Source organism: Streptomyces achromogenes subsp. achromogenes, from assembly GCF_000720835.1.
GTDB classification, from domain to species: Bacteria; Actinomycetota; Actinomycetes; order Streptomycetales; family Streptomycetaceae; genus Streptomyces; species Streptomyces achromogenes.
This window is the reverse complement of record NZ_JODT01000002.1, coordinates 172,809-229,130: the sequence shown is the minus strand read 5'-3', so window position 1 is coordinate 229,130 and position 56,322 is coordinate 172,809. Positions and strand designations below refer to the sequence as shown.

Sequence of the window (56,322 nt, the reverse complement as noted above, 5' to 3'; positions counted from 1 at the left end):
GTCGTACCAGGCGACCACCTTGACATGGCGGCCGTCCACGCGGGTGAGGGCCGAGTCGAAGACGGACGAGGCCGGATTGCCCGTGATGTCGGACGACACGAGCGGGTCCTCCGAGTACTCGAGGATGCCGGCGAGCGGCCCCTCGGCGGCCGTACGGTACGCCGCCAGCACCTCCTGCCGTGACACCTCCCGGCTGACGGTGGTGTTCAGTTCCACGATCGAGCCCACCGGAACCGGCACACGGATCGAGTCACCCGACAGCTTGCCGTCCAGATTCGGCAGCACCAGACCGATCGCCTTGGCGGCACCCGTGGTGGTCGGCACGATGTTCACGGCGGCGGCACGCGCACGGCGGGCGTCGCGGTGCGGACCGTCCTGGAGGTTCTGCTCCTGGGTGTAGGCGTGCACCGTCGTCATGAAACCGTGCTCGATGCCCGCGAGTTCGTCCAGCACCGACGCCAGCGGCGCGAGCGCGTTCGTCGTGCAGGAGGCGTTCGAGACGATCGTGTGCAGGGCCGCGTCGTACGCCTCGGTGTTGACCCCGTACGCGAGCGTGACATCGGCACCGTCCGAGGGAGCGCTGACCAGCACCTTCCTCGCACCCGCGTCCAGGTGCGCACGGGCCGCCTTGGCCGATGTGAAACGGCCGGTCGACTCCAGGACGATGTCCACCCCGAGTTCGGCCCACGGCAACCGCGCCGGCTCCCGCTCGGCCAGCACCTTGATGCGCCGGCCGTCGACGACGAGCGTGTCCCCGTCGGCGCTCACCGGCCGGCCGAGCCGCCCGGCCGTCGTGTCGTAGGCGAGCAGCCGGGCCAGGACGGCGGGCTCTGTCAAGTCGTTGACGGCGACGACCTCCAGAGCGCTGTCGCGTTCCAGCAGCGCGCGCAGCACGTTGCGTCCGATGCGGCCGAATCCGTTGATGGCTATGCGGGTCATGAGTGCGCTCCTTTCCGTTCGCCACCATCGTGGATCGCCGCGTCCGCCCATGACGACGGCGAGGGCGCCATGGTTCGCAAGGATCGCGCCAGGCGGTGGGCCGGCCGTGAGCGACCGTTGGGTGTCGCCGAGCGACCCCGCCCGGTGCGTTGCGACTTGGCTTGTTCCGGGTGCGGAGGGGCACGCTCGGTGCTTTTCCTCAGATCTCGCTCAATTACCGTCCATACCGGCCGGAAGTGTGGTGTCGTACACCCCGGCACCGAACGGCCGGGTACGGCATGGTGCTTGCTCCACACCGCCCTGCTCCGGGCGCGAACGTAAAGGGAGGGCGGAGATGGCGAAGGCGGTGCACGCCTGGCTGGGCGACACGCGGATCACTTGTCAGGTCTGCCGGGGAGAACTCTTCCGCGAGCGAGGCGTGAAGCTCAACAGCACCGGCATGGAATTCATGAAACTGGCCTGGGCGGACGAGACGGCGACGGGGCTGATCTGCTGGCACTGCGGGTATGTGCACCTTTTCGTCAACCGGGACATCGAGTTGCGCCGCGTCAAGATGTGACCGCGCGGCCGTGCGTTCACGCGCCGGCACCGTCCGCGTCGTCCCGACCGTCTTCCGGCTGCCCGGTGAGCCGGGTCGCGAGGCGGTAGACGATCAGGGCGTCCCGGTAGTCCTCCCCGGCGACGACTTCACCGGGGAGGTTCGTGCGCTCGCTGCGGGTCGTGGATGTCCGCCTCCCGGTGCCGGGGAAGCGGACCGCCGTTCGCGGCTCCTCCATGAAGCGGAGGCGGTCGGCGCGGACGGTCGCCCGGAACGCGATGTCCCAGGGCGGGTGGGCGGCTTCCGGCGCCGGGGCGTCGGCCGTTCAGGGCGGCTCGTCCCGTTCCCTGGGGGCACGGCGACGCACGGGACGCGGCGGCGACTTCCCCTCCTCGCCGCGTACCCGGCGCGCGCGGGTGCCGCCGCGACCGGGGACGGCCGGATCCCGGAACTCGTCGCCGGGCCCACGCGCCCGGGCCCTTCGGGGCGCCGCGCTCCGGCGTACGACACCACGCGCGGCGTCCGGCGCGTCCGCAGCGGCGCCCGGCGCATCGGTGACCGAGTCCGGTGCGTCCGCAACGGCGCCGGGTGCGTCCGCGACCGGATCCACAGTGTCCTCGATGGCATCGGATGCCTCCGCGACCGCGTCGGGTACGGTCTCGACCGCCCCGGTCACCCCGCCCGCGGCACCCGCCACGGTGCTCCCGGCCGCACGGCCCACACCCCCGACGGCGCCCGCGGCACCCCGCCCGACCCCTTCCACCGCCGAGCCGGCACCTCGCCCCACTCCCTCCACCGCTGAACCGGCACCTCGCCCGACGCCTTCCACCGCGGAGCCGGCACCTCGCCCCACTCCCTCCACCGCCTGGCCGGCCCCGCGGGCCACGTCCTCGACCCCTCGGCCGGCGCCTCGGCCCACGTCGCGCACGGCTGACCCGGCTCCGCTGCCGAGGTCGGCGACCGCCCTGCTCGCGCCCGTACCCAGCTCGCCGACGGCCTGCCGCGCCCCGCTCCCGACGTCCCGCACGGCCGATCCCACCCCGCGGGTCAGTTCCTCGAGGATCTGCGGATTGCGGTCGAGCGTGGTGAGCACCCGGTTGATGATCGCCGCCACGTTGTCGAGCCGCACCTCCAGCCGAGCCTGTGCCTCCACCCCCGAGATGCCCAGATGGACCCGGCCCAGTGCGACGTCGGCCCCCACGTTCAGCCTCAGCAGATCCAGCACCTCGGCCTGGAGCGAGACGTGCGCCCGCAGATCCTCCACGTCCAGATCGATCTGGTCCACCTTGAGCAGCGGGACATCGAGATAGACATCGGGCTCCGCGACGCCCGTCCTGCTCCGGCCGACGGGCTCGCCGTCCGGGCCGTCCGGGCCGTCCGGACCGTCCGGGGCGGCCAGGTCGTCGTAGACGTCGTCCCCGTAGACCTCGTCGTCCGCGTCGGCCGTCTCCCCGTAGACCTCGTCCTCAGGGCCGGCCGGGTCCTCGTAGTACAGCCCGGGCTGCTCCTCGATCGGCCCCTCACCGTCCTCGGCGCTGTCACGCATCACCGAGCCGCCTCCGCTGGTTCGCCGGACATTTCCTCCCATTCTGCGGTGATGTGGAGCAGGGCGCTCGGCGCGGATCCGCCATTGGTTTCTCCTTGGAAGCTGGTCGACTTTTCGTCTTTGACCTATGGGCACCCCGGGCGTGCACTGGAAGTGCAGCCGACCAGCGGTATCCGGGGAACCCGGGGCCGGTGCCCCGCACGTTCCCCGACACGGAAGGGCGATCATGGCCACGCAGCACAAGAAGACGGATCCGTTCGCCGTCGAGGGCGACTTCTTCCGGATCAAGGACCTGCTCGAACCCGGGGAACGGCAGACGCTGGAGCGCATCCGCTCCTTCCTCGCCGACAAGGTGGAACCGACCGCCGGCGAGCTGTGGGCCCGTGCCGAGTCCCCGCTGCACCTGGTGGACGCGATCCGCGACCTGGGCATCACCGGTATCCCCGGCGACGCCCCCGGGATCACCGCGCGCAGTCCGCTGCTGAGCGGCCTCATCAGCATGGAGATGGCCCGTGTCGACCCTTCGTTCGCCACCTTCTACGGCGTGCACAGCGGGCTGGGCATGGGCTCCATCCGTGAGTGCGGCTCGGAGGAGCAGCGGCAGCGCTGGCTGCCGCAGATGGTCGAGTGGCGCAAGACCGGCGCGTTCGGTCTGACCGAGCCGCTGGTGGGTTCCGGCACCGCACGCGGACTGCTGACCACGGCCCGCCGTGACGGCGGCGAGTGGGTGCTCAACGGCGAGAAGCGGTGGATCGGCAACGGCACGTTCGCCGACCTGGTCGTGATCTGGGCGCGCGACGAGGCGGACGGGCAGGTCAAGGGCTTCGTGGTGGAGAAGGGCACCCCCGGCTTCACCGCCCGCAAGCTGGAGGGCAAGATCGCCCTGCGCGGAGTGCAGAACGCCCACATCGTCCTGGACGACGTCCGGATCCCGGAGGAGAACCGCCTCCAGCGGGCCGACTCCTTCCGCGACACCGCACGCGTCCTCAAGGTCACCCGTGGCGGTGTGGCCTGGCAGGCCATCGGCTGTTCCATCGGCGCCTACGAGGCGGCCCGCGCCTACGCCGTGGAGCGCGAGCAGTTCGGCAAGCCGATCGCGAGCTTCCAGCTCGTCCAGGACCTGCTGTCCCGCATGCTCGGCAACATCACCGCCTCCCAGGCGATGGCGGTGCGGATGGCCCAGCTGCACGCCGAGGGCGCGCTGAGCGAGGCCCAGGCGGCCATGGCCAAGATGTTCTGCACCACCCGGATGCGCGAGACCGTCGCCTGGGCCCGTGAGGTGTTCGGCGGCAACGGCATCCTGCTGGAGTACCAGGCGGCCCGCTTCTTCGCCGACGCCGAGGCGCTCTACTCGTACGAGGGCACCCGCGACATGAACTCCCTCATCGTCGGCCGCGCGGCCACCGGCATCAGCGCCTTCGTCTGAGCCCCGACCCCCGAGTCCCGAGCCCTGAGCCCCGGCCCCCGAGTCCCGAGCCCTGAGCCCCGGCCCCCGAGTCCCGAGCCCTGAGCCCCGGCCCCCGAGCCCTGAGCCCTGAGCCCCGGCCCCGAGCCTTCCCCCGACCCGCTCCCCCCTCACCGCACACCACCCCCGTCCCGCACCGGGACGAACCCTTCCGCAAGGGGATGAGACGTTCATGAGTCACTCCACCCAGGCATCCGGCACCCGCCCCCTCGACGGCCTGCGCGTCATCGACCTGGCCGGCGTCATCATGGGGCCCTACGCCTGCCAGATCCTCGGCGACCTCGGCGCCGACGTCATCAAGATCGAGTCGCCCACCGGTGACGTGATGCGTCACGTGCACCGGCGGGACGCCGACACCATCGGGGCGCTGGCGCTCAACCTCAACCGCAACAAGCGCAGCGTCCGCCTGGACCTGAAGACGACCGAGGGCAAGCAGGCGGCGCTCGCGCTCATCGGCACGGCCGACGCGCTCATCACCAACATGCGCCCACGGGCCCTGCGCAAGCTGGGCCTCACCTACGAGGACCTGGCCGAGAGCAACCCGCGCCTGGTGTACTGCAACGCCCAGGGCTTCCGCTCCGACTCGCCGGCCGCCGACTACGCCGCCTACGACGAGGTCATCCAGGCCGCCTCCGGCATGGTCGACCTGATGCGGCGGGTCACCGGCCGGCCCTACTACGTCCCCACGGCCATGGCCGACAAGGTGTGCGGCATGACCATCGCCTACGCCGTGCTCGCCGCCCTGCTGGGCCGGGAACGCACCGGCAAGGGCCAGCGCGTCGAGGTGCCGATGGCGGACACGATGTTCGCCTTCACCCTGGTCGAGCACATCGGCGGCCAGGCGTACGAGCCCCCGGCCGGCCCCGTCGGCTTCCCGCGCTCCCTGGAACCGGGGCACGCGGCGTTCCCGACCAAGGACGGGTACGCCTGCGTCCTGCCGTACAACTACCGTGACGCGGAGGCCTTCTTCACGTTCGTCGGGCACCCCGAGGCGCTGGAGGGCTTCACCCCCGAGAACTTCCAGTCGAAGATAGGCGAGCTGTACGAGCTGCTCGCCCGGTACACCGACGGGCACACCACGGCGGAGTGGGAGGCGTTCTGCTCCCGGCACTCCATTCCGTTCGCCCCGGTCATGAACCTCGACCACGCCGGCGAGCACCCCTACTGGGCCGACGGGCACATGCTCGACGTGCAGCGGCACCCGCACGTCGGCCCCTACCGGGTGATCGGCGATCCCGTCCGCTACTCCGACTCGCCCTCCGGGGTACGGAGGCCCTGCCCGGAACTCGGGGAGGACACCGCGTCCGTCCTGGCCGAGATCGGCTACACCCCCGAGCAGGTGGCCGCGGTGACCGGCGGGTCCGACAAGGGGCAGTGAGGCGTACTCACGCTCCCGTACTCACGCTTCCGCACCCGGACCGTCGGCGGACCGTGCCGCGCACGTCTCCCGCAGGACGTCCAGGAACACCCGGCAGGCCGGGGACAGGGGCTCCCTGCGGCGTGCCACCCCGAAGGGGGCGCGCACGGGCGGGTCGAGGCGGCGTACGACCCCGCCCTGCTCCGCGATGCGCTCGGCGTACCAGCGGTCCACCAGAGCCGCGCCCGCACCGGTCAGCACCAGCGGGATCACGGAACCCAGACGCGGCGTGACGACACCGGCCCAGGAGCGCGCCGCCCGCGCCGGCCCCCGGCCGTCCTCCCCGTGCCCCGCGTCCTGCTGGTGCCTGGTGCTCCGCTCATCCCCGGTGTCCTCCTCGCGTCCGGTGCCTTCCTCGTGCCCGGCGTCGGCGAGGGCCCGGCGGATCGCGTGCCGGGCCGAGCCACCGTGCAGGACCGCCACCAGTGGCATGGCGCTCACCTCGGCCGCCGACACCGGACCCGGCGCGACGACGGTGCCCGGCGCCATGGCCAGCCAGATGTCGTGGTGGCCCAGCTCCTCCGTCACCAGGCCGGGGGCCGGCGGCAAGGGCAGGGAGACCACGGCCAGTTCGTGGCGTCCGTCGGCGAGCGCGTACACCAGCTCGTCGTCGTCGGGCGCGTCCTCCACGAGCACGCCGACCCCCGGGTGGGCCCGGCGGAACGCGCCCACCGCCCGCGCCAGCGGGTCGGCCGTCACCGAGGCGTGCGCCACCAGCTCCAGGCGCCCGGCGCGCAGCGACGCCACGTCCGAGACCGCGCGGCCGGCCGCCCGGCGCGCCGCCAGCAGCCGGCGGGCCGGTTCCACCAGGGCCCGGCCCGCCGGGGTGGGGACGACACCGCGCGGCGTCCGCTCGAACAGCTCGGCGCCCGCCTGCCGTTCGATCGCCCGTATGGTCTGCGACAGGGACGGCTGCGCCACGTGCAGCCGCCGCGCCGCCGCGGTGATGCCGCCGCTGTCGACGACGGCCAGGAAGTACTCGGCCTGCCGCAACCCGGTGAACGGCGCGCCCCGCCCCGGTTCACCCGTCATGGGACCCACCACCCACGTGCCCTCCGTCGTCCGGTGCCACCGCCAGGCCGGTCAGCGCCCGGGCGGCCGGGGACAGCCGGCCGGGCACATACACCAGCCCGTACCGCTGGCGCAGGGGCGGATCGAGCCGGCGGACCCGCGCGCCCTGCCCGGCGGCCCATCGCGCCACCTTCCCGGCGAGGAAGGACATGCCCGCCCCGGCCAGCACCAGGGGCACCACCATCTCCCGGTGCGCCACCTCGACCGTGACCCGCAGCCGCACCCCGTGGGCCGCCAAGTGGTCACCCACCAGGGCGCGCTGGCGGCTGTGACCGGTGACCCCCACCGTCTCCCGGCCGGCCAGCCACCGGACCGGTAGTGGGTCGGGCGGGGACGGTTCGCCGGGAGGGAAGACGGCCATGATCTCGTGCTCGGCCAGCGCGCGCACCACGATGCCGTCCGCGTCGAGAGGCAGATAGGCCAGGCCCACCTCGGCCCGGCCGTCCGCCAGCATCCCGGGGACCTCCGCGTCGCGGTCGGTGACCTGGACGCGCACCCGCACCCCGGGGTGCAGCCCGCGGAACCGCCCGAGGAGCGGAGCGCAGGGATCGACGGCCAGCACCGGTGTGGTGACCAGGTCCAGCTCCCCGGCCGGTCTGCCGTCCGGCCCGCCGATCACCTCACCCGTCCGGCGCAGCTCACGCAGCAGCAGCCGCGCGTGGGGAACGAACGCGTGCCCCGCCGGCGTGAGAACGGCCCCCCGCCGCACCCGGCGCACCAGCGCCGCGCCCAGCTCCTTCTCCAGGGTGCCCAGGGCCTGCGACAGCGACGGCTGGCTCACCCCGGCGGCCACCGCCGCGTGACCGAGGCTGCCGTGCTCGGCGACCGCGAGGAAGTACTCCAGCTGCTGACGGTTCACGCTCCGCACCGTACCCGGACCGGCACGCGAACCCCGCCGCAGGCGGCTAGTCCCGCCGGACGAAGGTGCGCCGGTATTCGGTCGGGGTGGTGCCGAGGATGCGCTGGAAGTGCGTGCGCAGGTTCGCGCCGGTGCCGAGGCCGGCGTCGGCGGCGATCTGCTCGACGCTCCGTTCGGTACGCTCCAGCAGTTCGCGGGCCAGATCGACGCGGGCCCGCATGACCCACTGCATCGGTGTGTACCCCGTGTCCTCGACGAAGCGCCGGGAGAAGGTGCGCGGTGAGACCGCCGCGTGCCGGGCGAGCACGTCGAGGGTGAGGGGTTCGCCGAGCCGGTGCAGCGCCCACTCGCGGGTGGCGGCGAACCGCTCGCCCAGCGGCTCGGGCAGGCTGCGCGGCACGTACTGCGCCTGACCGCCGCTGCGGTAGGGGGCCGCGACCAGGCGCCGGGCGGCGTGGTTCGACGCGGCGACCCCGAGGTCTCCCCGCAGGATGTGCAGGCACAGGTCGATGCCCGAGGCGGCGCCGGCCGACGTCAGCACGCTGCCCTCGTCGACGAAGAGGACGTTCTCGTCGACCCGGACCAGCGGATGCTTCGCCCTGAGCGCCCGGGTGTAGTGCCAGTGGGTCGTGGCACGCCTGCCGTCGAGCAGACCCGTGGCGGCGAGCGCGAAGGCGCCCGTCGAGATGGCGGCGAGCCGCGCACCCCGGGCGTGGGCGGCGAGCAGCGCCTCGACCACGGCGGCCGGCGGGTCTTCGCGGTCCGGGAACCGGTAACCGGGGAGGAAGACGGTCTCGGCCCACTCCAGCGCGTCGAGGCCGTGGGCGACGTGGTACGACAGGCCGTCACCGCCGGTCACCAGACCGGGCGCGGCACCGCACACCCGCACCTCGTAGGGCATGCTCGCCCGGGTCGTGAACACCTGGGCGGGAATGCCGACGTCGAGCGGCTTGGCACCCTCCAGTACCAGGACGGCGACACGGCGCATACGGGAGGACGACACGGGAACAGGGTACGAGCCGTCGCCTCAGCGGGAGCGGGCGGTCCGCCCGGGAGGGACATCCATGTGGCCCGCGGGGAGTTCGCCGGTCCCGGGGCGAGCGTGGAACGACGGCCTCAGGCGGCCGGTCAGCGCCAGGAACGCCACGAACGCGCCGGTGGCGATCCAGCCCGGCCAGCCGGTCATGCCCATGTGCAGCGGATCGACGGCCGCCGTGGGTTCGGCGAACTCCTTGACCATGCCGACACTCATGGAACTCACGAACGCGTGGCCGATGACGGCGGGCACCACCGACCCCGACCGCAGGCGCAGCCAGGTGAAGACGGGCAGGACGAGGACGCAGCTCACCAGCATGGCGGGCACCGACACATACCAGGGCCGGCCCGGGTACTGGCCGCCCATCAGCAGCGTGGGCAGGTGCCACAGGGCGAAGGCCGCGCCGGTGACCGCGTACGCCCACACCAGGCTCCGGCGGCCGCCGTCCCCCGCGAGTCGCGGGAAGAGGTAGCCCTGCCAGCCCAGCTCCTCGCCGAAGAACAGCGGGAGCGACACCAGCATGCCCAGTACGGCCCCGGCCGCCCAGCCGCCGAGCCCGCTCCCGTGCACGCCCCCGAACGGGTAGCGGCCGGCCAGGGTGCCGAGGGCGAGGGCCGCCGTGGTGAGCCCGCAGGGGACGGCGAAGGCCATCAGGCAGGACCGGGCGGTACGCCCCCACGGACCCGGCCACCGCAGGGCGAGCGTGTCCCGGACCCGGCCGCCGCGCTCGACCAGACGGACGACGAGGATCGCGGCGAGGGCGGGGGCGAGCATCGCGGCGGCGATGCACACCTCCTGCAGCGCACCGGTCTCCTCGCGGGCGTCGCCGCGGTGGTAACCGCCGAGCAGCAGCGGTGACATGGCCGCCCACATGCCGAGGTAGGCGACGCCGAGGTAGACGAAGAGGCCGCGCCGCCCGTGCGGGAGGGGCAGGGATCTTGTGGAGAGCGTCATGCCGGGGACGCTACGGGGCCGCGCGGCGGCGAAGAATGCGGCTGGGGCGCGTATCGGCGGTGGCCCTGACACCACCCCTGGCCGGGGGCTTTCCTACCCCCGGGAAGGCCGTTCCCGGGACCGGCGCCGGCCCGAGGGGAGCGGCACCGGTGCGGCGCCGGGGACGACGGTGCTGGACACGGTGCCGATGCCCTCCACGGTGAGGGTGACGGTGTCGCCGGGCTTGAGGGGCGGCGGGACGCGCTCGCCGGAGCGGCCCCACAGCTCGGCGAGGCAGCCGCCGTTGCCGCAGGTCCCCGAACCCAGGACGTCTCCCGGCACGATGCGGGTGCCGCGCGAGGCGTAGGCGGTCATCTCCTCGAAGGTCCAGCTCATGTTGGACAGCAGGTCCGTGCCGATCACCTGCCCGTTGACCTCGGCGGTCAGGGCCAGACGCAGGAAGCCCTCGTCGTCCCGGTACCGCTCCAGCTCGTCCGCGGTGACCAGGTACGGGCCCAGCGTGGTCGCGGTGTCCTTGCCCTTGCACGGGCCGAGACCGACCCGCATCTCGTCGGACTGCAGATCGCGGGCGGACCAGTCGTTGAGGACGGTGTAGCCGATGATGTGGTCGCGGGCCCGCTCGGGCGTGAGATCACGGCCCTCCCGGCCGATGACGGCGGCCACCTCCAGCTCGAAGTCCAGCGCGCCGGACCCGGGCGGCACGGGGATGTCGTCGTGGGCGCCGTAGACCGCGTGCGGGTTGGTGAAGTAGAAGGCCGGTGCCGCGTACCACTGATCGGGCACCCCGGCGGCCCCGTCCACGGACCGCCGTACGCCCTCGACGTGCTCCTCGAAGGTCACGAAGTCCCGTACGGAGGCGGGCCGCAGCGGTGGCCGCAGGCGCACCCGGGAGACAGGGGGGCCGGGCGGGCCCTGCAGGGCGGTGGTGCCGAGGGCGAGCAGCTCCGGGAGGTCCCGCCCGGCGGCGAGGACCTCGGTGAGCGAGCCGGCCCCGGGCACCGGGTACAGCACACCGGCGTCGTCGACGACCGCGAGCCGGTCCCGGTCCTGGTGGGTGTAGGCGGCGAAGCGCATGTGCGGCTCCTGGCGGGGGCTGGCCCGGGGGCGTCACGCCCCCGGGGAGGCGGGGTGGGATCAGACCGGCGGGGCGACGAAGCAGCCCCGGTCGGGGTCGTTGAAGGACTCCTTGGCGACCAGCTCGTTCATCGGGTTGGCCGTGCCCCACTGGTCGGTGACCTCGGGCCGCGAGAAGTCGTAGACGTGCGGGTGCCAGGTGTCCTCGTCCAGTATCTCCAGCTCGGTCGTGTACTCGACGGTGTTGCCGTGCGGGTCGAGGAAGTACGTGAAGGTGTTGTCGCCCGCCATGTGCCGGCCCGGGCCCCAGATCTTCCGGAAGCCGGCGCGCATCACCCGGCCCGAGCCGCGCAGGTACTCGTCGATGCCGCGCATCTCGAAGGACACATGGTGCAGCGAGGTGTGCGGGCCCCGCGCGATCGCCATGGAGTGGTGCCGGCTGGAGATCCGCATGAAGTGCATGACCTCGCCCATGTGCGGCGAGCTGAGCGTGTCGGAGAGGCGGAAGCCCAGATGGCGCTCGTACCACTCCCGAGTGCGGTTCAGATCGGGGGAGTTGAGGACGACGTGGCTCAGCTTGACCGGGATCGACTCCTTCTCCTCGATCTTGCGGTGCCGCCGTACCGCCACGTCGGCGGAGACCTCGATGGTGCGGCCGTCGACGTCGAAGAAGCGGAAGCCGTAGCCACCGCCCGGGGTGTCGACCTTGCCCGGCCGGGTGATCAACCGGACGCCACCCGCCAGGAGTCGTTCCGCGAGGGTGTCGACGTCCGCGGGGGAGGCGGCCCCGTAGGAGACCAGGTCCAGCCGCTTCTCGTCGGCTTCGCGGAGCCGGACGACGTACTGCTCCGGGGAGCCCTCGGCGGCGAGGAAGGCGATCCCGGAGTCCTCGGCGACCTTGGTCAGGCCCCAGACGCCGGCGTAGAAGTCGAGCTGCTTGTCGTAGTCGGGCACGGCGAGGTCGACGTGCCGCAGATGGGTGAGCAGGCGCATGGTGTCAGTCCTTCCGGAGGAGGGCGGCCGCGTTGCCGCCCCGGACGGCGTGGAAGTCGGCCTCGGGAAGCCGCGCGGCACGCAGGGCACCGACGGGGTCCTCGGTGCCCATGTCGAAGGGGAAGTCCGAGCCGAGCAGCACCCGGTCGGCCCCGGCGACCCGGACCAACTCCCGCAGCACGTACGGGTCGTGGACGAGGGAGTCGAAGTACAGCCGCCGGAGATAGCTGCTCGGCGGATGCGCGCAGCCGGCGCGCGCGTCGGCGCGGGCGGACCAGGCGTGGTCGGAGCGGCCGATGTGGGTGGGCAGATAGCCGCCGCCGTGGGCGGCGATCACCTTCAGGCCCGGATGGCGGTCCAGCACCCCCGAGAAGATCAGGTGCGAGAGCGCGACGGCGTTCTCGGCGGGCTGGCCGACCGTGTTGGACAGGTACCACCGGTCCAGCCGCTCGTCCAGCGTGCACCCGAAGGGGTGCAGGAAGAGCAGCGCGCCGGTGTCCTCGGCGCGCGACCAGAACGGCTCGTACGCCGGATCGGACAGCTCCCGGCCCGGGGCGTGGCTGGAGATCTCCACCCCGGCCAGTCCCTGCGCCAGGGCGTGGTCCAGCGCCCGCACCGCCTGCCGGGGATGCTGGAGCGGGACGAGCCCGAGTCCGCGCAGCCGGTCCGGGGCGGCCGAACAGTGGGCCGCCGTCGCCTCGTTGACGAGGCGGTACAGCTTCTCCGCCGTGTCCTCGTCCGTCCAGTAGTGGTAGTGCGAGGGGGAGGGGCTGACCAGCTGGACGTCCACGCCCTGGGCGTCCATCGCGGCCAGCCGCGCACCGGTGTCCGTCAGTTTCGGCAGGCGGTCGCGCACCATCGGACCGTTGACGGCGAGGGCGGCGGGCCCGTTGCGGCGGGCGTCCAGTGCCCGCGCCTCGGCCAGCCCCGGCAGGCCGTCCACCAGCGCCTCGGCCTCGGGCAGCAGGAGGTGCGCGTGCACATCGACCGTCGGGGAGGGGTGGTTCACGGCTCCTCCCGGAGCAGGCTCATGGTGCGGCCCATCAGCCCGGGGACGTCCGCGTCGCGGACCCCGTCGAGCTGCCACCGGCCCAGCAGCACGGACGCCTCCACCACCGCGCGCACCCGCGGGACGCGGCGCTCGTAGTACGCCCGGAGCAGCGCGTCGTCCCACTCGTCGGCACCGGTCAGCAGCTCGGCCAGCACCAGGGCGTCCTCCAGGGACATCGCGGCCCCCTGCGCCAGGGTCGGCGGGCAGCAGTGCGCGGCGTCACCGGCGAGGACCACCCGGCCGCGGTGCCAGGAGCCCTCTACCAACAGCCGGTCGAACCACGTGTAGTTGACCTTGGCCGGGTCGGTGATGTGCGGGACGATCTCCGTCCAGTGGCCCCCGTAGGCGGAGGCGAGCCGGCGCATCTCGTCGGCGTACGTCTCCGGCGGTATGGAGGCGCGGTCGCGGCTGTCCTCGGCGACGTACGCGTACAAGGTGGTGTCGCCGGTGGGGCAGTAGCCGGCGATATAGGCCGGGCCGCCGTAGGCGAGGTCGGTGCGGACCACGCCGGCCGGGCGCGGGGCGGCGACGCGCCAGACGGCCATGCCGGTGGGTTCCGGCTTGTCGGTGATGCCGATGGCGGCGCGGGTGGCGGAGCCGAGGCCGTCGGAGGCGATCACCAGGTCGTAGCGGCCTTCGGTGCCGTCGCCGAAGCGGACCCGCACACCGTCGCCGTCCTGCTCCAGCGCCTCGGCCCGGGTACCCAGGCGCACGTCGGCGCCCGAGGCGCGGACCGCGTCGATGAGGATCCGCTGGAGCCGGGGGCGCTCGATGCCGACGGTGGCGGGCAGATCGTCACCGCCGGTGCGCAGGTCCCGGGCGACATGCAGGACGGTGCCGTCCGGGGCGGTGAGACCGGCGGAGTCGAAGGCGAAACCGGCCTGCGCGACCCGCTCCCACACGCCCAGCGCGCGCAGCACCCGCAGGGCGTTGCCCTGGAGTGTGATACCGCTACCGGCGGTGGCGTTCCAGTCGTCCTTGGCCTCCACCAGCTCGACGCGCAGGCCGGCCCGGCGCAGCAGGACCGTGACGGCGTTGCCGGCCGCCCCGCCGCCGATCACCAGGACCGTGCGGGCTGTACTCATATGCGTAACTCCTTCGTCGCGCTGGTTACTTGACGGCGACCGGATTGACCGGGGAGCCGACGGCGCCGGTGACGGGCAGGGGAGCGGCGGTGAGCCAGAAGTCGTACACGCCGTCGGCGGCGCAGTCCTCGGCCAGCTCCTCCAGGTCCCACATCTCGCCGATGAGCAGGCCGATATGGGGGATGGCGACCTGGTGCAGGGGCTGGAAGGCGTGCGCGAACTCGTTGGGCCGCACCTCGAACCCCCAGGTGTCGGTGGCGATCGCGGCGATCTCCGTGCGGTGCAGCCAGCCTGCCGTGGTGAACGACAGCCCCGGCGCGGGCCCGCCCGCGTAGTCGCCCCAGCCGTCGCGCCGCACCCGGGCCAGCTGACCGGTGCGTACGGTCACGATGTCCCCGCGGCCGACGCGCACCCCGTGGGCCTCGGCGGTGGCCGCCAGATGCTCCTCGGTGATCGCGAACCCGTCGGGCAGCTCACCGCCGCCCCCGATCACCCGGCCCACGTCCAGGAGCACACCCCGCCCGGCGACGCGCGCGGCCATGTGCTCGACACCGGTCACCAGGTCGCCGTCGGAGGTGACGACCCGCTCCGCCGCCCGGCCGTTCCACGCCCTGCCGTGGTCGAAGATGTGCCCGAGCCCGTCCCACTGCGTGGAGCACTGCAACGGCATCGCGATCACGTCGTCCGCGCCGCCGAACCCGTGCGGGAAACCCTGCGTGCCGAGCGCGGCGTCGGTGCCGGTGTCCAGCATGGTGTGCACCGGGTTGGTACGCCGCCGCCAGCCCTTCTGCGGGCCGTCCATGCCGAAGGACTGCGCCAGCGAGAAGCTGACGCCCCGCCGCACCAGGGCCGCGCCCTCCCGCCGTTTGGCCGCGTCGAGGAAGTTCAGCGTGCCGAGCACGTCGTCCGCGCCCCAACGCCCCCAGTTGGAGCACTCCTTGGCGGCCGCGGCGATCGCTCCCTCGGGGTCGTCTCGGTCCGGTGTCACGACGCCTCCGCCACACAGCGGGTGCGCTGCGTACCGAGTCCGGTGATCGACCCCTCCATCACGTCACCGTCGCGCAGCAGCCGCCCCCAGTGCATGCCGTTGCCGGCCGGGCTGCCGGTGAGCACCAGGTCACCGGGCAGGAGCCGGGCGGTCTGCGAGGCGTACGACACCATGCGCGCCACGTCGAAGATCATGTCCCGGGTGGACTCGTCCTGCATGGTCTCGCCGTTGAGGGTGAGCGTCACCCGCAGGTCGCCGGGGTGCGGGACCGACTCGGTGGGCACGATCCACGGGCCGAGCGGGGTGAAGCCGGGCGCGTTCTTGCTGCGCAGCCAGTCGGTGCCGATCTGCGGCATGTCCCGGCGGAAGACGGTTGCCCGGTCGGTCAGGTCGTTGGCGATCGTGTACCCCGCCACGCACCCGGACGCCTCGGCCACCGAGACCCGGTGGGCGGGCCGGCCGATCACGGCCGCCAACTCCAGCTCCCAGTCCGGCTGCTCGGCCCAGGCGGGCAGCACCACGTCGTCGTACGGGCCGGTGAGCGCGCTCGGCAGTCCGATGAACACGTACGGCAGGTCCTGCGCCGCACGGCGGTCCATGATCTCGGCGGCCTCGGCGCGCCGCTCCTCCTCGGACCGGTCGTCTCCGGGGGCCCGGTGTGCCACGTGCAGGTCGATCACGTGCTGCCGGTAGTTCGCCCCCGACTGGAACACCTGGCGCGGCTCGACCGGGGCGTGCACCCGGAACCCGTCCAGCGGCCCGCGCACCGGCTCGCCGCAGTCGGCCAGCGCCCGCAGTCTCGGCAGCGCCGACTCCCACGAGTCCAGCAGATCACGTGTGGTCAACCGATCGTCGCCGAAGGCGGCTTGGAGATCGATCACCTGGGCGTCGGCGGTCACGAGGGCGGGGAAGGCGGGCCCGTCCGGGGCCGAGAGCGTCGCGAGGGCGAACGGTCCGGCGAAGAGCGCGGACCCGGGTTCAGGTTTCACGGACATGTCCTCCTGATTGCGGTGTGACTAATCTGGACCCGTCACCCGCGATCAGGGAAATAGATTCCGTGGATGAAAGGCATCCACCGTGCCGATACCGGCCGCCCGCCGGCCGCAAGAGGACGCCCCATGAACCTGGCCAGCCTGGACCTCAACCTCGTCGTCGCCCTGCGCGCCCTCCTGGAGGAGCGCAACGTCACCCGCGCCGGGCAGCGGATCGGTCTCAGCCAGCCCGCGATGAGCGCCGCCCTCGCCCGGCTGCGCCGCCACTTCGACGACGAGCTGCTGGCCCGGGTGGGCGGCCACTACGAGCTGACCGCCCTCGGCCAGGTTCTGCTCGACCGCACCGCCACCGCCTACGACGTGCTCGAACGCCTCTTCGCCAGTCAGGCCGACTTCGACCCGGCCACGGAGGAACGCGAGTTCAAGCTGGTGGCCTCCGATTACGCCGTGGCCGTCTTCGGCACCGCGCTGGCCCGCGTGGTGCACGAGGAGGCACCCGGCATCCGGCTGTGCTTCACCCACACCCCGCCGACCGTGGTGGACGGCACCGCCACGCTGCTGAGCGCCACCGACGGCATGCTCATGCCGCACGGCGTCATCAGCGGCTTCCCGGCCACCGACCTCTACGACGACCGCTGGGTGTTCCTCGTCGCCGACGACCACCCGGGCATCGGCGACCGGCTCACCCGGCGTGACCTGGCCCGGCTGCCCTGGGTGACGTACCAGCGCACCTACGACACACCGGCGGTGCGGCAGCTCGGCATGCTCGGCATCGAGCCGCGGCCCGAGGTCTCCGTCGACAGCTTCCAGCTGCTGCCGCTGCTGGTGGCCGGCACCCGGCGTATCGCCCTGGTGCAGGCCCGCCTCGCCCGGCTGCTGTCCCCGATCGCCGCCGTCCGGGTGGTGGAGCCGCCGTACGAGCCGGTGCCGTTGCGCGAGGCCCTGTGGTGGCACCCGGTGCACACCCACGACGCCGCCCACATCTGGCTGCGCGACACCGCGGCGCGGGTCGGGGCGGCGCTCGACCGGGAGGCTTGGTGAGGGGGACCGTCCGGCCGGAGGGTCCGTGAGGCGTCCTCAGGACTCCCGCGACCGGGGCCGCCAGCCGCCGCTGACCTCCTTGACGGGCTTGTGAGGGAAGCGGCGCTCCGCGTACCGCTGAGCGTCGGAGTCCGGCAGGACGTACAGGGTCTCGATCTTGTCCTGGAGCGGGCGCAGCACCGTGTCCATGAACCGCTTGCGGTCGTCGAGGTAGGGGCCGAGGACGTCCTCCCCGGCGGGGCAGACCGCCACGCAGTAGCCGGACTTGTAGTTCGGCTTGAACGCCAGGCTCTGCCACATCGAGGCGTTCTCGGGATCGGTGACGCGGGAGCGGAAGTCGGCGGCGTCCGCGCTGTCCGCCACCGTCTGCACCCAGTCGGTGAACCCGCTCATGAACTCCCGGTAGTTGTGCGTCGCGCAGGCCAGGAAGTCGAAGTCGCCGTCCTTCGTGAGGGCGCCTATGGGGCAGGCGGCGACGCACAACTTGCAGTCGATGCAGGGGTTGTAGTCCAGCGGCTGCCCGTACGCGCTCACCTCCGCGTCCACCAGCACGGTGGCCAGCAGGACAAAGGTGCCGAACTTCGGGTGGATGACGTTGCGGTGCAGCCCCATCACACCGAGGCCCGCCGCCACGGCGACCGTCTTGTGCGCCACCACCCAGAGGCGGCCCGGGAACCGCTCCATCTCCTGCGGGAAGCCGGCCGACGGGTTCAGCGCGCGGTAGCCGGCGTCCTGCAGGGCCCGGGTGACCGCCCGGGCGGCGTGGTTGATCTGCTCGTCGGCCTGGTGGAACTCCTGGTTCGCCACGCTGCGGGCGGGCGAGCGGTAGTTGTCGCGGTTCATCCGGACCACGAGCGAGACGAGAGTGCGGGTGCCGGGCAGGGCGGTCAGCGCGTGCTCGCGTTCCCCGGCGAGGTCCGGGTGGCCGAGGCTCACCGCCGCGGCGTCGTCGGCACCGGCGGCGAGACACAGCTCCCGCAGCCACTCCGCGTCGATCACCGGCGGGGGCCCGTCCGCCGCTGCGGCGTCCCGGCGCGCGAGGACGGCCCGGACGGACGGATGGCCGGCGAGCTTCGCGGGCAGTTTCGGCCGCCCGGCTCCCTCCGTGGCATGTGACTCGCGCATCCCGGCACCCTCCCTGTGAGTTGGAATTTCAAACTCACTATGCCGGGAGAAGGGACGGATGAGCAAGATCCCGGTCACCGACGGGGGCGGGCCGGGAGCAGCAGCACCGTGTTCGAGACCGCTCCCGCCCCGGTGTTCACCGGTGCGCCTACGTCCGTCCCGGGGCTCGCGTGACGGACGTAGGCGCCCGCGGCGGTCCCGTCCAGCAGGAACGGGGAGAGGACGAACGGCACCCGGGCCGTCGTCCGCGCGCCGTCGAGGCTCCGGAAGTGCATCCACGTGGTGTCCGGCACGACCCGGCGCTGGAGCACCAGCGTCTCCTCGCGGGACCGCCGCGCCAGCAGCTCGCCCCAGTCCCCGTCGGCGACCTGGGCACCGGCGACGAAGCCCGTACCGCCGTGGCCGCGCGAGGGTTTGACGACGAGAGCGGCCCGCTCCCGCGCGGCGCGCGCCAGGACGTGCCGGCGCCGCTCGGCGGACTGCCCGGGACCCAGCCACGCCGTCCACGGCACATGCCCCAGGACCAGCGCCCGGTCAGCGGGCGCGTACAGGTCCAGATCCTCGTGCATCCAGGCCAGCACCTGCTTGGCGCTGAGCAGACACGCCGCTTCCGGCACGAACAACCGCACACTTAGGGCCCGTACCGCCTCGCGCAGCACACCGAGGGCCGCCCGGTCCGCCACCACGGAACCGACGAACTGGTTGAAGACCACATCGACGCGGTCCCCGCCCACCCACAGCCCGTCGGCGCCACCGCGCACCTCGGACAGATCCGCGACCGTCACCTCCAGCCCCACCGCCTCCGCGGCCTCCACGGCGGGCCGCAGATAGCGGCGCAGCGCACCGGCGCCGCCCAGCTTCGCCGCGATGCCCGAGGTCGCCCGCCAGGTCGGCACCAGCACCCGGCGGCGCCCGCCGTCCGGCACCGCCGCGGCGAGGGCCACCGCCCTGGCGCGCAGGGTCGACGGCGGCTCGGCCGGGACGCCGTCCGGCCGGTCGTGGCCGTCCGGCCAGCCGTGGGCGAACGCCGCACCGCGCCGCTCCAGGCCCGGGACACCGTAGATGTTGGGACCGGCGTTCAGCTCCACGAACCAGGGCCTGCCCCCGGCCACCAGCGCGTCCGGGCGGGCCATCCGCAGCAGCGCGGGGTCGGACAGCGGCTGCGCGGGGTCCAGGAGCAGCGGCTCGCGGTGGTCGTCCAGCGCCCGGCACAGCTCGCCGGCGGTCCCGGCCCGGCGCCGGCAGGCAAGGAGCGCGCACCGCAGCACGCCCGCCGCCAGTTCGCCGAACCGCTGGTAGTCCACCGCCGGGAAGACCAGCGGACGCAGCGCCTCCCAGCGGCTCGGCAGCGCGTCGAGAACCCACCAGTCGGCCTCGGCGGCGCGGCGCGGCAGCTCCGAGCGGGCCCCGGCGGGCAACCGGGGCCACAGGTCGCACAGGGTCACATCCGGGCCGCGCTCCACAACTGCCTCCCGCTCTCCATCCTGCGGCAGCGCCCGGTCCCGTGCCCGCGCGGGCTACGCCGTCGGCCGCACCAGCCCGCCCGGCTCGTCGGCCGGCGCCGCGGCCGGCGTGCGGACCATCAGGTAGGTGCACACCGCCACCACGGCCGTGCCCACGGCCCCCGTGTACAGCGCCGCGTGCAGGCCGTCGAGGAACGCGGTGTGGAACCAGCGGCGTACCGCGCCGGCGCCCGGGCCGGCGAGTGCCGCCGCCGGCCCGTGGGCCAGGGCACGGTCGGCCAGCGCGTGCGCCTGGTCCGCCGGGAGGACGGCCTCCGCCTGGCGCAGGAACGAGGCCCGCATCCGGGAGTTGAGCACCGCCCCGAGCGCCGCCACGCCGGTCACACCGCCGAGTTCGCGCAGCGTCTCGGCGATCGCGGTGGCCATGCCGGCCCGTCGGCCGCGGACCCGCTGCACGACGATGACGTTGACCGGTACGAAGGTCAGGCTCACGCACACACCGATGACCGGCAGCACCCAGCAGTACTCGAGGTAGCGCGCGTGCTCCCCGTACGAGGCGAGTCCCGCCAGCACCAGCGGGCACAGCGTGACGCCGATCAGCAGCGGCCGGAAAGCGCTCCAGCGCACGGACAGCCGGCCCGCGACGGGGCCCGTGACCACGATGAACGCGGACGCCAGCAGGAAGACGAGACCGGCCCCGGCCGGCGACCAGCCGAGGATGTACTGCAGATACAGCGACAGGAAGAAGATCGCTCCGAACAGGGCCAGACTCGTGGAGAAACCGGCCAGCGCGGCCACCGCGCAGAGCCGGTCGCGGAAGAAGGACAGGTCGATCATCGGCTCTTCGGCGCGCGCCTCCACGGCCAGCAGGGCGGGCAGCGCCACCCCGGCCGCGGTGAACCCGGCGAGGACGGCCGGGTCGGTCCAGCCTTCCGACGGCCCCTGGATCAGCGCGAAGATCAGTCCGCCGACCCCGACGGCCGCCAGCGCCTGTCCGGGCAGGTCCCAGGGACGGCTGCGGCACGGCGGCGCGTACGGCAGGAAGAACGCGCCGAACAGCAGCAGGCACACGCCGATCGGCACATTGATGAACAGCACGCTGTGCCAGCCGAACCGTTCCACGAGCGGACCGCCGATCACCGGGCCCAGGGCGAGCCCCAGGCCGGACGCGGCGCCGCGCAGCCCCAGCGCCCTGGCCCTGGTGGCGTCCTCGGGGAAGACCTGCCGCAGCAGCGCCGCGCTGGACGGCAGCAGCGCCGCGCCTCCCACGCCCTGGACGATCCGTCCGGTGACGAGCGTCGCCCAGCTGTCCGCCGTCGCCCCGAGCGCCGATCCCAGGGTGAACGCGGCCAGCCCGGCGAGGAACAGCCGGCGCCGTCCGAGCCGCTCCCCGACGATGCTGCCGGGCAGCAGGAAGGCCGCCAGGACCAGCGTGTACGAGGCCACGACCCACTCCAGGCCGCCGACGCCCACGGTCAGGTCCCTGCCGATGTCCGGCAGCGCGTTGTTCATCGCGAGGTTGTCGAGCATGACCATGAAGACGGCCACGGACTCGACGACGAGCACGGCACCGGGGCGGCGGCGCCGGGGTCTGGGCATGGCGGGGGCGGCGGGCGAGGGCGGACCGGTACGCGGCAGGGACATGGCGTCGTCCAGACGGGGAGAGGGGCGGGGGACACGGGACGGCGGGGGCGGGCCGGGCGGAGTCGGGCCGACGGGCTCGCGCCGGGCGGATCCGATCAGCGGACCCGCTCGGCGAGGAGTCGTCGTACCCGGTCGAGGGCCTGAGCGGGATGGCGGTGACAGCCGTGCCTTTCCCGCCGGTCGCGGCAGACGAGTTCCGGATACCGTCCGAAGAATTCCGCGCCCGAACCGGGCTGATGGGCTGCTGCCCCGGGGAAATGGACTGCGATCACCCGGCAAAAGGTACGCGGTCCACGCCCGGACACAGACCGATGACGGCGAAGATCACTGACAGAGGTGAGGCGCGTTCCCTCGGCAGGCATCATGCGGATGATCGGACAACCTGCCGAAAGGACAAGTGCGTTGATCGCGAGTGATCGGACTATGTGCCGTATAGAACAAACAGGATCACCATCATGACGATGGCCTGTTCTCCCGGGGCAATTCCGCCCGGGGGCGGTTCCCGCTTTCTTGCGTAGGATCGTTAAGGGCGGCCCATACCCCGCGACCTCGGCGCGGGCCGTACGCCGCCGACCGGTGAGCCGGAGCCGGTGCCTGACCGGGCCGGCATGCGACAACTCTTTGTACGTGCGTCCGTACTGGAGCACTCACATGACCAAGCGCGACACGGGCCGGTCCTCGGCCGGCCCCCGACCGGCCGCACGGCGGACCCTCACACCCGGGGTGACCGCCGGTGACTGGGGGCTCCTCCTCCTCAGACTGACCTTCGGGCTCATCATGGCGGGCCACGGCGCCCAGAAACTGTTCGGCCTGTTCGGCGGGCCGGGGCTGACCGCCACCGGCAAGGGATTCGCCGGCCTCGGCTATCACCCGGGGAAGCTGTTCGCGGTGATCGCCGGCCTCTCCGAGTTCCTCGGCGGCCTCGGCCTGGCCGTCGGACTCTTCACCCCGCTCGCGGCCGCCGCGCTGATCGGAGTGATGATCAACGCGATGGCGACGGTGACCGCGGCGCACGGCCTGTGGGAAACGGACGGCGGCGTCGAGTACAACGTGGGCATCGCCGTCGTCGCGCTGGCCGTGGCCGCGACCGGCCCGGGCCGACTGGCCCTCGACCGCTTCTTCCCCTGGCGCACCGGCGGCTGGCCCGAAGCCGGCGTCGCCCTCGGACTGGGCGGCATCGGCGCCGCGATCACCCTGAGCCTGTGAGGGCCGGCGGCCGGACGGCTGCTCCCGGACACGTCCCAGGCCGATCAGAGCTGGGCGCGCACCCACCGTGGGTCGGGATTGACGTACGGCATGCCCGCCACCACCACGGTCGGCACGGTCTCGGCGCCGCCGTTGACCGCGCGCACCGCCGCCGCGCCGGCCGGGTCACGCCAGATGTCGACCCAGTGCAGCCGACGGGCGTCCCGGCCCAGCCGGAAGCGCAGGCGCAGGCAGTACTTGCACCCCGCCCGCCAGTAGACGATCGGCCGGCCGTCGACCGCGCCGAGCTCCCGCGCCCGCACCGCACCGACCGGCCGCGGGAACACCAGCGGGGAGTGCACCACCGCGAGCAGCGCGAACACCAGCCACACCGCGACGGCCGGTCCGACGGACCCGTCCACGGCCCGCACGGCCGCGACGAGCGAGCCGCAGCCGGTGAACAGGACGGGCAGGTACCAGGCGCGCATCATGATCAGGCAGCCTATCGGCGGGGGCGGGTTCAGCGGGCCGGGCAAAGAGCAGGTCAGCCGGTGTGGCCGAGGCGGGTGGCGTCGTCGTAGGACTCGCGGGCCTCGACGAGTTCCTCCCAGTGCCGCTCGGCCCAGGCGCAGGCGACCGCAATCACTCCGAGCAGGCTACGGCCCAGGGGGGTCAGCTCGTATTCCACATGCGGAGTGCCCTGTGCGTAGACGGTGCGCTTGATCAGACCGTCCCGCTCCAGGGATCGCAGCGACCGGGTGAGGACCTTGGGCGTGACGCGCCTGAGCGGCACGCGCAACTCCGAGAAGCGGCGCGGTCCGTGCTCCAGGCAGCGGATGACGAGCCCCGCCCACTTGTCGCCGAACCGGATCGGGCTGAGCGACGAAGGGCACAGTTTGTCGAACATGTCGGCGGGCAGCGGTTCCCTCATGCCGTCACGATAGCCGCGAACACCGGTATCCCCTTGGTAACCAAGGCCGTTGCTAGCGTCGGCGCACCGACCGGGCGCACGGGACCCGGCCCTGGTGAGAGGCGGTTCCTCATGAACATCGTGGTCTTCGGCGCGGGCGGCCGGGCCGGGCGGCAGGTCGTCGCCGAGGCACGGCGGCGCGGCCACCGGGTCACCGCCGTGGTGCGCGACCCCGAGCGCCACAGCGACCTCGCCGACGTACGGCTGGTGGCGGGCGACGTCACCGACGCGAGCGGCGTCGCCCACGTGGCGGCCGGGCACGATGCCGCCCTCAGCGCCGCCGTGGACCTGTCCGTCCCGCCGTACGACTTCTTCACCGCCTCGGCCCGCGCCCTGGCCGCGGGCCTGGCCCGGGCCGAGGTGCGCCGGCTGGTCGTGGTCGGCATCGCCTCCGTCCTGCCCGGGACGTCGGGCGTGCCCCTGATGGACGAGCCCGGCTTTCCGGGCGAGTACCGCCCGTTCTCCCTGGGCCACGCGGCGGGCCTCGACGAACTGCGCGCTTGCGACCTCGACTGGGCCTACGTGGCACCCGCGGGCGACTTCGACCACGACGGCGCGCGCACCGGCCGGTACCGGATCGCCGACCATGGTGACCCGGCGTGCCGGATCACCTACGCGGACTTCGCGCTCGCCCTGCTGGACGAGATCGAGACGCCCCGCCACCACCAGACGGTGGTCGCGGTACGGGAACAGTCGGCGGCGATGCCGTCGTAACCCCTGGCCGCCGCCCGGGGGCACGCCGTCCGGCACGGCCTTCTGCCGCCCGTCAGGTCGTGTGCGGGCAGGCGCTCAAGGCGGTTCGAGGCGCCGTCCCCGGAACCGAGGCCGGGCACCCGCCGGCCGTGTCTTCGGCGCGCGGAGAACCGGTCGGCGGCGGATCCCGCGCGCCGCTTCCGACCCGGGGTGCCGCTTCCCGAGCCTCCTCCGCAGGTGAAGAGTGGCCCCGTGGCCACCACCGACACGAGCGCGCACTCCCGCCGATCCGCCCGGCCCCGGCGTGACGCGGAGCGGCCCGCACCGGGCCGAAGGGCCTTGGTCCGGTGCGGGCCGATCCCGGCGACGCCTCCGCGGGGGCCGGTCAGACCGCCTTCGAAGGCTGCGGGGTGTGCTCGGGAGCGAGCGGGGTCGCGGTGGTGTTCCGGCGGGGCGGGGCCAGCGCGGCGAAGATGGCCACCGCGCCGATCGCGCACACCGCGGCCGTTCCGTACAGGGCGAGGTGCAGGGCGTGGGTGAAGCCGTCGGCCAGCACGGCCGGGCGGCCCCCGGACAGGTCGCCCGCGGCGACCTTCGCGGCCAGTTCCCGTGATCCGACACGGGTGTCGATGAGACTGACCAGGACCGCGCCGTACACGGCGATGACGATGGCCTCGCTGCCGATGCGCATGGTGTTGAGGAACCCGGTGGCCATCCCGGCCTGTTCGGGCTCGACGAGGCTCATCGCCGCACCGTCGCCCACGCCGAACGACACTCCGGCGCCCAGCCCGGTCATCAGCAGCGGACCGGCGATCGCGGCGACGGAACCACCGGGGCCGATCACGGTGAGCCACGCGTTTCCGCCGGCGAACATCAGCAGGGACGCCGTGATCAGCGTACGGGGGGACACGCCCCGGTTGACCAGGCCCCCGGACAGCGGCGGGGCCAGCAGCACCGGCGCGGTCATCAACAGCAGGACCGTTCCGGCTCGTTGGGCGGAGAAGCCGCTCGCCCCCACGAGATAGGTGGGCAGGTACGTCAGCAGCGTCACGAAGCCGAACGTGGACACCACGGGCACCATGCACAACGCGAAGAACCGCCGGTTACGCACCAGCGTCAGATCGAGGACCGGGGCCGCCGAACGCGACTGCAGCACGACGAACAGCACCAGCAGACCCGCGCCGACGGCGAGCAGAGCCGCCACACCGGGGCTCGCCCAGCCCCATTGCGGACCCTGGACCGCGCCCAGGACGAGCAGGCCGAGGCCCGCGACGAACACCAGCGCGCCGGTCGCGTCCAGCCGGGGACGCCGTGGGGCGCGGGACTCGGCGACGAAGCCGATGCCGGTCAACGCGACGGCGAGCAAGGCCGCGTGCAGACCGAACGTGGCACGCCACCCGAGCGTGCCGACCAGCCACCCCGACAGGGTCGGTCCCACCGCCAGCCCGACACCGGCGGCACTGCCGAGGGCCGCGAAGGCACGGGTGCGGGCGGCTCCGTCGAAGGCCGTGGCCAGGATCGCGCCACCGCTGGCGAACACCCCCGCCGCGCCGATGCCCGACAGGGCACGGGCGAGGTCCAGCAGGACGACACCGGGTGCCACCGCCGCGGCCAGCGAACCGACGGCGAACACCACCGACCCCGTCGCGAAGGCCCGCCGGCGCCCGACCAGGTCGGCCGCGGACCCGGCGACCAGCATGAACGAGGCGAACGTCAGGTTGTAGGCGTTCATGACCCATTGCAGGGGCGCGCCCGCGGTGTGCAGGTCCTCGCCGATGCCGGGCAGCGCGACCGCCGCTCCGGAGATGGACATCGGCACGGTGGCGAAGGCCAGTAAGACCACGGCCAGCGTGATCGCCGGACGTGAGCGGCCCGCGGAAACGGAAGTCACGAGGGAGTGCTCCTTCAGGAGACGGCAAGAGGTGGCGCCGGATGGCCACTTGGGTGACAGTGCCACTGAGTGGCATTAGCTGTCAAAGGGCAACCGCGTCCGGGTGGTAGGCTCATAACGTGAGTGACGATCTGCGTGAACTGCCGCTACGGGAACGGAAGAAGCTGCGCACGCGCCGCGCCCTGGCCGAGACCGCGCTCCGCCTGTTCACCGAACACGGCTATGACGCCACCACGCTCGACGACCTGTGCGACGCGGTGGAGGTGTCCAAGCGCACCTTCTTCCGGAACTACCGGTCCAAGGAGGACGTCGCGCTCGCCGCCGACAGCGACCTGTGGTCGGCGTATCTGGACCGCGTGGCCGTCGCGAAGCTGGACGGCCCGCTCCTCGAAGCGCTCCGAGTGGCCCTGAACGCCACCCTGGAGGACATGGACCCGGACTGGGAGCGCCGCTTCCTGGCCACCCGCGAGCTGTCGGAGTCCGTTCCCGTACTGCAGTCGCACAGCCTGGGGTACTGCCAGGACACCACCCGGGCCATGGTCGAGACGCTGGCCGGCCGCTCCGGCACCGGTGTGGACGAGCCGTGCCTCCGGCTCACCGTGGAGATCTTCGTCGCCTCCTGGCGCACGGCGTGCCTGCGCTGGACGGCTCAGGGCGGCCAGGGGGGCCGCGACGGCCTGACGGACCTCATCGAGCGAACCTTCGCCCTGCTCCCCGACGCCCTCACCTGTACCGCCTAGGCTCCGCCGACTCCCCGACGGACCCCTGACGCACGTCGGCGCAGGCAACACCCTCCGCCCCGGCCTCGCACTCGGCGGCGCGCCGAGGGCGCTGGAAGCGGCGCCCCTCCGCCCCGGCCGCTCACCTCGGGCGGAGTCGGGTGGAGGGGGAGAGTACCCAGCATGTCCACGGGGACGTGCTGGTGCGGCTGGACGGTGACCGGGCGGAGGTCACCGCCGGACAGCTCGTGTACTTCTACCGGGACGGTGAACCGCCCCACCGCACCGCCGGGCTGCGTCTGGCCTGCGTCACCGTACGGACTCCGGCGGGCTGGCGGATCGGGGAGATGCGCATCACGCTCGCCTGGACGCAGGAGCGCTGACCCGGCGGGTCAGGGCCGGCGCCCGGTCTGGTCGTCGAAGAGCGAGTGGGCGTGCGTATAGCGCTGGACGGCCGCGTCGCCTCCCGCGGCGGCTTCCTGGGAGGCGACGTCGGCCCATTCCGTGACGACGATGGTCCGCTCGCCGTCGGGCGTCGCATGGAGGTGCGCCGCGAGCAGGCCCGGCGCCGGGGCGGTCGCGGTCTCCACGTCGCCGGCCGCCACCGTGTGCACGGCGAAGAGACCGGCCGGCCGCTTCTCGTCGTGGACGACGCTGCGCACGAGGCGGGTCCGGATCAGCCCGGGGCGCTCGATGCCGGGCACCAGCGCGTCGACGCGGCTGACGACCTCGGTGCGACGGGCGCGGGCCCAGGCCAGGTGGTCGTCGTCGCTGGTCCACTGCGCGTAGAAGAAGAGGCCGGTGCCGTCCAGGGAGAGGAAGACGTGCTGCGCCAGCCGCCCGGAGGGCGCCTGTGCCGCAGCCCACTCGTGGAGCAGGGCGTCGACCGCCGCGCGTGACCGCTCGGCGGTCCCCGTGAGCCACTCGCTCATCAGCGTGGTGCCGGCGGAAGGGTGATGAAGGTCCTGCAAACGTGTCATGACTCAGGACTCTCGTACCTCAAGTGCTCTTGAGGTCAAGGGCGCGTTCCGGGGCGGAAGGCCGGCCGTGGACAAGCGGGCAGGGTGCCGGCCGTCCGCCGACGGCAGAAGGCGCGAAGATCACCCTGGCGGAAATGCGGGAGACGGCTCTGTAAGAGGCGAACCCCCGCCGCGCCCCTCGGCTAACATGATCGAACTTATGACGAGCGCACCCAACGCTCGTCATTCACCAGAAAACCGTGCTATCCGGCGCGAAAATCACCTAAATAAACAACACCTAACAAATCGGCCAGAGAATTGATACCTATACCAACACGGGTACCTACCCAGAAAAAGGGCGGAACCGAGGTCGCCCCGTGGCGCCGGCCACGGGTGATCCTCTGGGCCGCGGCGGCTGTGACGACTCTCGGTTTCCTCGTCGCACTGGAGATCACCGCGCGGCACTACGGTCTGCGGGGGCCGCTCACCACCGAGGCGCGGGAGCTGATATTCCCGCCCAAGTCGGGATTCCTGCTGTACGCCAGCATGGGCCTGATGACGGTGGTGCTCACCTGGCGGCAGCGCCTCATCGCCGCCGGTGTCGCGGTCGGCATCGACGCCGTCCTCCTGCTGGTGCGATGGGCGTCCGGCTACCACTACGACCTGGACGAGGGCCACCCCTTCGGCAACGGCGCGCTGTGGGTGCTCCTGGGCGCGGCGGTCGTCGCCGTCACGCGCCGCACGGGACAGGAGCGTGCCCTCCTGCTGAAGGGCGTCGGACTGGGACTGCTGCTCATGGCCGGCCGCAAGACCGGTGACACCTGGCTGCTCATCACGTCGAAGAGCCGGCCGACCGTGCTCGACCAGTACGTGGCGACCGCCGACCACGCGCTCGGCAACCCTTCGTGGCTGGTCGGCCGCTTGGTGAACGCCAGCGGCCCGGTCGGCACGCACCTGCTCGACTACGTCTACGCGCAGCTCGCGGTGGCCGCGGTCGTCGTCGCCCTGTACCAGTTGCGCAACGTGGCGAGCGAGCGTCGCTTCCCGCGTCACCACCTGGTGCGCACCTTCCTGGTGATCGGCCTCCTCGGCCCGGGCATCTACATGATCTTCCCCGTGGTCGGACCGATCTTCGCCTACGGCCCGGGCGCCTCCGGCACCGGCGGTCTGGAATGGGCGGCGGCCAACCTCTGGCCCCACACACCGACGCCGGTCACCACACCGCACCCGATGCTGTACGACGGGATCACCCCCCGCAACTGCATGCCCAGCCTGCACACGGCCTGGGCCACCGCCATTTTCATCCACTCCCGCAAGGGCCCGCGTCTGCTGCGGTACGGGGGCGCGTTCTGGCTGGTCGCCACGCTCGCCGCGACCCTGGGATTCGGCTACCACTACGGCGCCGACATCGTCGCCGGCGTGGTGTTCACGCTCACGATCGAGGCCGCGCTGCGCTCGCAGGCACGGGGCTGGGACCGGTCCGGGACCCGGCTGGTCGCCCACGGCACGACGGTCTTCGTGGTGCTCCTGCTGGCGTACCGCTACCTGCCCCTGGAGATGGCCCGCCTTCCCTGGCTGTTCGGGCCGCTCGTCATCCTGGCGATGCTCTCGGTGCTCTACGGCTATCTGCGGACCACCTCGCGGTGGGAACCGAAGCCCGTGCCGGCGCCCCGAGCGGAACCGCAGCCCGAACCGGTGTGAACCATGCCCTGGCACCGGACGTACGAGCCCGGGGTCGGCACCGGAACCGCGGCGACGGCGACCGCCGCCGGCCGGATCACCGACCCCGGCGGTCGCCGCGGCCGGCGCACGACCGCCTGACCCCTCCGCGTCACACTCGCGATGACCGGCCCGACCCGCCCGCCCTTCTCGCAGGCCGGCGGACCGGAACCCGAGAGGTTTCCGCTTCGGTCGGTCCGCCACTTCGACATCACGACCGTCCCGCGGGCGCGCTCCGCGTCAGATCCCCAGGTGGGAGAGCACCGCGGTCATGGCACGGGTGACCGCCTCACGGGACTCGTCCATCGGGCCGTGCAGCTCGAAGCCGTGGGCGCCGTGCGGTACGTCGATGATCTGCACCGGGGTCCCGGCCTCCGCCGCCGCCTCCAGGAACCGTTCCACCGTGGCGGCGATCTGCGGGGTCTCCAGGCCCGCCCGGGTGAGCAGGAGCGCGGGCGGCTCCGCTCCGCCGGCCCGGAGCGCCTCGGCCGGCCGGAAGCGCGGGGGGACGGCCCCCCAGCCGGGCAGCGGGGCAAGGATGGGGTAGGTCAGGGCGACGCAGCGCAGCCACTCGGGCGGACCGGTGAGCCAGTCGGTGACGAGCAGCCCGGCGCCCGAGAAGAACCACAGCGCGATCCGCTCCGGGTCCACGCGCGGATCGGCCCGCAGCAGTGCGACGGCCTCGGTCACGTCGTCCGCCGCGCGCGGGTAGGCGGTGAGGCCGTGCAGGCGGTGCTCCACGACGGCGCCCACCGCGCCCAGGCTCGCCGCGAGGCGGGCGTAACCCACGTAGAACGGCCAGTCACGGGGCGCCGGGACGAGGTCGGGCGACAGCGGGCCGCCGTGCACGAACAGCACCGCCGGCCGGGGCGCGTCGGTTTCCCCCGGTTCCGGCAGATGCAGGTCCACGTGGCCGCTTCGCACCCGTGGCCGCTCCGGGACGTCCAGCAGGAACGGGCGCAGGAAGCCGGGCTCGCCCTCGGGCGGGGTCAGCCTGTGACCCTCGTCCGCGGCGGCGCGGCACAGCACCTCGGTCAGCTCCCGCGGCGCGGACAGCATCGGCCAGTGGCCGGTGGCCAGTTCGAAGAAGCCCACCCGCGGGTCGGCGAGCTTCCGCAGCTGCGGCGGGCCGACGCGCACCAGCTCCTGGATCCCCTCGATGGTCGTCCCCCCGGCCGTGCACAGCACCGCGCTGACCGGCACGCCCGCCGCCGCGCCGGTCAGCCGCAGCGGCTGGGTCAGCGTGCGGGGCGGCTGGGCGACGGCCAGAGCGCTCAGGAACTCCAGCTGCTCTGCCGTAAGGCCCTCCGTGCTGCCCCAGCGCTGCCAGTCCCGCGGCCCGGGCGGCGGGACGGGCCCCGGGTCGCCGCCGGCCCCCAGCAGCTGGTGCACCTCGGGGTCCGGTACGAGGGCCAGGGCCGGGTCGCCGTGCTGCGGCAGCCCCGCGTCCAGGTACACGACGCGGGCCACCCGCTCCGGGCGCAGGTCGGCCGCGCCGAGCACCGGATGGATGCCGTAGTCGTGGCCGACCAGCACCACCCGCGGCACGTCGAGGGAGTCGATCAGCCGGACCACGTCCCCGACCTGCGTCTCCAGGTCGGCTTCCGGCCGCATGTCCAGCGTCACCGGGTAGGCCCCGGCACCCTTCCGCCGCAGCGGGCCCACCACCGCGTCCCAGATCCGCCCGTCGGTGAACGGGCCGGAGACCAGCACAAACGCAGACATCAGCGCCTCCAGACAAGTAGGTCGTCGCGGGTAACGTAGGAACTCCCCCTGAGGGAGGTTCAACCTGTGTCACCGGACGGCACCCTGAGCATCGGCGACCTGGCCGCGCGGGCCCGCACCACGGTCAAGACCATCCGCTTCTACTCCGACCAGGGCCTGCTGCCCGAAGCGGCCCGCAGCAGCGGCGGCCACCGGCGCTACGGGCCGGACGCCCTGGCCCGGCTGCGGACCATCCGGTCGCTGCGCGCCCTCGACGTCCCCGTGCCCGAGATCAAGCGGGTCCTGGAATCCGGTGACGGCCCGGAGCCCGACGGCGGCGGCCTGGAAGCCGTGGTGGCACGGCGGTTGGACGACATCGGCGGTCAACTCGCCGTCCTGCGCTGGCGGGAGGCCGCGCTGCGGGCGCTGCAGGAGAGCGAGCCAGGGCAGTTGGCGGAGCGCCTGGAGCTGATCGGCGCGGTCAGCGTCCCGCCCGACACCTCCGCGATCGTCCACTACTGGCGCCGGCTGCTGCCCATCCGGCTGTCCGCCCGGCTCCGCTCCGCGATCACCGAGGCGGCCGTTCCCCGGCCACCCGCCGACCCCACCCCCGACGAGGTCCTCGCCTTCGCCCGCGTGCACGCGCTGGCCACGGCCGCCACCGACCACTGCCTCGCCGATCACCGGCCCGTCACCGAGACACACCCGGACCTGCTCTACGACGGCCTGCACGAGGCCCACCGACTGGTGGAGGCCGCCCTACGGGCCGGTCGCGCCCCGGGCCCGGGCGAGGCCCTGGACTGCTACGCCGCCGCCTACGCACGGGCCGCCGGCACCCGGGACACCCCCGCCTTCCGCCGGGCACTGGCGGCCCGCCTCGCCGCGGCGGACCACCCGGTGATGCGGCGCTACTGGCACCTGGCGGGGACACTGATCCCCGGCCTCACCCTCGGCGCGGCCGACGCCTGGCTGCGCGACGCGCTGGCCGCGGACACGGCGGCGGGCTGAGCCTCCCGGCCCGGCCGGGCGGTTCAGTTCGTCCACTCCCGGGCGAGCACCGCGTAGACGTACTCACTGCCCCAGCGCTCCCCGTCCAGGTCGTTCTCGACCAGATGGGCCTCGCGGCGCATCCCGAGACGCTCGCACACCCGCGCCGACGCCGTGTTGAGGGTGTCGAGCCGGGCGAAGACCCGATGGGCGTTCAACTGCCCGAAGGCCACCGAGAGCAGCGCGCCCGCCGCCTCGGTGGCGTAACCCCGCCCCGCGTGACGGGGGTCGAAGACCCAGCCGATCTCGGCCTGCCGCGCGTGCGCACTGGTGAGGGTGAGGACCACCTCGCCGACGACACCGGGCTCCTCCCTCCGGCACACGGCCAGCAGCAGCGTGTCACCGTCCGTCCGCCAGTCGGTGCCCCGGGCCCGGGCCGCGATGGACTCGGCGCAGCCCTCGCGGGTGAGCGGCGGACGGTACAGGTAGCGCGCCACCTCCGGCAGGCACTGGTAGGCGTACCGGTCCTCGGCATCGGCGGGCGTGAACAGCCGCAGCACCAGCCGGTCGGTGACGACGGGTGCCGTGACGTGCTGCGCGGTGTTCTTCGAGACGGCGGTCATCGCGCTCCCCCATGTACTGCTGCTGTACTGCTGCCCGGCCTGCCTGCCGCGCCAGACTAGCCGGGCAGCGCGTGCCCTTTCCCGGGTATTTCCGGGGGAGTTCGCGGCCGGCCGCTCAGTCCAGGCCGACGACCACCTCGCCCGTGCCGGTGGCGCTCGCGCCACCGCCCGCGACGCGCACGGTGAACGGGCGGTCGGTGCCGCGCGCGGTGACCCGCAGCCCGGTGCCGTCGCGGCGGACGGTGAAGCCGGCGGCGGGGGTGCCCGACAGGTCGGGGACCGTGACCTCGGCGGTGTAGTCCGGCCGGGCCGTGGGGTGGACGAGCAGGGTGGGGGTGTCCAGCCAGTCGCCGTCGGGACGGCTGTCGTCGGCGGCCAGCGGCAGGACGGCGCCCTCGCGGACGTACAGCGGCAGGCTGTCGTAGTCGTGCCGCTCGGTGCGCCAGGCCGGGCCGGTGACCCGCTCGCCGGACAGCAGGTGCGTCCAGGTGCCCTCGGGCAGATAGACCTCCACCTCGCCGTCCTCCGTGAACACCGGGGCGACCAGCAGATCGGGGCCCAGCATGTACTGGCGGTCCAGCGGGCGGCACGCCGGGTCGTGCGGGAACTCCAGCAGCATCGGGCGCATCACCGGCACGCCGGTGCGGTGGGCCTCGGCCGCGGCACCGTACAGATACGGCATCAGGCGGTGCTTGAGCAGCGTGAACCGCCGGGCGACCGCCACGGCCTCCTCGCCGAAGTTCCACGGCACCCGGTACGACGTGGAGCCGTGCAGGCGGCTGTGCGAGGAGAGCAGGCCGAAGGCGAGCCAGCGCTTGAACACCGACGGGTCGGGGGTGCCCTCGAAGCCGCCGATGTCGTGGCTCCAGAAGCCGAAGCCGCTCAGCGACAGGGACAGCCCGCCGCGCAGGGACTCCGCCATGGCCTCGAAGGACGCCCAGCAGTCGCCGCCCCAGTGCACCGGGTACTGCTGCCCGCCCGCGGTCGCCGAGCGGGCGAAGAGGACGGCCTCGCCCTCGCCCCGCTCCTTCAGCAGGAGTTCGAAGACGGTCCGGTTGTACAGGTGGGTGTAGTAGTTGTGCATCCGCTCCGGGTCGGAGCCGTCGTGCCAGACGACGTCGGTGGGAACGCGCTCGCCGAAGTCCGTCTTGAAGCAGTCCACGCCCTGGTCGAGCAGCGCCTTCAGCTTGGCCTGGAACCAGGCGCGGGCGTCGGGGCTGGTGAAGTCGACCAGGCCCATGCCGGCCTGCCACAGGTCCCACTGCCAGACGTCGCCGTCCGGCCGGCGCACCAGGTGGCCCAGGGCCGCCGCCTCCTCGAAGAGCGGGGACTTCTGCGCGATGTACGGATTGATCCACGCGCTGACCCGCAGGCCCTTGTCCTTCAGCCGGGCCAGCATGCCTTCCGGATCGGGGAAGACGGCCGGGTCCCACTGGAAGTCGCACCACTGGTACTCGCGCATCCAGAAGCAGTCGAAGTGGAAGACCGACAGCGGGATGCCGCGCTCGGCCATGCCGTCGACGAAGGACATCACGGTCGCCTCGTCGTAGTCGGTGGTGAACGACGTGGTCAGCCACAGGCCGAAGGACCAGGCCGGCGGCAGCGCCGGGCGGCCGGTCAGGGCGGTGTAGCGGGCCAGCACCTCCTTCGGGGTGGGACCGGCGATCACGTAGTACTCGATGCTCTGGTCCTCGACGCTGAACTGCACCTGGCCGACGGACTCCGAGCCGACCTCGAACGAGACCCTGCCGGGGTGGTTGACGAACACGCCGTAGCCGCGCGAGGACAGGTAGAACGGGATGTTCTTGTAGGCCTGTTCGCTGCTGGTGCCGCCGTCCGCCTGCCAGATGTCCACCACCTGGCCGTTCTTCACGAACGGCGTGAAGCGCTCGCCGAGGCCGTAGACCTGCTCGCCCACCCCGAGGGCGAGCTGGGCCAGGACGTGGTGGGTGCCGTCGTCGGTGGTGGCGAAGGCGGTGCCCTTGGCGCCCGCCCGGGTCAGCTCCCGGCCGTCCGCGCCGAGGAACGCCAGGGCCCACGGGGCCGCCTCGTCCAGACGGAGGGTCAGCGGTCCGCTGGCCAGCTCCGTGACCGTGCCGTCCCGGCGCACCGTGCCCGCGCCGTCCGGCTCCTCGCCCAGGGCGAAGTCCGGGCCGGGACGGCGCTTTCCGGCGTGGTGGGTGACCCGCACGCCGATGACGCCCTCGGCGGGCGAGAAGCAGTCGACCGTGAGCAGCGGCGCGTTGAGCGTGTCCCCTCTCCGCGCCACGTTCTGTACGGCCGCATAGGCGGTGAAGCGCTTCGATGACAGACGTACATCACGCGGCTGTACCGCGTACGAGATCTGCACGCCGTCGCGGACGCGCCAGAAGCCGTTGGTGAACTTCATGTTCTTCCTCGGGGGAGCTGGAGTGGTTCGAGTAGGGCGCGAAGGCGCCGCCCGGCGATGCGATCGTACACAGAACACCTCCCCGCCGGGCAGGTTCCGGCACCGATAAATCCCGTCTGAACAGGGGCGATTACGGATTTCCCGGAGCTCGTCACCGAAGGCGCGGGTGAACGGGGGTGTGCCCGGGTCTGGCGCGACGGCCCGTGCATGGCGTATTAGTCATCACCATAAACAAAGGCGTCCGGCACCGCTGCCGGACGGTACGACAGCAAGGGCCGCACATGTCGAAGCGCTTCAATAGACGCTCCCGCAGGGCCGTGATACCTCTGGCCGTCGTCTGCGCCCTGCTCGCCGGGGCGGCGCTGACCGGCTGCGGCCGGCAGCGCGACGGCTCCGTCTACACCGTGCTGAACTCCTCGACCGACGAGACGTACCACCGCTGGGACGCCGAGGCGATGGCCCGGTGCGGCGAACGGCTCGGCGTCACCGTCGAGCAGCAGAGCGTTCCGGCGGCCCAGGTGATGACCAAGGCACTGCGCATGGCCTCCTCGAAGTCGCTGCCGGACATCGTGCAGTTCGACGCCTCGGAGATGCCGGTGTTCGCCGAGGCCGGCGGGCTGACCGACCTCAGGACGCTCGGCCTGGACACCGACGGCGTACCGCGCGGCATCGTCAACTTCGGCTCCTACAAAGGGACCTACTACGGAGCCGCCCGGTCGGTGAACACCCTCGCGCTCTTCTACAACAAGGACCTCCTCCACCAGGCGGGCCTGAAGGTGCCCACCACCTGGGCGGAGCTGCGCGAGACCGCGCGCAAGCTGACCCGGGGCAAGCGCTACGGCCTCGCGCTCAGCGCGGGCGGCGCCGAGGACGGCGTCTTCCAGTTCACGCCGTTCATGTGGTCCAACGGCGGCGACGAGACCCGCCTCGACGGGCCGAGGGTCGTCGAGGCGCTGGACTACTGGAAGGGCCTGCTGAAGGACGGCTCGCTGTCGAAGTCGACGGTGGGCTGGACCCAGGCCGACGTCAACGACCAGTTCATGGCGGGCAACGCGGCGATGATGATCAACGGCCCGTGGCAGGTCGAGACCCTGAACACGGAGAAGTCCCTGCACTGGGGCATCGCGCGGATCCCCGTGCCGAGGCCCGGCGCGAAGTCCGTGGCCCCGCTGGGCGGTGCCGTGCTCACCGTCCCGGACACCGGCGACGAGCGGCGGGAGCGAATGGCGGGGAAGATCGTCGGCTGCCTGACGAGCGAGCGCGAGCAGCTGACCTACGCGCGCCACAGCTGGACGGTCCCGGCGAACGAGAAGGCCGCCGCCGTCTGGCGCGGGCAGGTGCCCCAACTGGACGCGCTGGCCGACCAGGTGGCCGCGGCCCGGTCCCGCACGGCCCGGCTCGGCGCCGGCTGGCCGGCCGTGTCGCTCGCCCTGCAGAGCGCCTTCCAGGCCGCCCTGACCGGCCAGTCCAGCCAGGCCGCCCTCCAGCGTGCCCAGCAGCGGGCCACGAGCGGGAACTGAGGTACGCAGATGACCACGCCCACTGTCACCGCGCGCGGCGCGGCGCCCACGGCCGGCGTACCGGCCGCCACCCGGCCGCGGCACCGGCGACCTCTCGCCCAGTGGGGGTTCGTCGCCCCCGCCGTGCTGTTCATGCTGCTGTTCTTCGGCTACCCGCTCGTCCGCAACGTCGTGATGAGCTTCCAGCACTACACGCCGAAGACGTTCTTCACCGGCGAGGCGCCCCTCAACGGGTTCGACAACTGGTCGGCGGTCTTCCGGGACGCCCTGTTCGGCAAGGCCCTGTGGCACACGCTCGTCTTCACCGCGGGCTCACTGCTCGGCCAGTTCTGCGCGGGCCTCGCCCTCGCCGTCTTCTTCACCCGCAGGTTTCCGCTCAACGGCGTCCTGCGGTCGCTGATCCTGCTGCCCTGGCTGGTGCCCATGGTCGTCTCCGGCATCGTGTGGCGGCGCATCCTGGACCAGGACACGGGGGTCCTGAACTCCTTCCTGGACGTCATCGGTCTGGACGGTCACACTCCATGGTTGACCAGTCCGCACATGGCCCTGCTCTCGGTCATCCTCGTCAACATATGGATCGGGATTCCGTTCAACATGGTCATCCTGTACGGCGGTCTTCAGGAGGTCCCCCGCGAGCTGTACGAGGCCGCCGCCCTGGACGGCGCCTCCGGCTGGCGGACCTTCCGGTCCGTCACCCTGCCGACGCTCCGTCCCGTCATCACGGTCGTCCTCGTCCTGGGCTTCATGTCGACGGTCAAGATCCTCGATCTGATCCTCGCCCTCACCGACGGCGGCCCCGCCGACGCCACCCAGACCCTGGGCACGCTCACCTACCAGAACTCCTTCGTGCGGCTGGACTTCGGGGCCGGCGCCGTCGTCGGCAACGTACTCATCCTGATCTCCGCTGTCTTCGCGGTGTTCTACCTGCGGGCCAACCGCACCGAGGGGAAGTGACCGGCGATGGCCGCCGAGAACGTGAAACCGCGTGCGCGCCAGCGCCGTTGGGGCTCCACCGTGGCCGGGCTGCTCGTCCTGGCCGTGATGCTGTTCCCGCTGTACTGGATGCTCGACACCGCGCTCCAGCCCGAGGCCGGGCTGCTGGAGGTCGATCCGGTGCCGCACCGCCTGGACCTGTCCGGGTTCTCCAAGGCGCTCGACGACCAGGGCGGTCATCTGCTGACCTCGCTGCTGGTCTCGCTCGGCGCGGTCGTCATCTGCCTGGCGATCGCGGCCCCGGCCGCCTACGGACTGGCCCGGTTCCGGCTGCGCGGCACCCGCACCATCGTGTTCGGCACCCTGATCACCCAGATGGTCCCCGGCATCGTCATCGCCAACGCCCTGTACACCTCGTACGTCGATCTGGGCCTGGTCAACTCCTACTTCGGGCTGATGCTCGCGGACGCCTCCCTCGGCATCCCCTTCTCCATCGTGCTGATGCGGTCGTTCATGCAGTCCATCCCCGGCGAGGTGATCGAGGCCGCCGAGATGGACGGGGCGGGCCGGCTGCGCACCTTCGTGCGGGTGGTGCTGCCGATGAGCCGCAACTCCCTGATCACCTCGGGACTGTTCGCCTTCCTGTTCTCGTGGAGCGACTTCATGTTCGCGCTCACCCTCAACACCACCGACGACGTCAAACCGGTCACGCTGGGTATCTACCAGTACATCGGCGCGCACGTGGGCGACTGGGGCTCGGTGATGGCGGCGTCCGTGCTGTCCGCGGTCCCCGCCGCGATCCTGCTCGTCCTCGCACAGAAGTACATCGCCGCGGGCATCACCGGCGGCTCCGTGAAGTGACCCGGAGCACCGGCCCGGCGGCCGGTGCGGGCGGGCTCGACTTGCCGTCGGGGCCGGGGAGCCGCAGCATGGCCGGAAAGACGGATCCTAGGGCGACAGCCGCGAGGCGGCCCGCCGTAAGGCAGGTGAGACCCGGAGACACACGAGGCAGCATCCCGGGTTGTGCGCCCGTGGATGACGTGCCTCCGATCGACCCACCGTGGTTTCCGGCCTCCCGCATCCCGTTTCCGGGGCGCTGCGAGGCCGAGGACGTCTGGGAGGCCGGCCAGTGGTGTACTTCACGAATTCGCTCGACCGCATGGTCCCCGACGCACTGGCCGGGTTCGCCCGGGTCCACGCCGACCTCGTCGTCCACGACGAGGCGGCCGGGTTCTTCCGGGCCCGGCACCCCGCTCCCGGCCGCCGCGTGGCGATCGTGTCGGGCGGCGGCTCCGGACACGAACCGCTGCACCTCGGTTTCCTCGGCGCGGGCATGCTCGACGCCGTCTGCCCCGGCCAGTTGATGGCCTCCCCGCACAACCGCCAGGTGTTCGACGCCTCCCGTGCCGTGTCGCGCGGCGCGGGAGTGCTGCACCTGGTGAAGAACTACACGGGGGACCGCATCAACTTCGGCATCGCGGCCGAGCGGCTCGCCCACGAGGGCATCGACTGCGCCCGCGTGCTGATCGACGACGACCTGGCGTCGGACTCACCCGAGTCCGCCACCGGCCGCCGGGGCACCGGGGCCGCCGTCCTGGTGGAGAAGGTCCTCGGAGCCGCCGCGGACACCGGCCTCGGACTGCGCGAACTCGCCGACATCGGCACCGAGTTGGTGGGCCGCTGCCGTAGCCTCGCGGTCGCCTCGGCCGCACATCGCACACCGGCCACCGGGCGTTCCGCCTTCGACCTCGCCGAGGGGGACCTCGAGTGGGGGGTCGGCATCCACGGCGAGCGGGCCCGCCGTACGGAGACCCGGCCGGCCCTGGACGAGCTGGTCACCCGGATGACGGAGGAACTGCTCGCGGCGCTGGAGCCGCCCGCCGGTGACTCGGTCATCGCCCTGGTCAACGGACTCGGCGGGGTGACGCGGCTGGAGTTGTACGGCGTGGCGCGGCAACTCGCGGCACGCCTGGACCGGTGGGGACTGGTCCTCGAACGCGTCCTCGTGGGCGACTTCGTGACCGCGCTGGACATGCGCGGCTTCTCGCTCACGCTGATGCGGGCGGACCCGGAGACGGTCAAATGGTTCGACGCGCCCGCGCACACGCCCTCATGGCCCCGGTGACCAAGGGCGGGCAGGAGGTGGCACCATGCTGGAGCACTACTCGGCGCAGGACGACGCGGCATCCCCCGACAGCGCTGTCGCGAGCACGACGTGGACGGACATCCCCGCCGCGGACGCGGCCTTCACCGAAGGCTGGATGCGGAGGTTCGCCGCCTCCGTCCGGGCCACCGAGGCCCAGCTCACCGCGCTCGACCAACAGGTGGGCGACGGCGACTTCGGTACGAATCTCCGCTCGGGGCTCGACGCGTCCGTGCGCGCCCTGGACCGGGCGGGGACGGTGTCACCGGCTGCCGGCGGACGGGCCGGCGCACCGCTGCGGACGGTCGCGACCGTCTTCCTGGACGGGGTCGGGGGCACCAGCGGCCCGCTGTTCGGGCTGCTGCTGACGGAACTGGCGCTGGCGGCGGTCGGCCCGGTGCTGGACGTGGCCGCGCTGCGGGCCGGTCTCACCGGTGGGCTCGCCGCCGTCCAGCGGGTCGGCGAGGCACGGCCGGGGGACAAGACCCTCGTGGACGCGCTGTATCCGGCGTGCGAGGCGCTGCGCGTGTGTCCGGAGCAGGCCGGGAGCCGGGTGGCCCTCGCCCATGCGTCGCGCGCCGCATGGGAGGGGGTGCGCTTGACGGCGCGCCTGCGTGCCCGCCGTGGCCGGGCCAGTTACGTCGGGGAGCGGGGCAGGGGAGTGCCGGACCCCGGTGCGGTGGGCGTCGGTCTGCTGCTCTCCTCGGCCGGCGGCGTGGTCACCGGACTGCCGTCGTTCGTGCCGGGCCCGGTGCCGCGGCGGCCGGACTGAACGAACGGCGGACCGTTTGCCGGGGACAGCCCCCGTGCACCCGTCGCGGAACGGCGGTCACGGAGCCGCGGCCTGCCGAAGCCCCGAACCGGTCGGCGACGGAGCCGCGGCGGGCTTCGGCGGCGAGGTCCGCAGCGGTGTCCGCTCGGTGGCCCAGCGGATGATCCGCGGGTCCTCCAGCGTCTCGACCCACAGGTCGGTCAGGGCGGCGGTCTCCTCGCCGGGCCAGGGGCCGGCGCCGAGCACCGTCAGTCCGGCCCGGACCGCGGCGAGGATCCCGCAGTGCGTGTCCTCGACCGCCATCGTGTCGGCCGGATCGGCGCCGCAGCGCTGGGCGGCCGTCAGATAGACGTCCGGGTCGGGCTTGGGCCGGATCGTGCCCTCGGGCACCACCACGGCGCGGAAGTGACGCAGCAGCCCGGCCTCTTCCAGACCGGGTTCGACCACGTCACGGGGGCAGTTGCTGGCGACGGCCAACGGGGCGAAGGCCGCCGCCGCCCGCACCAGGTCGCGGGCGCCCGGCATGGTCACCGGGTGGTCGCAGACCAGGACGCGGAAGTGCCCGAGCAGCCGGTCGGCGAGATCGGGTCCCAGTTCGGGGCGGCCTCCCTCGTCGGCCATGAGCTGCCCGCACTCGGTGTAGTGCAGGCCCTTCGCCCGCTCCGCGAAGCCCGGGGCGGGGGTGAGGCCCACGTCGTCGAGAACCCGCAGGCGCGCGGTCTCCCAGTGTCGTTCGGTGTCCAGCAGCGTGCCGTCGCAGTCGAAGACGACGGCCGCCGGTGTCCAGGAAAGGATGCGATGAAGCGTCATCTGTGTGCTTTCCGTTCGGATGGGCCGCGGGGAGCGCAGACCGGGGTGTGACGTCCTCTCACCGCAGGGGTGCGAGCGGCGCCGACGGGCCACCCGTGTGCGCGGGGCGGCGCAGGGTTCCGGGCGGGGCCGGACCTCGTACGGTCGGCGTTGACGCCCGTACGGACTAGTCCCACCAGGGAACATAACGATCGTTACGCTAGATTTGGTCACACATGGCAGTCAAGCCGTGACGAAAAGTTACGCTCGCAAGGGTGATGGGTAGTGCAGAACGCCGAAAGCCGGGCATGCGCTGTCCTGCTCGAACCGGAAGACGCAGGTGCGGTGGTGCGGCACACACACGATCCGCGCGGGCGGCGCGAACTCGGTGAAGCGCAGCGCCGTCAGCCGGACACCCGTGGGCCGGGACAAGGCTCCGTCGCTCGCCAGCGCGGCGGCCTGGCGGGCCGCCTCCAGCAGCACCATCCCGGGCACGTGGTCGGTGGCGTGGTCGAAGAAGAAGGGGTGCCAGGGGTCGGCCGCGTCCACCAGCACCTCCCTCGGGTCCCACCGGTCCCGGCGTCGCCCGCCGTTGCCGCCGGGCCCGGCGCGTCCGATGACCACGTCCCGGGCATGGGACACGCCCAGCCGTGCCGGGTCGGGCCGGAGCAGCCCGGCCGACGCCGGGGGCTGGCAGGTGCCCGCGAGCGGCCCGCGCAACGCGGCATACCGTTCGGGGGAGAGGAACCGGGCGCCGCCGCCGGCCGTGGCGAACACCGCGCCGCCGGCCTGGAACTCCGCGTGCAGCCGCAACCCGGCCGTTGCCCCGTCGGAACCGGCCCGCAGCCCGGTGACCCGCACCCGGCAGGTGACCTGGGTGGCGCCGTGGGAGGCCCGTGGCTGTGCCCCGGGGTCCGTGGTGAAGAAGACGTCGGTGATCAGCATGCGGGTGTCCACCGGAACACCGAGGTAACGCAAAGGGATGAAAATACCCAGCTGCCGTAAGGTCTCCACCACCATCAGCGGATGATGTACGGCATGGCCGTCGACCGGAAAGGTGGGATGCGACCGCGACCAGCAGGCGGCCGCCAGAAAACGCGTCGCGTCGACGCGTAGTACGTCGGTGAGCAGAACCTCCGCCACGGACGCCCGGTGGACCAGTTCCCGGGGGACCGTGCGCGACCAGCTCAGGCCCCGCGGCTCTGCGCCGGTGCCACGGATTCGAGCGTCCATTCCCCCAGCAGACCGCAGTTCGGCACGTTCCGCACACCGACTCGACAGTCCGGGCGGGCTCGGGTACTACATTGCCTAGGGGCAGGAGAGGTACGAGAACCTCGGAAAAGGGTTGCGACGCGTGCGAGCGAATCTGACACGGCGGGCTCTGCTGGAAACCGCGGCACAATTGTTCGATGAGCGGGGTTATGCCGGGACCAGCATCAGCGATATCAGCGCACTTTCCGGGCGCACCAGCGGCGCCATCTATTTCCATTACGCCAGCAAGGAGAAACTGGCCCTCGCCGTGGTCGAGGAGCACTTCGCGTCCTGGCCGCGCATGATCGAACGCCATCGCTCGACCGGCCGCCCGGCCCTGGAGAAACTGGTGGCGCTGAGCTTCACCGTCGCCCGCGCCTTCCGGGACGACGTCGTCGTACGGGCCGGCTCACGCCTGTGGATGGAACGCAAGGCCATCGCCGCGCCCCTGCCCACGCCCTTCGTCGACTGGATCGAGGTCGTCACCGAACTCCTCGCCGAGGCACGCGCCAACGGCGAACTCGCCGCCGGTGTCGATCCGGTGCCCGCCGCGCACAGCGTGGTCTGCGCGTTCTTCGGCCTCCACACCGTCTCCGACGCCCTGGACGGCCGCGAACACATCGAGCAGCACCTGCACAACCTCTGGCGGCTGCTGCTCACCGCCCTCCAGGTCCACCCGGACCCGGCGGCCCTGCTCGACCGTGTCCACGCCGCCCGGACATCCCCTTCCACGACGGAGCGGCCGTCGGCCGACCAGGCCGTGCTCACCCGCGCCGAGGCGTAGCCGGCCCGGGGACGGAGGGACCCGCAAGCGGGGCGGGCCGACGGCCTGCCCCGCTCCTCGTCGTCAGGCGGACGGGTTGACGGTCACCGTCGTGGAGTTGTTCCCGCTGTCGGGGTCGAAGGCGAACGACGTGCCGTAGTCGGGCCGGGCGACGACGCGGCCCGTCGCGTCGGGTACGACCCGGTCGACGTGCAGCTGGAACGGGAAGCTGACGTCGAGGTCGGGCTTGGCCCACATCGGCAGGGTGCAGGTGTAGCGGGACGACCCGGCGGCGAGGCAGGTGTCCGGCACGGACGTGGCGGTCGTGCCCTCCGGGAGGTAGAAGTCGAGCACGGCGACCGGGTCGCCGGAGCTGACATTGCCGACCCAGGCCGGGCCTCCGTTGGTGAAGCGGAACGCGGCGGTGACGGTGTCCCCGGCCTGACCGCTCACCCGGGTGCCGTGCACCGCGAAGTCGGCGGTGTTGCGGGCGGTGATGCTCCAGGCCTGGCCGTTGTCCGAGCCGTCGAGGTCGGTGGCGCCGCCACCGGGCTGCACCTCGTAGTCGAACCGCTCGTACAGCGCGTGGCCGGTCACGGCGAGCCGCAGCGGCTCCGGCAGCTCCACCGTGGCGCCGGGCGCTATGTCGGTGTCGAACGAGCACGTCACGTACGTCATGGGCGTGTACTCGTTGTCGTCGGTGTCCGGCCCGGTGTAGGTGCACTGCGGGTACCGGGTGGCGACATCGAGGCCGTACGTCGCCCACAGCTTCACGCTGAAGCCGTGGGAGGTCCGGTCACCGGTGTTGGTGACGGAGAACGGCACCGTGAGGGTGGTCCCGGGCGCCACGTCCCGAACGCTCTGCGGGGCCTTGACACCCAGGTTCGGGCCGGAGCCGACGGTGAGGAAGGTCTCCGTACCAGGGGCGACGAGCTTGCCGTCGGGCCCGGTGGCCTCCGCCGAGTACGCGATCGAGCCCTGGACCGCGCCGGCGCCGGCGGCGGCCCGCACCCGCAGCTCGACCTGCGGGGTGTAACCGGTGGGCACGTCCCCGGTGTCGCACACGGCGACCGTTCCGGCGTCGTTCGGCGCGCAGTTGTCGGGCCAGGCCACGTCCACGGCCCCGGCCAGCCCCGAGACATCGACGGTCAACCGGCCCTCGGTCACGGTGAAGTTGGAGTTGTCGTGGTACAGGCCGAGCGCCAGGGACCGGTATTCCCCGGCAGCGCCGTCCGCGCCCACGGTGACCGACTGCTCGTACGGTGCCTGGATCCACAGCCGGTCGGTCTGCGGCTCGTCGGCGAAGGCGACCCCGCTGCCGAGACCGGCGACCAGCAACGCCCCAACGGCTCCGGCACATGCGCCGCGACGCAGCACACGGCCGACGGAGACAGAACTCATGGCATCTCCCACATCGGAAAGAAGGTAAGCCCGGCACGGTGATCCGCACCGGGCTCCCCTTGGACGGCCGACGCGGCCGAAAGGTTGTAACTGACCTGCAGGAACTTGGCGTTTGTCACCACGTCAGGACCCCAGGCAGCCCTCCGGCCCCGACCCGGCTGGATCGCCTCGGCGAAGCCGGGCGCGGCCACCATGTTCCGCAGGATCAGTAGGTGCCGGGCGGTCGGTGCGGCCGAGGACAGCGGCAGGAAGGTGACCCCCGGGCACGCGCTCGACGGCCGCCCGCTGATCCTCCGTACCGACGGCGTAGGTGTAGGTGCCGGCGGGGGAGAGCCGGGTGTCGAAGTCCGCGCGGCAGCCCGGGTCGACCCCGCCGCCGGCAGCGGGTTGGCGACCACCTGGCGGCCCCCACCACCGGTTGTCGCACATCGACCAGTACCGGACCTGGGCAGCCTTGCCGCGGACGACGAGGACCTGACCGGTCGGCGGCGCGTCGAAACCGGTGCTCGGATACGCGTTGTCCGGGTTGGGGTAGAGACCGGCACCGCCCGACCGGGAGAACGCCGGCGGGGGCGGGGTGCCCTCCCCGGCCGAGGACGTGGTCCAGGAGGGTGCGCCGACGGCGGAAGCGGCGGAGGACAGGGCGTCCGCGCACGTCCCCACCCGGACGCGGTGCCCGCCCTGGACGAAGGTGACCTTCGGCAGGCGGAACGTCCCGTGCGGCAGGTAGATCCGGTAGACGGCGGTTCCCTCGGCGCCTTCCGGGGTGCCGGCGGGCGCGAGCGGCAGGACGTCGGGCCGGCCCGCGGGCGTGTCCGTGACCGTGACGGTGAACTTGCCGCCGGGACGGACGGGTCGGCGGTACGGGTTGCCGCTGCCCCGGTCCGGGAGGAGCTGGTGGTCGGTCAGGGCGGACGGGGTGCCGTCCGGCCCCGTGAAGCTGCTGCGGTGGGCGTCGTAGGTGGCGACCGAGGCGTAGCGCGCGTCCGGGAAACGGCCGTCGAGTTCGATGACCAGATGCTTGCGCACCGTGTAACGCAGCAGTCAGTACCGGGCATTGGTGTCCGGATAGGCGACGTTGGACGTCTGATAGCCCAGCGGCTCCCAGGCGCAGGCGGGCACCGTGGGCGTGGGGGCGTCGGCCGGGGAGGCGGCGGCCACGGGGGTGGCCGCCGACAGGGCGAGCACGGTGGCGAGGAGAACGGACTTCCGGCGCCGCACCGGCCGCTCCTTCCGGTTGCGGGATCTCAGCCCAGCCACGACGCGGCGGCGGCCAAGAGGTGGCGCACCCCGGCGGCGACGGCGTGCCGGTCGGAGGGCGCGTAGTGCGGGGAGTGGTTCATGGCCGTGCCCGGCGGGAGCGTGCCGCGTTCCAGCGCGGCCACGGCCGTCTCGTCGAAGTCCCCGGGATCCGCGCCGCCGAAGTGGAAGAACACCGACGGGCACCCGGCCGCCGTCGCGAACCGGCCGAAGTCCTCGCTGGCCGAGAGCGGCGCGCGCAGGGTGTGCCCCAAGGCGCCCGCGTCGGCCACGGCGGCCAGGACGCGCTCGGTGGCGGCCGGGTCGTTGACGGTCAGGGGGAAGGAGTCGTACGTCGTGATGTCCGGCGTCCGGGTGGCGCCCTGGGCGTCGGCCTCCGCGTGGATGACGCGCCGGATGTCGGCCAGGACCTGTTCACGGGTCTGCGTGTCGAACGTCCGCAGACTGCACAGCAGTTCGGCGGTGTGCGGGATGACGTTCGCGACGGTGCCGGAGTGCAGGGCCCCGACCGTGAGGAGCGGTGACGGGGACAGCGGCGCCAGGCGGGCGGACAGGGTCTGCAGCCGCAGTACCACGGACGCCGCCATCACGACCGGATCGACGGCGAGATGAGGGGCGGAGGCGTGCGCGCCCGCACCGTACAGGGTGACCCGGAGGCTGTCGGCCGCCGCCATGAGCGGGCCGGGCCTGGTCGTCACCACACCGGCGGGCAGCGGGCCCACATGCTGGCCCAGCACCACCTCCGGCCGGGGAAAGCGGTCGAGGACACCGTCGTCCAGCATGGCCTGCGCGCCCCGGCCCACCTCCTCGGCGGGCTGGAAGACGGCCACCACCGTCCCGCTCCAGGCGCCCGGGTGCGCGGCGAGCTGCCGGCAGACTCCCAGCAGGGCGGCGACGTGCACATCATGGCCGCAGGCGTGCATCAACTCCGGCTCGACGGAGGCGTACGGGAGCCCGGTCTCCTCCCGCACGGGCAGGGCGTCCATGTCCGCCCGCAGCCAGACCACCGGGCCCGCGCCGTTGCGCAGGACGGACACCACACCGGTCCGGCCGACCCGCTCGGTGGTCTCCCAGCCGCCGATGCCCGCCAGTTCGCGGACGACGGCGGCGGCGGTACGGCGTTCCTCGAAGGCGAGTTCGGGATGGGCGTGCAGATCCTGGTAGACCTCCTCCCAGTGCGGGAGGCGGGCCGCGAGGCCCTGGCTCAGGCCGGTCTCAGGCGGGGTGGGCGGCAGTGGAGGTATCACTGTCGTCCTCCTTCGGGGTGTCGGTGACGTCGGCGCGCAGACGCGCCAGGAAACGGGGGGAGGTCTGGGGCACCCGGAGCACGGCGGCGACGGCGAGCACGGGACCCACGAGCAGCGACCAGAACGCGGTGCGGTAGGAGAAGGCGTCGACGATGTGACCGAACAGGGTCGGCACGACGATGCCCGACAACTGGCCGCCGAAAAGGATGATTCCCGAGGCCGCTCCGGTCAGGCCCGGCGGAAGGCTGCGCAGGGGCACCGAGAAGCACGGCATGTAGCACAGGCCGACGGCCCCGCTGACGAGGGTGCCGACCACCACGAACCAGGCCAGGGTGGTGGTGAGCGGCAACAGGACGAGCAGGCCGGCCGCCACGCACATGGCCGGGACGACGATCCGCCGGGGACGCCCCTCGAACCTGTCGCTCAGCCGGCCCCCGACGACGACGGCGACCGCCGCGAGCAGGGTCGGCCCCAGGGACACCAGCCCCGCGTCGGACACCGCCAGACCGCGCTCCTCCATCAGGAAGGAAGCGCTCCAGCTGTTGAGCCCCCACACGACGACGTCGTAGGCGAGGAACATCACCGCGAAGCCCCAGACGGCCGGCGATCCCAGCAGGGCGGTCGCGGCCCCCTTCGGCCGCCTCAGCGGCGGACCGGTCTGTGCGGCGGGCAGCGGTCCGGGCAGCCCGCGCCGGATCGCGACCACCACCAGCAGGCCCAGCACGGACACGGCCGCGAACATCACCCGCCAGTCCCAGTGGGCCAGCAGCAACCCGCCCAGTACGGCGGCCAGCAACCCGCCGACCGCGTTCGAACTCTGGATCCAGCCGTTGGCGGTCAGCCGCTGCTGAGGCAGGCTGCGCCGGCTGAGGGTGTCGATGGCCGCGGCGGGGAACAGGCCCTGGGCCACCCCGAAGAGGCAACGGAAGACCACGAGCGCGGTGAACGACCAGGCGACGGCGGTCAGTCCGGTGAAGACCGACCACAGCACAAGGGCCACGCACACGACCCGCGCACCGCCGAAGCGCACGGCGACCAGGCCGGCGGGAATCTGCGTCAGCGCGTAGGTGACGAAGAACGAGGAGACGATCACGCCCCGCTCCGCGTGGCCGAGCCCGAAGGTGTCGCCGATCGACGGCAGCGCCAGATTGATCACCTGCCGGTCGATGTAGTCGACGGCCCAGGCGGTGAACAGCAGGACCGCGGTGGTCCGGGTGGTTCTGAGCAAGGGGGTCCTCCCGCCGTGCGAGGCGACGCTTGGCGGACACCCTGCACCGTCCGCCGCTTCGCACCGCGTAATCGCAGGATTCCGGCACCCGAGGGGCCGTGGCGCCGGAATCCGGCGACCCGGGTCTGCGGCTGGGGTCTTCAGCCGGGCCGTCCGCGCTGACAGGATGAGACGCGTGCCGCCCACCGACACCGCCCTCCCGCACACCCCCGACGGACCCGACGAGACCGACCTGGCCCTGGTCGAGGCCCTCCAGCTGCGCCCGCGCGCCCCGTGGGCGCAGATCGCCTCCGTCATCGGCATCGACGCCACCACCGCCGCGCGCCGCTGGCGGCGGCTCACCGACAGGGGCCTGGCCTGGATGACGGCCTACCCGGCGCGGCACTCCTCGGTCGTCGGTTACGCCGACCTCGCCTGCGCCCCCGGCGCGCTCGACGCGCTGACCGCCGAACTGTGCCGCTGGGGACCGGTGTTCAGCGTGGAACGCACCACGGCCGACCACTCCTTGTTCCTGGGCGTGGCAGCGCACGACCTGCCGTCCCTGGACGACTTCGTCACCGGGCGGCTGGGACGGCTGCACGGAGTGCGCTCGGTGCGGCTGAGCATCTGCACCCGGGTGTACCGCGAGGGCAGCGGCTGGCTGGTGCACACGCTCAACGAACGCCAGCGCACCCATCTCACCGGCGGCGACAGCCGTACCCGGCCACGGCCCGGCGGCGCACCGCACGAGGGCGACCGCAGGCTCCTGCGCGCGCTCGGCGCGGACGCCCGCCGCGGCCACGCCGAGCTGGCGCGGGAGTGCGGGCTGAGCGAGACGACCGTACGCCGGCGGCTGGCGCGCATGATCGCGGGCGGTGAGGTCTACTTCCGGTGCGACCTCACCCAGCAACTGGCCGGCTGGCCGGTCATCGCCACGTTCCGTATCGCCGCCCCCGGACCCGGCACCGAGGCCGTGGCCCACGCGCTGGCGGGGCTGCCGGAAACCCGGCTGTGCGCGTCGGTCACCGGAGCGGACAACCTGCTGCTGTCCGTGTGGCTGCGCTCGCCCGCCGACTGCCTCACCCTGGAGGAGCGCATCCTGCACCGTCATCCCGGGCTGCGGATCGGCGAGCGGAGCATCACCCTGCACACCGCCAAACGCATGGGCAGGCTGCTGGACCGGTGGGGCCGCGCCCGGACCCACGTCCAGATCACGGCGGCACCGGAAGGCGGGACCCCGGAGCACGGCCAGCCAGGGGACTGAGGGATCTGCCCGTTGGGAAAGGGCTTTCCTGACCGAAGTATTGACGTGCACCTGTCGTAACTGGCTGTATGGGAGCGCTCCCACATGTTTTCGGCCGACTTGTTCACCCACTCAACTCATGGAGCCGCAGTGAGAACAGTGAGACCAACGACAGGTACGACACCGAGGAACCCGGTCGCCCTCCTGCTGGCCGCCCTGGTCACCGTGCTGGGCCTGCTCGCCCTCTCCCCGGCCCCCGCCCACGCCGTTTCCCGGCCGGCCGCCGCCGCGACCGGGCTGCACATCGGCAACGGCCGCCTCCTGGAAGGCAACGGTAACGATTTCGTGATGCGCGGCGTCAACCACGCGCACACCTGGTACCCGGGCGAGACCCAGTCGCTGGCCGACGTCAAGGCGCTCGGGGCCAACACCGTGCGCGTCGTCCTCTCCGACGGCTACCGCTGGTCCCGCAACAGCCCGCAGGACGTCGCGGCCGTCATCCAGAGCTGCAAGGCCAACCGCCTGATCTGCGTCCTGGAGGTGCACGACACCACCGGATACGGCGAGGACTTGGCCGCCGGCACGCTCGACCACGCCGCCGACTACTGGATCAGCCTCAAGGACGTCCTGGCCGGCCAAGAGGACTACGTCATCATCAACATCGGCAACGAGCCGTGGGGCAACACGAACCCGGCCGGCTGGACCGAGCCCACCGTCGCCGCGGTCAAGAAGCTCCGCGCGGCGGGCTTCCAGCACACGATCATGGTGGACGCGCCCAACTGGGGCCAGGACTGGCAGGGCGTCATGCGCGCCAACGCCCGCACGGTCTACGACGCCGACACCACCGGCAACCTCCTGTTCTCCATCCACATGTACAGCGTCTTCGACACCGCGCAGGAGATCACCGACTACCTCAACGCCTTCGTTGCCGCGAAACTCCCCCTTGTCATCGGTGAGTTCGGCGGGCCGGCCGACCAGTACGGCGACCCGGACGAGGACACCATGATGGCCGCCGCCGAGCAGCTCCGCCTCGGCTACCTGGCCTGGTCCTGGAGCGGCAACACCGACCCGGTCCTCGACCTCGCGATCGACTTCGACCCGGCCCGGCTCAGCTCCTGGGGCCGGCGCATCTTCCACGGCGCCAACGGCATCGCCGCGACCTCGCGCGAGGCCACGGTCTTCGGCGGCACCGCCCCCGACACCCAGGCCCCGACCGCACCGGGCACCCCCACCGCCTCCGGCGTCTCTTCCACCTCGGTCACCCTGACCTGGCCCGCGGCCGGTGACAACGTTGGCATAGCGGGCTACGACGTGGTCCGCCTCAACGGCACCACGGAGACCACGGCCGCCTCCACCACGACCACCACGGTCACCGTCTCCTCCCTGACCGCCGACACCGCGTACACGTTCGCGGTCTACGCCAAGGACGCCGCCGGCAACCGCTCGCCCCGGTCCGCGACGGTCACCGTCAGGACGGAGAAGGGCACCGGCACTCCCGGCGCCGGCTGCTCCGTGCGGTACCGCGTCTCCAGTGAATGGCCCGGCGGCTTCCAGGGCGAGATCACCATCGGCAACACCGGCACCGCCGCCATCAGCGGCTGGACGCTGGGCTTCAGCTTCCCGAACGGCCAGACCATCAGCAACATGTGGGGCGGTACGCCGACCCAGAGTGGGGCCTCGGTGACGGTCGCCGCCGCCTCGTACACATCGACGGTCCCCGCGGGCGGCTCGGTGACGGTCGGCTTCACCGGCGGCAAGTCGGCCACCAACGCCTCACCCACCGCGTTCACCCTCAACGGCGCCGCCTGCACGACCGTTTGACGGCCCTGCCGAGGGCGCGGGGTGGCGCGGCCGTGGCCCTCCGGTCGGCCGGGGCCGTTTCGGCTCCGGCCGGCTCCGGGCCGTGCGGCTCCGGTATCCGCCGGCCTTCGGCGCGTCGTCGGCCCCCGTGGATTTCCCGCGGGGGCCGACGCGTCGTGCCGGATGGTCCCACTTTTGTGTGAACCACCGTCCGCAGACGGGGAACCCGTGCTTCCGGCGGGCATCACCCGGGTGCCCGGCGCCATCCGCGACCGCATGGCTCAGGCATACGTTGGGAGAGGTCATGGCATCCCGCCCCGCACACCGGCACAGCACCGCACGGCACAGCGGCGCGGTGGCGGACGGGACGCTCGGCGGGGGAGTCGCGGACATCCCGCCCCGCCCGGTGCGGATCATGCCGCTGGGGGACTCGATCACCGTCGGGCTGAACAGCACCGGGGTGGCCGGATACCGCGACGAACTCCTCGGCCACCTGCACCGCCTGGGCCACGACGCCTGCTTCGTCGGGCCCTGCGTCAACGCCTTCCAACCGCAGGGCGATCCCGACTACGCCGCCGTCTGCGGCATCACCATCGAGGCGCTGACCCCGCTGCTGCCGCAGTGGGTTCCGGCCGCCCGACCGGACTGGCTGCTCGTCCACATCGGCACGAACAACATGTACGGCCCCGGCCACACGGCCGCCCCCGGCCTCCTGCGCACCTTCGTGGACACCCTGCTGCGCCTGGCCCCGTCCGCCGGCGTCCTGCTCGCCTCGATCATTCCGTCACGGCTGCCCGAGTGGCAGGCGCACATCGACGACTACAACCGGCACGTGCGCGAGATCGCCGAGGAGCCCGGACGCCGAGGCCGGGTCTTCTTCGTCGACATGGCCTCCGCGTTGCACGCCTCGCCGCAGGGCCGCGACGATCTCTCCGACCTGGTCCACCCCGGCGACCAGGGGTACGCCAAGATGGCGGCCGTCTGGCGGGACGCGCTCCACGCACGGCTGCCCGTCCCCGAAGGCGGCCCCATCCTCAACCCCAACCCGCACCTCCAGACCCCCTGGCTGTCCGAGGCGGTACCGCGGGCCCGGGGCAACGCTCCCGCCCACTTCCCGGGCTGGACGAACCACGGGGCGCACGCCTGCCACGGACGACTCGCGGGCCTGGACAACGGCTCGCACGCCGTGGGCCTGTGCGCCGATGCCGGATTCCCCGGCATCGCCACCCGCCTCGCCACCACCCCCGGCCGCCCGGTCCGCGTCACCTTCCGCGCCCGGGCCGCCACCCTCCGCGCCGGCCCGGACCACGGCGGACCCGCACACCCGGCAAGGACCTTCGGCGTCCAGGCCGACGGGCACCCCAGGGCCACCGTCACCGCGACCGACGAGTGGCGCACCTGGACCTACGACTTCACCCCCACCGGCGCCGGGACCGACCTCCGCTTCACCCCCGGGACCGGCCCGTCTCCAGCCTCCGGCACCCGGACCGGCCGAGGCCCCCTCGTCACGGACGTCCTGGCCCGCGCGCGGGCCTGCTGAGCCACCCGGCCCGCCCGCGCCGGACTCCTCCAGCCGGACGGCGGCCGATCGTGGTCACCCGGCGCAGCCGACATCCAGTACCTCGACCACGTCGTCGTGGACGATGTACACCAGCCAGCACCATTCACCGAAGGCCGCCGCAAGGTCCGGGACCTGGGCCCGACGGTCCTCGGAGACGGCCGTGATCAGCATGATGATCTCTTCGTGCATGTCCTCCGGGACGTCGAACAGCACGTTGGCGGCCCGTTGGATGAGTTCGATTCTCATGGCGTCCACCCGTGGACGGCAGCGTTTCCCGTGGTGTGCGGTTGTATACCCCGGCGGGGTCTGTCACGGAAGGGGGAACAGGGCCCGTGAGTGGGATCGGGGCCCGGGAGTGGGATCAGGGTCCGTGAACATGGTAATTCCGCCGGTTCCGGGCGGAGCCGGCCAGTCCCCGCACGTGGTCAGGCCGGGCCCGGCCTGCCGAACAGTTCCGCGTAGTCGGTCGGCAACTGCGACAGCAGGTCGTCGACCTCTCCGCTCGGGACCACGTCCGCGACGGTGGACAGGACGGCGCCGGCGTCCCATTCGGCGGTCCGGGGCCGGGCTCCGGTCTGCGCGGCCACACGCCGCAGGAATTCCTCTCGCCCGAGGGCCTCCGGCCGTTCCGGGTGCGTGTGCAGGACGTCGTCCAGCGGCGCGGGCAGCTGGGCCGCCAGGTCGTCCGCCTCCTCGGGCGTGATCCGCGTGGCGAGCACCCGCAGCACCGACGTGCTGATGTGCTCGGCCTCCTCCTCGCTGCGGTACTCCCCTCGATCGCGGACCTGGGCCAGGAATTCCACCAGCTTCACGGTGCCCTCCTCGGACTGGTTCCTTCGGCATGCCCGGGAAACGGCCGGTGCGAGACCGGCGCTGGACATGAGCGCCGCTCAGGGGCCTTTGCCGGCCTCGGCGAGGCCCACGCCGGCCTCACACCCCGGCGGGCCGGGTCTCCGCCTCCGGGCCGGACGCGGCCGTCGCACGCAAGGGGGTGACGGCCCGGGTGTGGTCGAGATAGCAGAAGGCGTCGTAGCGCTCGGCCAGGACGGTGGGAACGTAGGTGCCGAGGCGTTCGTACCGCGGCTCGTAGACCACCCCGATGGCCCGGTGGCCGCGCTCCTCGTGGAACCACGCGCGCCGGCCGGTGGCGGGCGGTCGCTGGAACTGCACCGGGGGGAAGACGAAGAGGGCCTGCTCACCGGGCAGCGCCGTGTGCAGCAGGTCCTCCAGGCTGCCGGTGTGCGCGGGCGGCACCTCCATGACCCGGGGCTCGTCGCCCCAGGCGTCCGCGGCGATCACCGTGCCGGTGTACGAGCCGAAGCCGACCAGCGCCACGCCCGCCCCCATGTGCCGTTCGCGCACCAGCTGACCGACGTTGATCTCGCCGATGTCGGCCATGTCCGTGGCGCGGGCGTCCCCGACGTGGGTGTTGTGCTCCCACACCACCGCCTTGGCGCCGGGGCCGTAGTGCTCCATCAGCCGGTCCAGCGTGTCGGCCATGTGCCGGTCGCGGATGTTCCAGGAGTCCGGGCCGCTGTCCAGCATGGCCCGGTAGTAGCGTTCGGCGCCGGCCAGCACCTCGGCGTTCTGCCGCGCGGCGAACTCCGTGAGCGAGCCGTCCGGGGAGGCCGCCCGTGTGGCCGCGCGGTGTGTGTCCGTGAGCAGGGAGATCACCTCCCGCTCACATCCGTGCGGGACATACCGTGTGGCCGGCGCGTACGGATGCGGGTCCGCGGCGTACGGCTCGAAGCACCGGTACGCGTCCAGGGCGGGCCGCACCCGTTCGGGGTCGTGCGCGCGGAGGTGGGCGAGGACGGCGTGGAGCGACTCCCACAGGCTGTAGACGTCCAGCCCGAGGAATCCGACGCGCCGCTCGGGCGGCAGCCCCTCGTTGTGCCGGCGCAGCCACCGGGTGAACGCCGCGACCTCGCTGTTGCCCCACATCCACGCCGGCCAGCGGCCGAAGCCCGCCAGCACCTCGCCGGGGTCCTCGGGCGCGCCCGGGGCCGCGACCACCGAGCAGTGCACGGCGTGGCAGTCGGACCAGTCGCCCTCCACCGCGACGAAGGAGAACCCCTTCTCCTCGATCAGCCGACGGGTCAGCACGTCACGGAGCCGGTAGTAGTCGGCCGTGCCGTGGGACGCCTCGCCCAGCAGGACGTAGCGGGCGTCGCCGATGCGGTCCAGCAGGGGGTCCAGGGCGCCCGGACCGGTCAACGGCAGGGCCGCCTCCCGGATGCGGGCCTGTTCGGTGTCGGGCACGGCTCGCCTCCCTTCCGCGGGGCGCACCTCCGGGTCCCCGCCGCTGCGCACCCCGAAACCCGAGGTCATCGCGGCATCCCGGAGTGCGGGGAGCGTGCACACAGAGGCATGTGTGACATGAATCACACTGCGGGGTGTGTGCGTGTTGCTTCGCTCACTCAAGTGGGGGAATTCGGATAAAAAGCACATAAGCCTCAATGCTGGAGAGGGGACGACGCCCATGTCGTATCCGCAATACTCCACCGGCATGACCGGACACCCCGAGATGGCGGAGATGCGGGAGCGGCTCGAACGCACCGCCTCCACCGGCAAGGCGATCGCCCTCGAAGGGCTGATCCTCCTGACCGGTGTCTACGTCGCGATCTCGCCGTGGGCCGTCCACTTCGCGGGCTCGCGGAACATCACCGCCAACAACCTGATCGTCGGCATCACCATCGGCCTGATCGGTCTCGGCCTGGCCCTCGTGCCCGAGCGGATGTTCCGTCTGGCCTGGGCGCTGGTACCCCTGGGCGTCTGGCTCCTGATCTCGCCCTGGGTGGTCAGCGCCACGCACAGCGCACGGGCCGGCATCATCTGGAACAACGTCCTGACCGGCGTCGTCACCATGGCACTCGGGCTGGCCGCCATGGGCCTCACCATCGCCGTCGCCCGCCCGGACAAGCGCTGAGCCGGGGAGCGTGCCGCCCCCGCGCGGGTCCGGCACGCTCCCCGCGCCGGCGGGCGGACGCCCGGTTTCGTCCGCCGAGGCATGGAACCCGCACGGGAGAGGCGGAAGCCGCCATCCCCGTCCTTCCACGCCAAGGCGAACGATCGGAAGGTATGACGATGCCCACCACCCGCTCATCCGACTTCGAGCACGCCATCCACAGTGCGAACATCTGGCTCAAGGCGGTCGCGCAAGCCCTGGGAACGGACGACCGCCATCTCGCCCACCGGGTCCTGCGCACCTGGCTGCACACCCTCCGGGACCGGCTCACCGTCGACACGTCGGCCCACCTCGCCGCACAACTCCCCGAACTGCTGCGCGGCGCCTACTACGACGGCTGGACG

Annotated in this window: 53 protein-coding genes and 1 pseudogene (2 of these 54 running past the window's edge); 21 read left to right on the top strand and 33 right to left on the bottom strand. The window is 72.8% G+C overall.

All coding sequences use genetic code 11. From position 1 onward, the window contains the following. Positions 1-939: the 5' portion of a type I glyceraldehyde-3-phosphate dehydrogenase gene (gap, locus tag IH25_RS0102870; protein WP_030602271.1), read on the bottom strand. The gene continues 60 nt to the left of window position 1, outside the view; the window shows 939 of its 999 coding nt (coding positions 1-939); the start codon lies at positions 937-939; the stop codon falls past the left edge of the window. A gap of 334 nt (positions 940-1,273) precedes the next feature. Between gap and IH25_RS0102865 the strand changes: the two genes are divergently transcribed. Next, positions 1,274-1,498: a hypothetical protein gene (locus tag IH25_RS0102865; protein WP_030602269.1), complete on the top strand. Its 225-nt coding sequence runs from the start codon at positions 1,274-1,276 to the stop codon at positions 1,496-1,498. Positions 1,499-1,514: 16 nt separating this feature from the next. Here the strand turns inward: IH25_RS0102865 and IH25_RS0102860 are convergent, their stop codons facing one another. Continuing rightward, the gene (locus IH25_RS0102860) at positions 1,515-1,715 is read right to left on the bottom strand and encodes a hypothetical protein (RefSeq protein ID WP_037654186.1); all 201 of its coding nucleotides are present in this window, start codon (positions 1,713-1,715) and stop codon (positions 1,515-1,517) included. A gap of 87 nt (positions 1,716-1,802) precedes the next feature. Next, on the bottom strand, positions 1,803-3,023 hold the full coding sequence (locus tag IH25_RS37280) for a hypothetical protein (protein WP_037654184.1): 1,221 nt from the start codon (positions 3,021-3,023) through the stop codon (positions 1,803-1,805). Between the two features lie 226 nt (positions 3,024-3,249). Between IH25_RS37280 and IH25_RS0102850 the strand changes: the two genes are divergently transcribed. Both IH25_RS0102850 and IH25_RS0102845 read left to right on the top strand, forming a co-directional pair. Further along, positions 3,250-4,449, top strand: a complete 1,200-nt coding sequence (locus tag IH25_RS0102850) for an acyl-CoA dehydrogenase family protein (RefSeq protein ID WP_030602260.1) — start codon at positions 3,250-3,252, stop codon at positions 4,447-4,449. A 211-nt stretch (positions 4,450-4,660) separates the two neighbouring features. Next, the gene (locus IH25_RS0102845; protein WP_037654182.1) at positions 4,661-5,866 is read left to right on the top strand and encodes a CaiB/BaiF CoA transferase family protein; all 1,206 of its coding nucleotides are present in this window, start codon (positions 4,661-4,663) and stop codon (positions 5,864-5,866) included. A gap of 21 nt (positions 5,867-5,887) precedes the next feature. Here IH25_RS0102845 and IH25_RS37275 read toward each other — a convergent pair whose 3' ends face one another. From IH25_RS37275 to IH25_RS0102795, 10 genes are all read right to left on the bottom strand, one after another. Further along, a complete protein-coding gene (locus IH25_RS37275) occupies positions 5,888-6,937 on the bottom strand; it encodes a LysR family transcriptional regulator (RefSeq protein WP_051753694.1) in 1,050 nt (349 codons plus the stop codon). Continuing rightward, entirely contained in the window at positions 6,927-7,835 is a 909-nt protein-coding gene (locus tag IH25_RS0102835; protein ID WP_051753692.1) for a LysR family transcriptional regulator, read from the bottom strand. Before IH25_RS0102835 ends, IH25_RS37275 begins: the two co-directional genes overlap by 11 nt. A 46-nt stretch (positions 7,836-7,881) precedes the next feature. Beyond that, a complete protein-coding gene (locus IH25_RS0102830) occupies positions 7,882-8,838 on the bottom strand; it encodes a GlxA family transcriptional regulator (RefSeq protein WP_030602249.1) in 957 nt (318 codons plus the stop codon). A 24-nt stretch (positions 8,839-8,862) separates the two neighbouring features. Beyond that, positions 8,863-9,825 (bottom strand): CPBP family intramembrane glutamic endopeptidase, encoded by a 963-nt coding sequence (locus IH25_RS38425; RefSeq protein WP_051753689.1) that lies wholly within the window; start codon positions 9,823-9,825, stop codon positions 8,863-8,865. Between the two features lie 93 nt (positions 9,826-9,918). Then, on the bottom strand, positions 9,919-10,899 hold the full coding sequence (locus IH25_RS0102820) for a fumarylacetoacetate hydrolase family protein (protein WP_030602244.1): 981 nt from the start codon (positions 10,897-10,899) through the stop codon (positions 9,919-9,921). 60 nt (positions 10,900-10,959) lie between these two features. Then, a complete protein-coding gene (locus tag IH25_RS0102815; protein ID WP_030602241.1) occupies positions 10,960-11,892 on the bottom strand; it encodes a VOC family protein in 933 nt (310 codons plus the stop codon). A gap of 4 nt (positions 11,893-11,896) precedes the next feature. After that, the gene (locus IH25_RS0102810; protein ID WP_030602238.1) at positions 11,897-12,901 is read right to left on the bottom strand and encodes an amidohydrolase family protein; all 1,005 of its coding nucleotides are present in this window, start codon (positions 12,899-12,901) and stop codon (positions 11,897-11,899) included. Further along, positions 12,898-14,028, bottom strand: a complete 1,131-nt coding sequence (locus tag IH25_RS0102805; protein WP_030602235.1) for an FAD-dependent oxidoreductase — start codon at positions 14,026-14,028, stop codon at positions 12,898-12,900. The genes IH25_RS0102810 and IH25_RS0102805 overlap by 4 nt, the downstream gene beginning before the upstream one ends. Positions 14,029-14,053: 25 nt before the next feature. Further along, complete coding sequence (locus tag IH25_RS0102800) at positions 14,054-15,016, bottom strand: cyclase family protein (RefSeq protein ID WP_030602231.1); 963 nt, start codon at positions 15,014-15,016, stop codon at positions 14,054-14,056. Further along, positions 15,013-16,011, bottom strand: a complete 999-nt coding sequence (locus IH25_RS0102795; RefSeq protein ID WP_030602227.1) for a fumarylacetoacetate hydrolase family protein — start codon at positions 16,009-16,011, stop codon at positions 15,013-15,015. Before IH25_RS0102795 ends, IH25_RS0102800 begins: the two co-directional genes overlap by 4 nt. 123 nt (positions 16,012-16,134) lie before the next feature. On the opposite strand from IH25_RS0102795, the gene IH25_RS0102790 reads away from it, so the two are divergent. Continuing rightward, positions 16,135-17,049, top strand: a complete 915-nt coding sequence (locus IH25_RS0102790) for a LysR family transcriptional regulator (protein ID WP_030602224.1) — start codon at positions 16,135-16,137, stop codon at positions 17,047-17,049. 36 nt (positions 17,050-17,085) lie between these two features. Here IH25_RS0102790 and IH25_RS0102785 read toward each other — a convergent pair whose 3' ends face one another. The 3 genes from IH25_RS0102785 to IH25_RS0102775 form a co-directional block, all read right to left on the bottom strand. After that, on the bottom strand, positions 17,086-18,174 hold the full coding sequence (locus IH25_RS0102785; RefSeq protein WP_051753686.1) for a 4Fe-4S binding protein: 1,089 nt from the start codon (positions 18,172-18,174) through the stop codon (positions 17,086-17,088). A 74-nt stretch (positions 18,175-18,248) separates the two neighbouring features. Then, entirely contained in the window at positions 18,249-19,637 is a 1,389-nt protein-coding gene (locus IH25_RS37265; protein ID WP_037654180.1) for a hypothetical protein, read from the bottom strand. Positions 19,638-19,691: 54 nt separating this feature from the next. Continuing rightward, complete coding sequence (locus IH25_RS0102775) at positions 19,692-21,281, bottom strand: DHA2 family efflux MFS transporter permease subunit (RefSeq protein ID WP_051753683.1); 1,590 nt, start codon at positions 21,279-21,281, stop codon at positions 19,692-19,694. A gap of 651 nt (positions 21,282-21,932) precedes the next feature. Between IH25_RS0102775 and IH25_RS0102770 the strand changes: the two genes are divergently transcribed. Then, entirely contained in the window at positions 21,933-22,487 is a 555-nt protein-coding gene (locus tag IH25_RS0102770) for a DoxX family protein (protein ID WP_078844101.1), read from the top strand. A gap of 44 nt (positions 22,488-22,531) precedes the next feature. On the opposite strand, the gene IH25_RS0102765 is transcribed toward IH25_RS0102770, so the two are convergent. Next, positions 22,532-22,957, bottom strand: a complete 426-nt coding sequence (locus IH25_RS0102765; protein WP_030602210.1) for a glutaredoxin domain-containing protein — start codon at positions 22,955-22,957, stop codon at positions 22,532-22,534. 53 nt (positions 22,958-23,010) lie between these two features. Beyond that, the gene (locus tag IH25_RS0102760) at positions 23,011-23,397 is read right to left on the bottom strand and encodes a winged helix-turn-helix transcriptional regulator (RefSeq protein ID WP_030602208.1); all 387 of its coding nucleotides are present in this window, start codon (positions 23,395-23,397) and stop codon (positions 23,011-23,013) included. A gap of 111 nt (positions 23,398-23,508) precedes the next feature. On the opposite strand from IH25_RS0102760, the gene IH25_RS0102755 reads away from it, so the two are divergent. Next, positions 23,509-24,150, top strand: a complete 642-nt coding sequence (locus IH25_RS0102755; protein ID WP_030602205.1) for an NAD(P)-dependent oxidoreductase — start codon at positions 23,509-23,511, stop codon at positions 24,148-24,150. 364 nt (positions 24,151-24,514) lie between these two features. Here IH25_RS0102755 and IH25_RS0102750 read toward each other — a convergent pair whose 3' ends face one another. Next, positions 24,515-26,020 carry an MFS transporter gene (locus IH25_RS0102750; protein WP_063755124.1) on the bottom strand — a complete coding sequence of 502 codons (1,506 nt, stop codon included), beginning with the start codon at positions 26,018-26,020 and terminating at the stop codon, positions 24,515-24,517. Positions 26,021-26,139: 119 nt separating this feature from the next. On the opposite strand from IH25_RS0102750, the gene IH25_RS0102745 reads away from it, so the two are divergent. Both IH25_RS0102745 and IH25_RS0102740 read left to right on the top strand, forming a co-directional pair. After that, entirely contained in the window at positions 26,140-26,760 is a 621-nt protein-coding gene (locus IH25_RS0102745; RefSeq protein WP_030602199.1) for a TetR/AcrR family transcriptional regulator, read from the top strand. A 122-nt stretch (positions 26,761-26,882) separates the two neighbouring features. Next, positions 26,883-27,122: pseudogene (locus IH25_RS0102740) on the top strand (nuclear transport factor 2 family protein); the annotation flags it as partial. 9 nt (positions 27,123-27,131) lie between these two features. Here the strand turns inward: IH25_RS0102740 and IH25_RS0102735 are convergent. Next, on the bottom strand, positions 27,132-27,719 hold the full coding sequence (locus IH25_RS0102735; protein WP_107058308.1) for an antibiotic biosynthesis monooxygenase: 588 nt from the start codon (positions 27,717-27,719) through the stop codon (positions 27,132-27,134). A gap of 375 nt (positions 27,720-28,094) precedes the next feature. Here IH25_RS0102735 and IH25_RS0102730 point away from each other — a divergent pair, with 375 nt between their 5' ends. After that, a complete protein-coding gene (locus tag IH25_RS0102730; protein WP_167346008.1) occupies positions 28,095-29,399 on the top strand; it encodes a phosphatase PAP2 family protein in 1,305 nt (434 codons plus the stop codon). A gap of 258 nt (positions 29,400-29,657) precedes the next feature. Here the strand turns inward: IH25_RS0102730 and IH25_RS0102720 are convergent, their stop codons facing one another. Continuing rightward, positions 29,658-31,142: an alpha/beta hydrolase gene (locus tag IH25_RS0102720; RefSeq protein ID WP_030602185.1), complete on the bottom strand. Its 1,485-nt coding sequence runs from the start codon at positions 31,140-31,142 to the stop codon at positions 29,658-29,660. 66 nt (positions 31,143-31,208) lie between these two features. Here IH25_RS0102720 and IH25_RS0102715 point away from each other — a divergent pair, with 66 nt between their 5' ends. Further along, on the top strand, positions 31,209-32,129 hold the full coding sequence (locus tag IH25_RS0102715; protein WP_030602182.1) for a MerR family transcriptional regulator: 921 nt from the start codon (positions 31,209-31,211) through the stop codon (positions 32,127-32,129). 23 nt (positions 32,130-32,152) lie between these two features. On the opposite strand, the gene IH25_RS0102710 is transcribed toward IH25_RS0102715, so the two are convergent. Then, complete coding sequence (locus IH25_RS0102710; RefSeq protein WP_030602178.1) at positions 32,153-32,731, bottom strand: GNAT family N-acetyltransferase; 579 nt, start codon at positions 32,729-32,731, stop codon at positions 32,153-32,155. A 115-nt stretch (positions 32,732-32,846) separates the two neighbouring features. Then, positions 32,847-35,120 (bottom strand): alpha-xylosidase, encoded by a 2,274-nt coding sequence (yicI, locus tag IH25_RS0102705; protein WP_030602176.1) that lies wholly within the window; start codon positions 35,118-35,120, stop codon positions 32,847-32,849. Between the two features lie 281 nt (positions 35,121-35,401). On the opposite strand from yicI, the gene IH25_RS0102700 reads away from it, so the two are divergent. The 5 genes from IH25_RS0102700 (at position 35,402) to IH25_RS0102680 (ending at position 40,488) form a co-directional block, all read left to right on the top strand. After that, positions 35,402-36,640, top strand: coding sequence for an ABC transporter substrate-binding protein (locus IH25_RS0102700; RefSeq protein ID WP_030602172.1), 1,239 nt, complete (start codon positions 35,402-35,404; stop codon positions 36,638-36,640). A gap of 9 nt (positions 36,641-36,649) precedes the next feature. Next, positions 36,650-37,594, top strand: a complete 945-nt coding sequence (locus tag IH25_RS0102695; protein WP_030602169.1) for a carbohydrate ABC transporter permease — start codon at positions 36,650-36,652, stop codon at positions 37,592-37,594. Between the two features lie 6 nt (positions 37,595-37,600). Further along, positions 37,601-38,434 (top strand): carbohydrate ABC transporter permease, encoded by an 834-nt coding sequence (locus IH25_RS0102690; RefSeq protein ID WP_030602166.1) that lies wholly within the window; start codon positions 37,601-37,603, stop codon positions 38,432-38,434. A 298-nt stretch (positions 38,435-38,732) separates the two neighbouring features. Then, positions 38,733-39,698 carry a dihydroxyacetone kinase subunit DhaK gene (locus tag IH25_RS0102685; RefSeq protein ID WP_030602163.1) on the top strand — a complete coding sequence of 322 codons (966 nt, stop codon included), beginning with the start codon at positions 38,733-38,735 and terminating at the stop codon, positions 39,696-39,698. A 136-nt stretch (positions 39,699-39,834) separates the two neighbouring features. Continuing rightward, positions 39,835-40,488 (top strand): DAK2 domain-containing protein, encoded by a 654-nt coding sequence (locus IH25_RS0102680; RefSeq protein WP_051753757.1) that lies wholly within the window; start codon positions 39,835-39,837, stop codon positions 40,486-40,488. Positions 40,489-40,545: 57 nt separating this feature from the next. On the opposite strand, the gene IH25_RS0102675 is transcribed toward IH25_RS0102680, so the two are convergent. After that, entirely contained in the window at positions 40,546-41,298 is a 753-nt protein-coding gene (locus tag IH25_RS0102675; protein WP_051753678.1) for an HAD family hydrolase, read from the bottom strand. A 240-nt stretch (positions 41,299-41,538) separates the two neighbouring features. Next, positions 41,539-42,510, bottom strand: coding sequence for a ScbA/BarX family gamma-butyrolactone biosynthesis protein (locus IH25_RS0102670; protein ID WP_030602154.1), 972 nt, complete (start codon positions 42,508-42,510; stop codon positions 41,539-41,541). A gap of 112 nt (positions 42,511-42,622) precedes the next feature. On the opposite strand from IH25_RS0102670, the gene IH25_RS0102665 reads away from it, so the two are divergent. After that, positions 42,623-43,312, top strand: a complete 690-nt coding sequence (locus tag IH25_RS0102665; RefSeq protein ID WP_030602151.1) for a ScbR family autoregulator-binding transcription factor — start codon at positions 42,623-42,625, stop codon at positions 43,310-43,312. 63 nt (positions 43,313-43,375) lie between these two features. On the opposite strand, the gene IH25_RS0102660 is transcribed toward IH25_RS0102665, so the two are convergent. The 5 genes from IH25_RS0102660 to IH25_RS0102640 form a co-directional block, all read right to left on the bottom strand. Then, on the bottom strand, positions 43,376-44,692 hold the full coding sequence (locus IH25_RS0102660) for a COG1361 family protein (protein ID WP_030602148.1): 1,317 nt from the start codon (positions 44,690-44,692) through the stop codon (positions 43,376-43,378). Between the two features lie 123 nt (positions 44,693-44,815). Further along, complete coding sequence (locus IH25_RS0102655; protein ID WP_030602145.1) at positions 44,816-45,721, bottom strand: hypothetical protein; 906 nt, start codon at positions 45,719-45,721, stop codon at positions 44,816-44,818. A gap of 15 nt (positions 45,722-45,736) precedes the next feature. After that, on the bottom strand, positions 45,737-45,913 hold the full coding sequence (locus tag IH25_RS41075; RefSeq protein WP_157846927.1) for a hypothetical protein: 177 nt from the start codon (positions 45,911-45,913) through the stop codon (positions 45,737-45,739). A 26-nt stretch (positions 45,914-45,939) separates the two neighbouring features. Beyond that, entirely contained in the window at positions 45,940-47,196 is a 1,257-nt protein-coding gene (locus IH25_RS0102645) for an amidohydrolase (RefSeq protein WP_394298410.1), read from the bottom strand. Further along, the gene (locus tag IH25_RS0102640; protein WP_037654171.1) at positions 47,168-48,427 is read right to left on the bottom strand and encodes an MFS transporter; all 1,260 of its coding nucleotides are present in this window, start codon (positions 48,425-48,427) and stop codon (positions 47,168-47,170) included. The genes IH25_RS0102645 and IH25_RS0102640 overlap by 29 nt, the downstream gene beginning before the upstream one ends. A 175-nt stretch (positions 48,428-48,602) precedes the next feature. On the opposite strand from IH25_RS0102640, the gene IH25_RS0102635 reads away from it, so the two are divergent. The 3 genes from IH25_RS0102635 (at position 48,603) to IH25_RS38420 (ending at position 52,989) form a co-directional block, all read left to right on the top strand. Beyond that, positions 48,603-49,670 (top strand): Lrp/AsnC family transcriptional regulator, encoded by a 1,068-nt coding sequence (locus IH25_RS0102635; protein WP_245172670.1) that lies wholly within the window; start codon positions 48,603-48,605, stop codon positions 49,668-49,670. 129 nt (positions 49,671-49,799) lie between these two features. After that, positions 49,800-51,470, top strand: coding sequence for a cellulase family glycosylhydrolase (locus IH25_RS0102630; protein WP_394298409.1), 1,671 nt, complete (start codon positions 49,800-49,802; stop codon positions 51,468-51,470). A 283-nt stretch (positions 51,471-51,753) separates the two neighbouring features. After that, complete coding sequence (locus IH25_RS38420) at positions 51,754-52,989, top strand: SGNH/GDSL hydrolase family protein (RefSeq protein WP_051753672.1); 1,236 nt, start codon at positions 51,754-51,756, stop codon at positions 52,987-52,989. Positions 52,990-53,043: 54 nt separating this feature from the next. On the opposite strand, the gene IH25_RS0102620 is transcribed toward IH25_RS38420, so the two are convergent. The 3 genes from IH25_RS0102620 to IH25_RS0102610 form a co-directional block, all read right to left on the bottom strand. Continuing rightward, entirely contained in the window at positions 53,044-53,256 is a 213-nt protein-coding gene (locus IH25_RS0102620; RefSeq protein ID WP_030602126.1) for a hypothetical protein, read from the bottom strand. A gap of 179 nt (positions 53,257-53,435) precedes the next feature. After that, positions 53,436-53,822, bottom strand: a complete 387-nt coding sequence (locus IH25_RS0102615; RefSeq protein WP_030602123.1) for a DUF2267 domain-containing protein — start codon at positions 53,820-53,822, stop codon at positions 53,436-53,438. 118 nt (positions 53,823-53,940) lie between these two features. Beyond that, positions 53,941-55,272 (bottom strand): erythromycin esterase family protein, encoded by a 1,332-nt coding sequence (locus IH25_RS0102610; protein WP_245172669.1) that lies wholly within the window; start codon positions 55,270-55,272, stop codon positions 53,941-53,943. A 220-nt stretch (positions 55,273-55,492) separates the two neighbouring features. Between IH25_RS0102610 and IH25_RS0102605 the strand changes: the two genes are divergently transcribed. Together IH25_RS0102605 and IH25_RS0102600 are read left to right on the top strand one after the other, a co-directional pair. Then, entirely contained in the window at positions 55,493-55,939 is a 447-nt protein-coding gene (locus IH25_RS0102605) for an SPW repeat protein (RefSeq protein ID WP_030602114.1), read from the top strand. A 158-nt stretch (positions 55,940-56,097) separates the two neighbouring features. Then, positions 56,098-56,322 carry the 5' portion of a DUF2267 domain-containing protein gene (locus tag IH25_RS0102600; protein ID WP_030602112.1) on the top strand. 204 nt of this gene lie beyond the right edge of the window, so only the first 225 of its 429 coding nucleotides appear in the window; its start codon is at positions 56,098-56,100; the stop codon falls past the right edge of the window.

What these genes read in the sequence shown, in the direction of transcription:
- IH25_RS0102795 (WP_030602227.1), bottom strand. Translation starts at nt 16,011, where the DNA reads ATGTCCGTGAAACCTGAACCCGGGTCCGCGCTCTTCGCCGGACCGTTC.
- IH25_RS0102815 (WP_030602241.1), bottom strand. Translation starts at nt 11,892, where the DNA reads ATGCGCCTGCTCACCCATCTGCGGCACGTCGACCTCGCCGTGCCCGAC.
- IH25_RS0102660 (WP_030602148.1), bottom strand. Translation starts at nt 44,692, where the DNA reads ATGAGTTCTGTCTCCGTCGGCCGTGTGCTGCGTCGCGGCGCATGTGCC.
- IH25_RS0102805 (WP_030602235.1), bottom strand. Translation starts at nt 14,028, where the DNA reads ATGAGTACAGCCCGCACGGTCCTGGTGATCGGCGGCGGGGCGGCCGGC.
- IH25_RS0102755 (WP_030602205.1), top strand. Translation starts at nt 23,509, where the DNA reads ATGAACATCGTGGTCTTCGGCGCGGGCGGCCGGGCCGGGCGGCAGGTC.
- IH25_RS0102670 (WP_030602154.1), bottom strand. Translation starts at nt 42,510, where the DNA reads ATGGACGCTCGAATCCGTGGCACCGGCGCAGAGCCGCGGGGCCTGAGC.
- IH25_RS0102850 (WP_030602260.1), top strand. Translation starts at nt 3,250, where the DNA reads ATGGCCACGCAGCACAAGAAGACGGATCCGTTCGCCGTCGAGGGCGAC.
- IH25_RS38425 (WP_051753689.1), bottom strand. Translation starts at nt 9,825, where the DNA reads ATGACGCTCTCCACAAGATCCCTGCCCCTCCCGCACGGGCGGCGCGGC.
- IH25_RS0102845 (WP_037654182.1), top strand. Translation starts at nt 4,661, where the DNA reads ATGAGTCACTCCACCCAGGCATCCGGCACCCGCCCCCTCGACGGCCTG.
- IH25_RS0102770 (WP_078844101.1), top strand. Translation starts at nt 21,933, where the DNA reads ATGACCAAGCGCGACACGGGCCGGTCCTCGGCCGGCCCCCGACCGGCC.
- IH25_RS0102685 (WP_030602163.1), top strand. Translation starts at nt 38,733, where the DNA reads ATGGTCCCCGACGCACTGGCCGGGTTCGCCCGGGTCCACGCCGACCTC.
- IH25_RS0102675 (WP_051753678.1), bottom strand. Translation starts at nt 41,298, where the DNA reads ATGACGCTTCATCGCATCCTTTCCTGGACACCGGCGGCCGTCGTCTTC.
- IH25_RS0102720 (WP_030602185.1), bottom strand. Translation starts at nt 31,142, where the DNA reads ATGTCTGCGTTTGTGCTGGTCTCCGGCCCGTTCACCGACGGGCGGATC.
- IH25_RS0102820 (WP_030602244.1), bottom strand. Translation starts at nt 10,899, where the DNA reads ATGCGCTTCGCCGCCTACACCCACCAGGACCGGGACCGGCTCGCGGTC.
- IH25_RS0102605 (WP_030602114.1), top strand. Translation starts at nt 55,493, where the DNA reads ATGTCGTATCCGCAATACTCCACCGGCATGACCGGACACCCCGAGATG.
- IH25_RS0102735 (WP_107058308.1), bottom strand. Translation starts at nt 27,719, where the DNA reads ATGACACGTTTGCAGGACCTTCATCACCCTTCCGCCGGCACCACGCTG.
- IH25_RS0102790 (WP_030602224.1), top strand. Translation starts at nt 16,135, where the DNA reads ATGAACCTGGCCAGCCTGGACCTCAACCTCGTCGTCGCCCTGCGCGCC.
- IH25_RS0102765 (WP_030602210.1), bottom strand. Translation starts at nt 22,957, where the DNA reads ATGATGCGCGCCTGGTACCTGCCCGTCCTGTTCACCGGCTGCGGCTCG.
- IH25_RS0102695 (WP_030602169.1), top strand. Translation starts at nt 36,650, where the DNA reads ATGACCACGCCCACTGTCACCGCGCGCGGCGCGGCGCCCACGGCCGGC.
- IH25_RS0102760 (WP_030602208.1), bottom strand. Translation starts at nt 23,397, where the DNA reads ATGAGGGAACCGCTGCCCGCCGACATGTTCGACAAACTGTGCCCTTCG.
- IH25_RS0102700 (WP_030602172.1), top strand. Translation starts at nt 35,402, where the DNA reads ATGTCGAAGCGCTTCAATAGACGCTCCCGCAGGGCCGTGATACCTCTG.
- IH25_RS0102785 (WP_051753686.1), bottom strand. Translation starts at nt 18,174, where the DNA reads ATGCGCGAGTCACATGCCACGGAGGGAGCCGGGCGGCCGAAACTGCCC.
- IH25_RS0102710 (WP_030602178.1), bottom strand. Translation starts at nt 32,731, where the DNA reads ATGACCGCCGTCTCGAAGAACACCGCGCAGCACGTCACGGCACCCGTC.
- IH25_RS0102690 (WP_030602166.1), top strand. Translation starts at nt 37,601, where the DNA reads ATGGCCGCCGAGAACGTGAAACCGCGTGCGCGCCAGCGCCGTTGGGGC.
- IH25_RS0102620 (WP_030602126.1), bottom strand. Translation starts at nt 53,256, where the DNA reads ATGAGAATCGAACTCATCCAACGGGCCGCCAACGTGCTGTTCGACGTC.
- IH25_RS38420 (WP_051753672.1), top strand. Translation starts at nt 51,754, where the DNA reads ATGGCATCCCGCCCCGCACACCGGCACAGCACCGCACGGCACAGCGGC.
- IH25_RS37280 (WP_037654184.1), bottom strand. Translation starts at nt 3,023, where the DNA reads ATGCGTGACAGCGCCGAGGACGGTGAGGGGCCGATCGAGGAGCAGCCC.
- IH25_RS37275 (WP_051753694.1), bottom strand. Translation starts at nt 6,937, where the DNA reads ATGACGGGTGAACCGGGGCGGGGCGCGCCGTTCACCGGGTTGCGGCAG.
- IH25_RS0102860 (WP_037654186.1), bottom strand. Translation starts at nt 1,715, where the DNA reads ATGGAGGAGCCGCGAACGGCGGTCCGCTTCCCCGGCACCGGGAGGCGG.
- IH25_RS0102775 (WP_051753683.1), bottom strand. Translation starts at nt 21,281, where the DNA reads ATGTCCCTGCCGCGTACCGGTCCGCCCTCGCCCGCCGCCCCCGCCATG.
- IH25_RS0102865 (WP_030602269.1), top strand. Translation starts at nt 1,274, where the DNA reads ATGGCGAAGGCGGTGCACGCCTGGCTGGGCGACACGCGGATCACTTGT.
- yicI (WP_030602176.1), bottom strand. Translation starts at nt 35,120, where the DNA reads ATGAAGTTCACCAACGGCTTCTGGCGCGTCCGCGACGGCGTGCAGATC.
- IH25_RS0102680 (WP_051753757.1), top strand. Translation starts at nt 39,835, where the DNA reads ATGCGGAGGTTCGCCGCCTCCGTCCGGGCCACCGAGGCCCAGCTCACC.